Annotated in this window: 47 protein-coding genes and 1 tRNA gene (1 of these 48 only partly in view); 6 read left to right on the top strand and 42 right to left on the bottom strand. The window is 71.7% G+C overall.

Translation table 11 applies throughout. The annotated features are described in order from the left end of the window. Positions 1-104 precede the first annotated feature (104 nt). From rbfA to JOD51_RS07530, 12 genes are all read right to left on the bottom strand, one after another. Positions 105-599 carry a 30S ribosome-binding factor RbfA gene (gene rbfA / locus JOD51_RS07585; RefSeq protein WP_204607712.1) on the bottom strand — a complete coding sequence of 165 codons (495 nt, stop codon included), beginning with the start codon at positions 597-599 and terminating at the stop codon, positions 105-107. Between the two features lie 78 nt (positions 600-677). Then, positions 678-3,545, bottom strand: a complete 2,868-nt coding sequence (gene infB / locus JOD51_RS07580; RefSeq protein ID WP_204607711.1) for a translation initiation factor IF-2 — start codon at positions 3,543-3,545, stop codon at positions 678-680. 74 nt (positions 3,546-3,619) lie between these two features. Beyond that, positions 3,620-3,946 (bottom strand): YlxR family protein, encoded by a 327-nt coding sequence (locus JOD51_RS07575; RefSeq protein ID WP_166778810.1) that lies wholly within the window; start codon positions 3,944-3,946, stop codon positions 3,620-3,622. A gap of 86 nt (positions 3,947-4,032) precedes the next feature. Next, positions 4,033-5,028 carry a transcription termination factor NusA gene (nusA, locus tag JOD51_RS07570; protein ID WP_204607710.1) on the bottom strand — a complete coding sequence of 332 codons (996 nt, stop codon included), beginning with the start codon at positions 5,026-5,028 and terminating at the stop codon, positions 4,033-4,035. A 144-nt stretch (positions 5,029-5,172) separates the two neighbouring features. Further along, on the bottom strand, positions 5,173-6,924 hold the full coding sequence (locus JOD51_RS07565) for a proline--tRNA ligase (protein WP_204607709.1): 1,752 nt from the start codon (positions 6,922-6,924) through the stop codon (positions 5,173-5,175). Between the two features lie 158 nt (positions 6,925-7,082). Continuing rightward, a complete protein-coding gene (gene ispG, locus JOD51_RS07560; RefSeq protein ID WP_111073601.1) occupies positions 7,083-8,213 on the bottom strand; it encodes a flavodoxin-dependent (E)-4-hydroxy-3-methylbut-2-enyl-diphosphate synthase in 1,131 nt (376 codons plus the stop codon). A 113-nt stretch (positions 8,214-8,326) separates the two neighbouring features. Beyond that, positions 8,327-9,022 (bottom strand): cysteine hydrolase family protein, encoded by a 696-nt coding sequence (locus JOD51_RS07555; RefSeq protein ID WP_259556675.1) that lies wholly within the window; start codon positions 9,020-9,022, stop codon positions 8,327-8,329. Then, entirely contained in the window at positions 9,019-10,554 is a 1,536-nt protein-coding gene (locus JOD51_RS07550; protein WP_204607708.1) for a purine-cytosine permease family protein, read from the bottom strand. Before JOD51_RS07550 ends, JOD51_RS07555 begins: the two co-directional genes overlap by 4 nt. 131 nt (positions 10,555-10,685) lie before the next feature. Next, positions 10,686-12,014 (bottom strand): M50 family metallopeptidase, encoded by a 1,329-nt coding sequence (locus JOD51_RS07545; protein ID WP_204607707.1) that lies wholly within the window; start codon positions 12,012-12,014, stop codon positions 10,686-10,688. A 127-nt stretch (positions 12,015-12,141) separates the two neighbouring features. Further along, entirely contained in the window at positions 12,142-13,242 is a 1,101-nt protein-coding gene (locus JOD51_RS07540) for a 1-deoxy-D-xylulose-5-phosphate reductoisomerase (RefSeq protein ID WP_204607706.1), read from the bottom strand. Positions 13,243-13,398: 156 nt separating this feature from the next. After that, on the bottom strand, positions 13,399-14,367 hold the full coding sequence (locus JOD51_RS07535; RefSeq protein ID WP_204607705.1) for an FKBP-type peptidyl-prolyl cis-trans isomerase: 969 nt from the start codon (positions 14,365-14,367) through the stop codon (positions 13,399-13,401). A gap of 5 nt (positions 14,368-14,372) precedes the next feature. Continuing rightward, the gene (locus tag JOD51_RS07530) at positions 14,373-14,870 is read right to left on the bottom strand and encodes an OsmC family protein (RefSeq protein WP_204607704.1); all 498 of its coding nucleotides are present in this window, start codon (positions 14,868-14,870) and stop codon (positions 14,373-14,375) included. A gap of 51 nt (positions 14,871-14,921) precedes the next feature. Between JOD51_RS07530 and JOD51_RS07525 the strand changes: the two genes are divergently transcribed. Both JOD51_RS07525 and JOD51_RS07520 read left to right on the top strand, forming a co-directional pair. After that, positions 14,922-15,908 carry an asparaginase gene (locus tag JOD51_RS07525; protein ID WP_204607703.1) on the top strand — a complete coding sequence of 329 codons (987 nt, stop codon included), beginning with the start codon at positions 14,922-14,924 and terminating at the stop codon, positions 15,906-15,908. Between the two features lie 230 nt (positions 15,909-16,138). Then, entirely contained in the window at positions 16,139-16,576 is a 438-nt protein-coding gene (locus JOD51_RS07520; RefSeq protein WP_204607702.1) for a hypothetical protein, read from the top strand. 251 nt (positions 16,577-16,827) lie between these two features. Here JOD51_RS07520 and JOD51_RS17545 read toward each other — a convergent pair whose 3' ends face one another. The 21 genes from JOD51_RS17545 to JOD51_RS07415 form a co-directional block, all read right to left on the bottom strand. Next, positions 16,828-18,648: a zinc-ribbon domain-containing protein gene (locus JOD51_RS17545; protein WP_204607701.1), complete on the bottom strand. Its 1,821-nt coding sequence runs from the start codon at positions 18,646-18,648 to the stop codon at positions 16,828-16,830. Positions 18,649-18,718: 70 nt separating this feature from the next. Further along, positions 18,719-21,001, bottom strand: coding sequence for a transglutaminase TgpA family protein (locus tag JOD51_RS07510; protein WP_204607700.1), 2,283 nt, complete (start codon positions 20,999-21,001; stop codon positions 18,719-18,721). Positions 21,002-21,084: 83 nt separating this feature from the next. Next, the gene (locus JOD51_RS17340; RefSeq protein ID WP_204607699.1) at positions 21,085-22,494 is read right to left on the bottom strand and encodes a DUF58 domain-containing protein; all 1,410 of its coding nucleotides are present in this window, start codon (positions 22,492-22,494) and stop codon (positions 21,085-21,087) included. After that, positions 22,491-23,462, bottom strand: coding sequence for an AAA family ATPase (locus JOD51_RS07500; RefSeq protein WP_204607698.1), 972 nt, complete (start codon positions 23,460-23,462; stop codon positions 22,491-22,493). The genes JOD51_RS17340 and JOD51_RS07500 overlap by 4 nt, the downstream gene beginning before the upstream one ends. Then, on the bottom strand, positions 23,459-29,365 hold the full coding sequence (locus JOD51_RS07495) for an Ig-like domain-containing protein (RefSeq protein WP_204607697.1): 5,907 nt from the start codon (positions 29,363-29,365) through the stop codon (positions 23,459-23,461). Before JOD51_RS07495 ends, JOD51_RS07500 begins: the two co-directional genes overlap by 4 nt. Positions 29,366-29,400: 35 nt before the next feature. Next, on the bottom strand, positions 29,401-30,816 hold the full coding sequence (locus tag JOD51_RS07490; RefSeq protein ID WP_204607696.1) for a serine/threonine-protein kinase: 1,416 nt from the start codon (positions 30,814-30,816) through the stop codon (positions 29,401-29,403). Positions 30,817-30,913: 97 nt separating this feature from the next. Next, the gene (locus JOD51_RS07485; RefSeq protein WP_259556673.1) at positions 30,914-31,741 is read right to left on the bottom strand and encodes a PP2C family protein-serine/threonine phosphatase; all 828 of its coding nucleotides are present in this window, start codon (positions 31,739-31,741) and stop codon (positions 30,914-30,916) included. 3 nt (positions 31,742-31,744) lie between these two features. Further along, on the bottom strand, positions 31,745-32,461 hold the full coding sequence (locus JOD51_RS07480; RefSeq protein WP_204607695.1) for an FHA domain-containing protein: 717 nt from the start codon (positions 32,459-32,461) through the stop codon (positions 31,745-31,747). Positions 32,462-32,514: 53 nt separating this feature from the next. Next, on the bottom strand, positions 32,515-33,072 hold the full coding sequence (locus tag JOD51_RS07475) for a hypothetical protein (protein WP_204607694.1): 558 nt from the start codon (positions 33,070-33,072) through the stop codon (positions 32,515-32,517). A 96-nt stretch (positions 33,073-33,168) separates the two neighbouring features. Then, positions 33,169-33,930 (bottom strand): YaaA family protein, encoded by a 762-nt coding sequence (locus tag JOD51_RS07470; RefSeq protein WP_204610959.1) that lies wholly within the window; start codon positions 33,928-33,930, stop codon positions 33,169-33,171. A 5-nt stretch (positions 33,931-33,935) separates the two neighbouring features. Beyond that, entirely contained in the window at positions 33,936-34,199 is a 264-nt protein-coding gene (locus JOD51_RS07465) for a F0F1 ATP synthase subunit epsilon (RefSeq protein WP_110902146.1), read from the bottom strand. Position 34,200: 1 nt separating this feature from the next. Then, the gene (gene atpD / locus JOD51_RS07460; RefSeq protein WP_204607693.1) at positions 34,201-35,655 is read right to left on the bottom strand and encodes a F0F1 ATP synthase subunit beta; all 1,455 of its coding nucleotides are present in this window, start codon (positions 35,653-35,655) and stop codon (positions 34,201-34,203) included. Positions 35,656-35,701: 46 nt separating this feature from the next. Continuing rightward, positions 35,702-36,604: a F0F1 ATP synthase subunit gamma gene (locus JOD51_RS07455; protein WP_166778793.1), complete on the bottom strand. Its 903-nt coding sequence runs from the start codon at positions 36,602-36,604 to the stop codon at positions 35,702-35,704. Next, positions 36,605-38,233: a F0F1 ATP synthase subunit alpha gene (gene atpA, locus JOD51_RS07450; protein WP_204607692.1), complete on the bottom strand. Its 1,629-nt coding sequence runs from the start codon at positions 38,231-38,233 to the stop codon at positions 36,605-36,607. A gap of 107 nt (positions 38,234-38,340) precedes the next feature. Beyond that, positions 38,341-39,135, bottom strand: a complete 795-nt coding sequence (locus JOD51_RS07445; RefSeq protein ID WP_204607691.1) for a F0F1 ATP synthase subunit delta — start codon at positions 39,133-39,135, stop codon at positions 38,341-38,343. A gap of 2 nt (positions 39,136-39,137) precedes the next feature. Continuing rightward, the gene (locus JOD51_RS07440) at positions 39,138-39,701 is read right to left on the bottom strand and encodes a F0F1 ATP synthase subunit B (RefSeq protein ID WP_204607690.1); all 564 of its coding nucleotides are present in this window, start codon (positions 39,699-39,701) and stop codon (positions 39,138-39,140) included. A gap of 9 nt (positions 39,702-39,710) precedes the next feature. Further along, entirely contained in the window at positions 39,711-39,947 is a 237-nt protein-coding gene (atpE, locus tag JOD51_RS07435) for an ATP synthase F0 subunit C (RefSeq protein ID WP_027465781.1), read from the bottom strand. A gap of 61 nt (positions 39,948-40,008) precedes the next feature. Beyond that, positions 40,009-40,869 carry a F0F1 ATP synthase subunit A gene (gene atpB / locus JOD51_RS07430; protein ID WP_204607689.1) on the bottom strand — a complete coding sequence of 287 codons (861 nt, stop codon included), beginning with the start codon at positions 40,867-40,869 and terminating at the stop codon, positions 40,009-40,011. A 104-nt stretch (positions 40,870-40,973) separates the two neighbouring features. Next, positions 40,974-41,453 (bottom strand): Cg1360 family ATP-synthase-associated protein, encoded by a 480-nt coding sequence (locus tag JOD51_RS07425; RefSeq protein WP_204607688.1) that lies wholly within the window; start codon positions 41,451-41,453, stop codon positions 40,974-40,976. Beyond that, the gene (locus JOD51_RS07420; RefSeq protein WP_259556672.1) at positions 41,450-42,703 is read right to left on the bottom strand and encodes an MraY family glycosyltransferase; all 1,254 of its coding nucleotides are present in this window, start codon (positions 42,701-42,703) and stop codon (positions 41,450-41,452) included. Before JOD51_RS07420 ends, JOD51_RS07425 begins: the two co-directional genes overlap by 4 nt. Beyond that, positions 42,700-43,374 carry an L-threonylcarbamoyladenylate synthase gene (locus JOD51_RS07415; protein ID WP_204607687.1) on the bottom strand — a complete coding sequence of 225 codons (675 nt, stop codon included), beginning with the start codon at positions 43,372-43,374 and terminating at the stop codon, positions 42,700-42,702. The genes JOD51_RS07420 and JOD51_RS07415 overlap by 4 nt, the downstream gene beginning before the upstream one ends. Positions 43,375-43,412: 38 nt before the next feature. Between JOD51_RS07415 and JOD51_RS07410 the strand changes: the two genes are divergently transcribed. Beyond that, positions 43,413-44,114 carry an HAD family hydrolase gene (locus tag JOD51_RS07410; RefSeq protein WP_259556671.1) on the top strand — a complete coding sequence of 234 codons (702 nt, stop codon included), beginning with the start codon at positions 43,413-43,415 and terminating at the stop codon, positions 44,112-44,114. A gap of 62 nt (positions 44,115-44,176) precedes the next feature. On the opposite strand, the gene prmC is transcribed toward JOD51_RS07410, so the two are convergent. The 9 genes from prmC to argS form a co-directional block, all read right to left on the bottom strand. Then, a complete protein-coding gene (gene prmC, locus JOD51_RS07405; protein WP_204607685.1) occupies positions 44,177-45,049 on the bottom strand; it encodes a peptide chain release factor N(5)-glutamine methyltransferase in 873 nt (290 codons plus the stop codon). A 5-nt stretch (positions 45,050-45,054) separates the two neighbouring features. Further along, complete coding sequence (gene prfA, locus JOD51_RS07400) at positions 45,055-46,137, bottom strand: peptide chain release factor 1 (RefSeq protein WP_204607684.1); 1,083 nt, start codon at positions 46,135-46,137, stop codon at positions 45,055-45,057. A gap of 3 nt (positions 46,138-46,140) precedes the next feature. Then, positions 46,141-48,405: a transcription termination factor Rho gene (gene rho, locus JOD51_RS07395; protein ID WP_204607683.1), complete on the bottom strand. Its 2,265-nt coding sequence runs from the start codon at positions 48,403-48,405 to the stop codon at positions 46,141-46,143. A 164-nt stretch (positions 48,406-48,569) separates the two neighbouring features. Continuing rightward, on the bottom strand, positions 48,570-49,559 hold the full coding sequence (gene thrB, locus JOD51_RS07390) for a homoserine kinase (protein ID WP_204607682.1): 990 nt from the start codon (positions 49,557-49,559) through the stop codon (positions 48,570-48,572). Between the two features lie 32 nt (positions 49,560-49,591). Then, the gene (thrC, locus tag JOD51_RS07385; protein WP_204607681.1) at positions 49,592-50,671 is read right to left on the bottom strand and encodes a threonine synthase; all 1,080 of its coding nucleotides are present in this window, start codon (positions 50,669-50,671) and stop codon (positions 49,592-49,594) included. 137 nt (positions 50,672-50,808) lie between these two features. Continuing rightward, positions 50,809-52,116 carry a homoserine dehydrogenase gene (locus JOD51_RS07380; RefSeq protein ID WP_204607680.1) on the bottom strand — a complete coding sequence of 436 codons (1,308 nt, stop codon included), beginning with the start codon at positions 52,114-52,116 and terminating at the stop codon, positions 50,809-50,811. A gap of 28 nt (positions 52,117-52,144) precedes the next feature. Then, positions 52,145-53,566, bottom strand: a complete 1,422-nt coding sequence (gene lysA, locus JOD51_RS07375; RefSeq protein ID WP_204607679.1) for a diaminopimelate decarboxylase — start codon at positions 53,564-53,566, stop codon at positions 52,145-52,147. 88 nt (positions 53,567-53,654) lie between these two features. Beyond that, the gene (locus JOD51_RS07370) at positions 53,655-54,425 is read right to left on the bottom strand and encodes an LmeA family phospholipid-binding protein (RefSeq protein WP_204607678.1); all 771 of its coding nucleotides are present in this window, start codon (positions 54,423-54,425) and stop codon (positions 53,655-53,657) included. A 2-nt stretch (positions 54,426-54,427) separates the two neighbouring features. Next, the gene (argS, locus tag JOD51_RS07365) at positions 54,428-56,098 is read right to left on the bottom strand and encodes an arginine--tRNA ligase (RefSeq protein WP_204607677.1); all 1,671 of its coding nucleotides are present in this window, start codon (positions 56,096-56,098) and stop codon (positions 54,428-54,430) included. 73 nt (positions 56,099-56,171) lie between these two features. Here argS and JOD51_RS07360 point away from each other — a divergent pair, with 73 nt between their 5' ends. From JOD51_RS07360 to JOD51_RS07350, 3 genes are all read left to right on the top strand, one after another. Further along, the gene (locus JOD51_RS07360; RefSeq protein WP_204607676.1) at positions 56,172-56,756 is read left to right on the top strand and encodes a hypothetical protein; all 585 of its coding nucleotides are present in this window, start codon (positions 56,172-56,174) and stop codon (positions 56,754-56,756) included. A gap of 164 nt (positions 56,757-56,920) precedes the next feature. Further along, positions 56,921-56,992: transfer RNA gene (locus JOD51_RS07355), tRNA-Arg, on the top strand. Between the two features lie 199 nt (positions 56,993-57,191). After that, a protein-coding gene (locus tag JOD51_RS07350) for a Pls/PosA family non-ribosomal peptide synthetase (protein WP_204607675.1) crosses the window boundary here: on the top strand, positions 57,192-57,671 show its start. The gene runs 3,507 nt beyond the window's last position; the window shows 480 of its 3,987 coding nt (coding positions 1-480); its start codon is at positions 57,192-57,194; its stop codon lies off the right edge, out of view.

The following is a 57,671-nucleotide window of genomic DNA, read 5'->3' as shown; positions in this document are numbered from 1 at the left end:
GGGGGTCCGGCTCCGGGGGTCCCGGCTCCGGGGGTCCCGGCTCCGGGGGACGCGAGAGCGCCCGCCACCGAGGGTGACGGGCGCTCTCACGGTCGGACCGGGTGTCAGGCGCGGGTGTCGGCGGCGGACGGCGCTGCGCCGTCGTCGTCCTGGCCCTCGTCGTCCTCGTCCTCGTCCTCGTCCTCGTCGTGCTTGTACGGGTCGGCGTCGCCGGCGTAGGTCGCGCCGACCGCGACCTGCTTGACCTGCAGGTCACGCATCTGGGCCTGCGCGAGCAGGTCCTCGAGGTGCGCGGACGTGTCGGGCAGGGCGTCGGCGATGAACTCCAGCGACGGGGTGAGCCGCGCCGTGATGTTCTTGCCGACCTCGGTGCGGAGCAGGCCGGTCGCGGCCTTCAGCGCCGCGGCGGAGTCGGCGCGCTCCTCGTCCGAGCCGTAGACCGTGTAGAAGATCGATGCGTGCTGCAGGTCCCCGGTCACCCGGACGTCGGTGATCGTCACGAAGCCGAGACGCGGGTCGCGCAGGCCCTTGTCGAGACGACGGGCGACGACTTCCTTGATGCGGTCGGCCATCTTGCGTGCGCGCTGCGGGTCAGCCATTGGGTTCCTCCTTGCGGAACGGGGTGAGGCCCCGCCTCCTCCGGACGGAGGAGGCGGGGCCCAGGGTACTCAGTGCGATCAGTCGCGCGGCTTCTCGACGAGCTCGGTCGTCTCGATCTCGTCGCCGGGCTGGATGTCGTTGAACTTGCCGAGACCGATACCGGCCTCGTAGTCCGTGCGGACCTCGGTGACGTCGTCCTTGAAGCGACGGAGCGACTCGATCGCCAGTCCGTCGGCCACGACCACACCGTCACGGATGACGCGCGCCTTGGCGTTGCGCGTGATCGTGCCGGACCGGACGATGACACCGGCGATGTTGCCGAACTTGGAGGAACGGAACACCTCACGGATCTCCGCGACACCCGACTGGACCTCTTCGTACTCGGGCTTGAGCATGCCCTTGAGCGAGTTCTCGATGTCCTCGAGTGCGTTGTAGATGACCGAGTAGAAGCGGACGTCGATGCCTTCACGGGCAGCGCGCTCACGGGCCTTGACGTCCGGACGGACGTTGAAGCCGACGACGATCGCGTTGTCGATGGTGGCGAGGTCGATGTCCGACTCCGTGATCGCACCCACACCGCGGTGCAGGATGCGCAGCTGGACGCTGTCGTCGACCTCGATGTCCAGGAGCGACTGCTCGAGTGCCTCGACGGCACCGGAGACGTCACCCTTGATGATGAGGTTGAGCGAGTCGACCTTGCCCTCTTCGAGCGCACGGGTGAAGTCCTCGAGCGAGATGCGCTTGCGGGCCTTGGCCAGCTGGGCATTGCGCTGCGCGGCTTCACGCTTCTCGGCGATCTGGCGGGCGGTGCGGTCGTCCTCGGTGACGAGGAACGTGTCACCGGCGCGGGGCACCGACGACAGACCCTGCACCTGGACCGGACGGGCCGGCGTCGCGGCGTCGACCGCGGTGCCGTTCTCGTCCGCCATCGCACGGACACGGCCGTACGCCGTGCCGGCGACGATCGCGTCACCGACGTGCAGCGTGCCGGACTGGATGAGGACGGTGGCGACTGCACCACGGCCCTTGTCGAGCCGTGCTTCGATCGCGACGCCTCGGGCGTCCTTGTCGGGGTTCGCCCGCAGGTCGAGACCGGCGTCCGCGGTCAGGATCACGGCGTCCAGGAGGTCCTGGATGCCGATGTTCTGACGGGCGGAGACGTCGACGAACATGACGTCGCCGCCGTACTCCTCGGCCACCAGGTTGTACTCGGTGAGCTGCTGCCGGACCTTGGCCGGGTTCGCCCCGTCCTTGTCGATCTTGTTCACCGCGACCACGATCGGCACGCCGGCCGACTGGGCGTGGTTCAGCGCCTCGATCGTCTGCGGCATGATGCCGTCGTCCGCCGCGACCACGAGGATCGCGATGTCCGTCACCTGGGCACCACGGGCACGCATGGCCGTGAAGGCTTCGTGACCCGGGGTGTCGATGAAGGTGATCGGGCGCTCGATGCCCTCGTGCTCGGTGACGATCTGGTACGCACCGATGTGCTGTGTGATGCCGCCGGCTTCGCCCTCGACGACCTTGGAGTTCCGGATCGCGTCGAGCAGTCGGGTCTTACCGTGGTCGACGTGACCCATGACGGTGACGACCGGGGGACGCTGCTGCAGGACGGAGTCGTCCTCGTCGGCGTACTCGGCGTCGATGTCGATGTCGAAGCCCTCGAGGAGCTCCTTGTCCTCGTCCTCGGGCGAGACGACCTGGATCTTGTAGCCGAGCTCCTCGCCGAGGACCTCGAAGGTGGCCTCGTCCAGGGACTCGGTCGCGGTCGCCATCTCACCGAGGTGGAACAGCACCGTCACCAGGTTGCCGGGGCTCGCGTCGATCTTGTCCGCGAAGTCCGAGATGCTCGCACCGCGACGGAGTCGGACGACCGTGTTGCCGTCACCACGAGGGACCTGCACACCGCCGAGCGACGGCGCCTGCCGCATCTCGTACTCGGCGCGCTTCGTCCGCTTCGACTTGCGGGCACGGCTCTTGCCGCCACCACGACCGAACGCACCAGCGGTACCACCACCGGGGCCACGGCCACGGCCGCCACCACCTGCGGGGCGCGGACCGGTGAACGCGGGACGGGCGAAGCCGCCACCGGCGCCGGCACCGGCACCACCGGGACGGTTGAAGCCGCCACCGGGGCCGCCACGACCGCCGCCGCCCTGGCCCGGGCGCTGCCCGAAGCCGTTCGGACGGTTGTTCTGACCGGGACCACCGGGACGCGGGGCGCCCGGACGGGGAGCACCGGGGCGCGGCGGCTGCGGACGCGGGATGCCGTTGCCGGCACCGGCGGCCGGGCGCTGACCCATGCCCTGGTTGGACGCGAAGGGGTTGTTGCCGGGGCGCGGCGGACGTGCGCCCATGCCCTGGCTCGACGCGTAGGGGTTGTTGCCGGGACGGGCACCGGGCTTCGGGCCACCGGGCTTCGGGGCCGAACCGGAACCGGACGGCTTCGCGCCACCGGGCTTCACGGCGTCGCTCGGAGCGGCGTCGGGCTGGTCGCCGTCGGACTGCTGCGCGGCTGCCTGCTGCTCAGCGGCCTTCTGCTCGGCCGCGGCCTTGCGGGCGGCCTCTGCCTCGGCCTGACGCTGGGCGACGGACTTCGGGGCGGCGGGGATCGGGGCACCGTCGACGGCCTGGGCCGCGGGTGCTTCCTCGACGACGGGCTCGGGCTCCGGCGCAGGGCGCTTCGGGCCGGGCTTGGGGCCGCCGGGCTTCGGGGCACCGGAAGCCGGTGCGGCCGGGGCCTTCGCGGCGGCGGGTGCTGCCGGGGCTGCCGACGCGGACGCGCCTTCGGCCTGCAGTGCGGCACGGAGCTTCCGTGCGACGGGGGGTTCGATGCTCGAGCTCGGGCCCTTGACGAATTCGCCGAGTTCCTTGAGCTTCTCCATTGCGGTCTTGCTGTCGACGCCGAGCTCGCTTGCGATCTCGTGTACGCGTGGTTTCGCCACTGTTCTCCTTCACGGGTCCCACCCCGTCAAGGGGCAGGACTCAATGGTTGACGGGTCTCATTTCGAGCCGCTCATCAGTTGTCCATAAGCCGTTCAGCCTGTTCTGTCATGTCCTGGCGCTCGAGCGCTGTGCTGTTCGGGCCATCGGGCCCCAGCCCAGCGAGGTACTCGCGCACCGCGGACGTGTCGGGATCACGCTCCAGCCGGAGCGCACGGCGGAATGCCCTGCGCTTGACGGCCAGCTCGTACGCTTCGACGGTCGGTGTGAGCCATGCCCCCCGGCCCGGCATGACTGCCTTCGGATCCGCCACCACGGAGCCGTCACTGCGAGCGACGACACGGAGGAGAGAAGATCGGGTTGCGCGACGACGACTGCCGATGCACGTTCTGACGGCGTCCACTCTACTCCTTGACTCCGACGACCGCGATCCGGCGCGCCCGAGGCCTGTGCCACGGGCGGACCGGACCGCCTCGATGTGGGTACAGCTCAGTCGTCGCCGTCGAGGATCGAGTCCGGCTGGATGTCGATCCGGGCGCCGGTGAGCTTCGCGGCGAGGCGGGCGTTCTGCCCTTCCTTGCCGATCGCGAGTGACAGCTGGTAGTCCGGCACGAGGGCGCGGACGGCCTTGGTCGAGGCGTCGAGCACGAACGCGCTCGTGACCTTGGCGGGCGACAGCGCGCTGGCCACGAACGTCGAGAGGTCCGAGGACCAGTCCACGATGTCGATCTTCTCGGCACCGAGTTCGTTCGTCACCGACCGCACGCGTGCACCGAGCTCGCCGATGCAGGCACCCTTGGCGTTGACACCGGGCTCGTTCGCCTTGACCGCCATCTTCGTGCGGTGTCCGGCTTCGCGCGCCAGCGAGGTGATCTCGACGACGCCAGAGGCGATCTCCGGGACCTCGAGCGCGAAGAGCTTCCGGACCAGGCCCGGGTGGGTCCGTGACACGGTGATCTGCGGGCCCTTGTGGCCACGGCCGACGCTCGTCACGTAGACGCGCAGTCGGGTGCCGTGCGCGTAGGTCTCCCCCGGCACCTGCTCTTCCGGGGGCAGGATCGCCTCGACGGTGCCGAGGTCGACCATGACCATCTTCGGGTTCGGCCCCTGCTGGACGATGCCGGCGACGATGTCGCCTTCCTTGCCGCGGAACTCGCCGAGGATCTTGTCGTCGCCGATGTCGCGGAGACGCTGGTTGATGACCTGCTTCGCCGCGAACGCAGCGATCCGGCCGAAGTCGCTCGGCTGGTCGACGGACTCGCCGATGACGTTGTCGTCCTCGTCGCGCTCGGGCACGAAGACGGACACTTCGCCGGACTTGCGGTCCAGCTCGACCCGGGCCTGGGCGTCGACGGGTTCGTCGTTCTCGGCGCGGTGCTTCTGGTAGGCGGTCAGGATGGCAGATTCGATGATCTGGACGAGCTCGTCGAACGGGATCTCCCGTTCGCGCTCCATGAGTCGCAGGACTGCGAGGTCGATCTTCACCGAGGTGCCTCCGTATTCAGATGAGTCACTTCCGCGGTTGGGACCACGCAGAAGCCGTCGTCGATCGTACCGCAGGAATGACGGGAGGCCCGTGGCGGATCCGCCACGGGCCTCCCGTCCGACGTCGTCACCGACGCCGGCGCGTCAGATCGCGCGCACCGCCGCGAGCAGTTCCGCGACCGGGACGTCGGCACGCTCGCCGGTGGCCCGGTTCCAGAGTTCGACGACGCCGTCGGCGGCGCCACGGCCGGCGACCACGACGATCGGCATGCCGAGCAGTTCCGCGTCACGGAGCTTCACGCCCGGTGACACCTTCGGCCGGTCGTCGTACACCACGTCGAAACGCTCGGACTCGAGCTGCGCGACGATCGACTCGGCCAGCTCGTACGCCGTGGTGTCCTTGCCGGTCGCGACCACGTGCACGTCGAACGGTGCGACGTGCTTGGGCCAGGCCAGGCCCTTCTCATCGTTGTGGGCCTCGGCCAGGATCGCCAGGATGCGGGTCACGCCGATGCCGTACGAGCCCATCGTGACCGTCGCGAGCTTGCCGTTCTCGTCCTGCACCTTGAGGCCCAGGGCCTCGGCGTACTTGCGACCGAGCTGGAAGACGTGCCCGATCTCCATGCCGCGGGCGACCTCGAGCGGGCCGGAGCCGTCGGGTGCGGGGTCGCCGGCGCGGACGTCGGAGACCTCCACCACGCCGTCGGCCACGAAGTCCCGACCGGCGACCAGGCCAGCGACGTGGATGCCGCGCTCGTTCGCACCGGTGAGCCAGGCGGTGCCGTCGACCACGCGCGGGTCGACGACGTACCGGATGCCGGACGCGCTGTCGGCGCCGAGCACCTGCGGGCCGATGTAGCCCTTCACGAGGCCGCGGTGCTTCCGGAAGTCGTCGTCACCGGCGGCTTCGACCTCGGCCGGGGCGAAGGCCACCTCGGCGCGCTTGAGGTCGACGTCGCGGTCGCCGGGCAGCCCGACGACGACGAGTTCGCGCGTGCCGTCGAGGTGCGTGAGCGCGAGCACGACGTTCTTCAGGGTGTCGGCGGCGGTCCACGGCGTGCCGTCGCGCGGGACGACCTGGTTCGCGTGGTCGACGAGCGTCTGGATCGTCGGGGTGTCCGCGGCCGGCAGCAGCACGGGCTCCGGCTGGCCGGCGATCGGCAGGGCGTCGGGCACCGCGGTGACGTAGGCCTCGACGTTCGCCGCGTAGCCGCCGGCGCTCCGGACGTAGGTGTCCTCGCCGACGGCGATCGGGTGCAGGAACTCCTCGGACTTCGAGCCGCCCATCGCCCCGGCGTCGGCCTGGACGATCGCGTACTCCAGACCGAGGCGGGCGAAGATGCGCTCGTAGGCGTCACGCATCGTCTGGTAGCTGCGGTCGAGGCCCTCGTCGGTGACGTCGAACGAGTAGGCGTCCTTCATCGTGAACTCGCGGCCACGCAGGAGCCCCGCGCGGGGCCGGGCTTCGTCGCGGTACTTGTCCTGGATCTGGAAGAGCGTGACGGGGAGGTCCTTGTACGACGAGTACAGGTCCTTCACGAGCAGGGCGAACAGTTCTTCGTGCGTGGGCGCGAGGAGGTAGTCGGCGTCCTTGCGGTCCTTGAGCCGGAAGATGCCGTCGCCGTACTCGGTCCAGCGGTTCGTTGCCTCGTACGGCTCGCGCGGGGCGAGCGCGGGCAGCAGGACCTCCTGCGCACCGGCCGCTTCCATCTCCTGGCGGATGATGCCCTCGATGCGCGACCGGACCCGGAGGCCGAGCGGCAGCCAGGCGAAGATGCCCGGGGCCTGGCGACGGATGTACCCGGCGCGGACGAGCAGCTTCGCGCTCGTGACCTCCGCGTCGGAGGGGTCGTCGCGGAGCGTGCGGAGGAAGAGGTGAGAGAGCCGTGTGACCACGCCGTCAGCCTAGCGGCGCACGCTCGCGGCGCGACCCGCCTGTGGATGGCGCGGCCGTCCCTGCCGGCCTGTGCAGGAACAGGACGGGAGGCCCGAGGCGGTGTCGCCACGGGCCTCCCGTTCGTCGTCGGGTCGCGCGCGACCGCGACCGTGTCCTGCTACGAGGTGACGACCAGCGGCTTGCCGGTGCCCGCCGCCGGGCCCATCTCGTCGGCGATGCGGTTGGCCTCGTCGATGAGCGTCTGGACGATCTCGGACTCGGGCACGGTCTTGACGACCTGCCCCTTCACGAAGATCTGGCCCTTGCCGTTGCCGGAGGCGACCCCGAGGTCGGCTTCACGGGCCTCGCCCGGACCGTTCACGACACAGCCCATCACGGCGACGCGGAGGGGCACGGTCATGCCCTCGAGACCCGAGGTGACGTCGTTGGCCAGCTGGTAGACGTCGACCTGCGCACGGCCGCAGCTCGGGCAGGAGACGATCTCGAGCTTGCGCTCGCGGAGGTTCAGCGACTGCAGGATCTGCAGGCCGACCTTGACCTCTTGCGCGGGCGGGGCGGACAGGGACACGCGGATGGTGTCGCCGATGCCCTCGCCGAGCAGGATGCCGAACGCGGTCGCGCTCTTGATCGTGCCCTGGAACTCCGGGCCGGCCTCGGTCACGCCGAGGTGCAGCGGCCAGTCGCCACGCTCGGCGAGCTGGCGGTAGGCCTTGACCATGATCACCGGGTCGTTGTGCTTGACCGAGATCTTGAAGTCGTGGAAGTCGTGCTCCTCGAACAGGGAGGCTTCCCACACGGCCGACTCGACGAGCGCCTCGGGCGTGGCCTTGCCGTACTTCTGCATCAGGCTCGGCTCGAGCGACCCGGCGTTCACGCCGATGCGCAGGCTGACGCCGGCGTCCTTCGCGGCCTTGGCGATGGCACCGACCTGGTCGTCGAACTTCCGGATGTTGCCCGGGTTCACACGGACCGCGGCGCACCCGGCGTCGATGGCCTGGAAGACGTACTTCGGCTGGAAGTGGATGTCCGCGATCACGGGGATCTGGGACTTCTTCGCGATGATCGGCAGCGCGTCGGCGTCGTCCTGACTCGGTACGGCGACACGGACGATGTCACAGCCGGAGGCGGTCAGTTCGGCGATCTGCTGCAGGGTCGCGTTGATGTTCGTGGTCGGCGTCGTGGTCATCGACTGCACGGACACGGGGGCGTCGCCACCGACCAGGACCTTGCCGACCCGGATCTGCCGGGACTTGCGACGAGGGGCCAGGGTTTCGGGGGCCTTCGGCATTCCGAGGTTCACTGCGGGCACGTCCCGAACTCTACGCGCTCGTCCGGAGCGCGCGGTCCGCGGGCACGCAGTCTCGGCCCGCGCCCAGGGTCGCGGGGGCGGCCCGGCCGCGGTCAGAGCGTGTCGACGACCGTGATGAGCGGGGCGTACAGGCGCATCGCGTCGAGGGCGCGGGCGTGGTCGACGTCGCTCGCGCCGGCACACGCCTCGGCCACGACGGTGACCCGGACGCCGGCGTCCGCGGCCGCCAGGGCGGTCGAGAGGACGCAGCAGTCCGTCGAGACACCGGTGAGGACGAGGTGGGTGTCCGCACCGGTGCCGGTCACGGCCTGGAGGCTCGTCCCCCACTTCCCGAAGCTCGGTTCGGTCACCACCGGGACCGGCGGCACGGTCGCCGACGCGGTCACCGACGCGGTGGCCCGCGCGGTCGCCGGCCCGTCGGCGGTGTCCGGCGTGCTCGGCATCGCACCTGCTGCGAGTGCGGTGAACGGCTCGGTGAGTGCGTACAGGTCGTCCTCGTCGGGGACGAGGGCGAACGGCCAGTCGCGGTAGTACGGCACCCAGGCACCGGTCGGCTGGGCGGGGGCGACGAACCGGGTGAGGACGGTGCGGCCCCGGAAGCGTGGCAGCAGCCGCTCGATCGCGGCCGAGGCTCCGGCGAACCGCGGCGCTGCCCAGGGGCTGTCGCCGGTGAACACCCGCTGCATGTCGATGACGACCAGCCAGGCGTCCGACGTGTCGACGCCGTCGGCAGCGGCGCCCGTGCCGGCTTCGTCGACGGCGCCGAGCGGGTCGACCGACGCGGTCACGGGCGGAGCTCGGCATCCGGCACGTGGGACACCGGCTCGGTGACCGGCAGCGCCTCCTGGCGACGGACCGCCCGACCGCCGAACAGCAGCGTGCCGAGGAACCCGACGACGAGCGCCACCAGGACCCCGAGGTTTGCGTACGCCCACGGCCCGGTCACCCCGCCGAGACCGAACGGACCGAGCAGGAAACCCTGCCAGTGCACGAGCTCGGCGCCCGGCGTCGCGTTCGTCACGAGCCCCCAGCCGAGCACCGACCCCACGACCACCAGGGCGATCGCCGTCCACCGCACGCTGCCGTAGCGGCCGCGCGGGGCGTCGAGCTCGTCCTCGGCGTACGCGCGTCGGCGGAGCAGGACGTCCGCGACGAACACCCCGCACCAGGCCGCGATCGGCACGCCGAGGGTGATCAGGAACGCCTGGAACGGTCCGATGAAGTCCGTCGCGAAGAACACCACGAACACGGCTCCGGCGACCATGAGCACGCCGTCGACACCGGCCGCCACCGGTCGCGGGATCCGGACGCCGGCGCTGAGGAGTGCGAGGCCCGAGGAGTAGATGTCGAGGACGGCGCCGCCGACGAGCCCGAGGATCGCGACCACCGCGAACGGCACGAGGAACCAGGTCGGCATCACCGTCACCAGGGCACCGATCGGGTCGGCCGAGATCGCCGCGTGCAGCTCCTTCGACGACCCGGCGAGCATCACCCCGATGACCACGAGGACCGCGGGTGCCAGGGCACCGCCGAACGTCGTCCAGCCGACGACCCCGCCGGTCGAGGACGAGCGGGGCAGGTAGCGGGAGTAGTCCGCGGCGGCGTTCACCCAGCCGAGACCGAAGCCCGTCATCACGAGCACCAGGGCGCCGATGACGTTCTGCGCACTCCCCGACGGCAGCGCGGTGAGCGTGCCGAGGTCGATCGAGGGGACCGCGAGCACCACGTAGACGATCGTGAGGACACCGGTCACCACGGTGATCCAGGTCTGCAGCCGCATGATCACGTCGAAGCCCGCGATGCCCGCGCCGACCACGAGTGCCGCGACGACGACCAGGGCGACGAGCTTCGTCAGCACGCCGTCGTCCCACCCGAGTGCCTGGAACACCGTCGAGGTCGCGAGCACCGCCAGGGCGGTCAGCGCGGTCTCCCACCCGACCGTGAGCACCCAGCTGAGGAACGACGGCAGTCGGTTGCCGTGCACGCCGAACGCCGCACGGCTGAGGACCATCGTCGGGGCCGACCCCCGCTTGCCGGCGATCGCGACGATCCCGCACAGCAGGAACGAGAACACGACGCCGATCACGGACACCACGGTCGCCTGGGCGAGCGAGATCCCGAAGTCGAGGACGAACGAGCCGTACGCCAGGCCGAGGACCGAGATGTTGGCGGCGAACCACGGCCAGAACAGTCCGCGGGGGCGGCCCTTGCGCTCCGACTCGGTGATGACGTCGATGCCCTGCCGCTCGACGGCACGGGTCTGGCCCGCTCCGGCCTGGTCGGCGACGGGCGTCTGCGGGGCCGTCGGCTCTGCGCTCATGGGGTGAGCGTAGTGCGCGCCGACACCCGCGTCGGTGCCGCCGGTGGACGTGCCGCGGCGCCGGCCGGAGCGCCCCGCTGCCCGGAGCGCCCTGCCGGCCGGAGCGCCCCGCCGGCCGGAGCACCCCGCCGCTAGCCGAAGAGGTTGACCGGTCGGACGATGTCGGCGTAGATGAGGAGCGCACTCATGCCGGCGAGGAGCACGACGACGACCATCGTCAGCGGCATCGTCTTCGCCAGGTCGATCGGCCCCGGGTCGGCCTTGCCGAACAGGCGGAAGGTCCGGCGCTTCACGGCCTCCCACAGGGCGCCCGCGATGTGGCCGCCGTCGAGCGGCAGGAGCGGCACCATGTTGAGCACGAACAGGCCGATGTTCAGCGACGCCAGCAGGCCGAGGATCGTGTACACCTTGTCCACCACGGGCACGCCGCTCATCGACGAGACCGTCCCGATCGCCCGGCCGACACCGACGACCGACACCGGGCTGTCCTGAGACCGGGCCTGCGAGCCGAACGCCGCGTTCCACACCGCGACCAGGCGCTGCGGCAGGTCGATGATCAGGTGCGCCGACGCCCCGATCTGCGCCCCCGTCGCGGGCAGCACCGCCGCCGGGGACTGCCGCACCAGGGTCTGCCCGATGCTCACCCCGACCACGCCGACGCGCTGGGTCTTCGTCGTGCCGTCGCTGTTCTTCGCGACCGTCCCGTCGGCCGTGTAGACGTCACGGGTCGCAAGCGCGGGCGTGACCCGGAGGGTGCGCTCGGCACCGTCGCGTTCGACGACGACCGGGACGGCCTTGCCGGCGGACCGCTGGAACGTGTCCGAGACCTGCGTGATGGTCGGGTTCCGCACCCCGCCGACCGACAGGACGACGTCGCCGGACCGGAGACCGGCCTCCTTCGCGGGCGAGACGGCGTCACCGTCCGCGCACGTCGTCCGCGCACTGGTCGGCAGGACGCAGTCGACGCTCGAGGTGAACGTGGTGGTCGGCGCACCGAACCCGACCAGCAGCACCCCGAACAGGAGGACGCCGATCACCAGGTTCATCGCCGGACCGGCGACCATCACGATGATGCGCTTCCACGGCGTCAGCCGGTAGAACGCCCGCGAGTCGTCGCCGCCGGACTCCGCGATCTGCTCCGCACTGGCCGCCCGGGCGTCCTGCACGAACGCCGAGTACATGCCGGTGTTCGTGATCTCGCGTCCGGAGGCACGCGGCTTGAGCATGCCGACCATCGAGATGTAGCCGCCGAGCAGGATCGGACGGATGCCGTACTCGGTCTCGCCGCGACGGAAGGACCAGACGGCCTTGCCGAAGCCGAGGGAGTACTGGGTCACCTTGACGTTGAAGAGCTTCGCGAAGGCCAGGTGGCCGAGCTCGTGGAGGCCGATCGACACCAGCAGACCGATGATGAAGACGACGACGCCGAGGATGAAGAGCAGGACGGTTCCGACGGTCACCGGCAAAGAGTACGGGACGCTGGCCATGACGGAGCCGTACGCGGGCTGGGTGGTGATGTGAGCCTCCAGAGCGGTGCCGTCCGGCAGAGCGGTGCCGTCCGGCAGAGCGGTGCCCGGGAGGCGCGGATCACGCCGTGCGCGACAGGAAGCGGTCCGCGGTCTGCCGCGCCCACCGCTCCGCGGCGAGGACCCCGTCGAGCGACGACTCCCCCGCGGTGTGCTCGTCGACGACCCGCGCCACCGTGTCGACGATGTCGAGGAAGCCGATCGCACCCGCGTGGAAGGCGGCGACGGCCTGCTCGTTGGCAGCGTTGAAGACCGCCGGGAACGTGCTGCCGAGGACGCCGACGCGCTTGGCGAGGTCGACGGCGCCGAAGGCCTGCGTGTCGAGCGGTTCGAACGTCCAGGTGCTCGCGGTCGTCCAGTCGAGCGGGACACCGACGTGCGGCACGCGGTCCGGCCACGCCATCCCGAGTGCGATCGGCAGTCGCATGTCCGGCGGCGACGCCTGCGCGATCGTAGAGCCGTCGACGAACTCGACCATCGAGTGCACGATCGACTGCGCGTGCACCGTGACGTCGATGCGGTCGTAGGGGACGCCGAACAGCAGGTGCGCCTCGATGACCTCGAGTCCCTTGTTGACGAGCGTGGCGGAGTTCGTCGTGACCACCAGGCCCATGTCCCACGTCGGGTGTGCCAGCGCCTCGGCGGGAGTGACGTCGACGAGCTCGGCACGGGTGCGGCCGCGGAACGGGCCACCGCTGGCGGTCAGGACCAGCCGCCCGACCTCGGTGTCGCTGCCGGACCGGAGGGCCTGCGCGATCGCGGAGTGCTCGCTGTCCACCGGCACGATCTGCCCGGGAGCGGCCGCGGCCTGCACGAGCGGACCGCCGACGATCAGGCTCTCCTTGTTCGCCAGCGCCAGCGTCGCACCGGTCTCGAGGACCGCGAGGGTCGGGCCGAGGCCGACGGAACCGGTGATGCCGTTGAGGACGACGTCCGCCTGGACGCTGCGGACCAGGCGTTCGGCGTCGGTGGATCCGAGGGCGGTCTCACGGACACCGAACCGGGCGGCCTGCTCGGCGAGGGCGTCCGCGTTGCTGCCGGCGGTCAGGCCGACGACCTCGAAGCGGTCGGGGTTCCGCTCGATGACGTCGAGCGCCTGGGTGCCGATCGACCCGGTGCTGCCGAGGAGGACGACGCGGCGGCGGGCGGTGCTGGGGCTCATGGGGGCAACCTACCGGGAGCGGGGGGCCTTCCGGCGCCGGAGACGACGACGGGCGGGTGGTGCGTCGGAACGCACCACCCGCCCGTCGTCGTGCGACTGGTCGGTCGGTCGGCCGGTCAGCCGGTCGGCCGGTCAGTCTGTCAGCCGGTCAGCCGGTCAGCCCTTGGCGAGCAGGTCGACCACGAACACCAGGGTGGCGTTGGCCGGGATGCCCGAGCCCTCGGGCGGGGTGGCGCCGTAGCCGTCCTCCGGGGTGACGACGATCATCACCTGGGAGCCGATCTTCTGGCCGACCAGGCCCTTGACGAAGCCGGGGATCAGACCGCTGTTCGAGATGGTGAACGTGGTCGGGGAGCCCTTCGACCACGAGGAGTCGAACTCCTTGCCGCCCTTGTACGCGACGCCCTTGTACTGGACCAGCGCGGTGTCGCCGTCCTTGATCGTCTCGCCGTCGCCCTGCTTGATGACCTCGGCGGTGGTCTTCGTCGGCGCGGCCGTGTCGGGGATCGTGATCGTCGGCTCGCCCTTCGCGCCGTCCTTGACGGTCGGCAGCTTCGGGTCCTGGTCCTTCGGCGTACCGGTCGCCTTGGTCGGGGTCTGCTCGACCACGTCCGCCACGACGACGATGGAGCCGCTCGTGTTGAAGCCGAGTGCCGCGGCCTGACCGACCACGGCCACGCGGTCGCCGACCTTCGCGCACGACAGGATGGCGCCGAAGCCGGTGCCGCCGACGGAGAGGACCTGCGGGTTGCCCTGGTCGAACCCGACCGTGACGAGGTTCTTGGCGTCCTTCCCGCTGTAGGCGGTGTACGCGACCTGCACGAAGTCACCCTTCGACAGGGACGCGCCCGAGCCCTTCACGAGGCGGGTGGCCTGCGGCGGGTCGGACTTCAGGCCCTTGTCGAACGTGACCTTCGGCGCTGCCGAACCGCCGACCGCGCCGGTGGCCTGCACGGAGTCCGAGGCCGTACCGGGCTTCGGGCACGAGGTGATCGGCGTCGGGGTCGAACTCGGGGCGGAGGTGGCTGAGGCCGAGGGGTCCGACGAGCCGGAACCGGAGCAGGCCGCGAGGCCGAGGATCACGGCGGGCACGAGGGCGAGGGGGAGCAGACGGAGACGCTTCACACGGGTCATCCTGCCGCACCTGCCGATGCGTCCGCTCCGAGGACCGTGATCTCAGCCTCGTGGTGGACCGGGAACGCGACCGAGCGGGCGATGAAGCACAGGCGGTTCGCCTCGGCGTGCGCGGTTCGGGCATCGTCGACGCGGTCCGGCTCCGTGATCGTCACGACGGGTCGGAGGAGGACACCCGTCAGCTCACCGGAGCCGTCCCGGTGCACGTCGAGGCTCGCGGTGGCTCGGTCCTGGTAGTCGACGACCGTGATGCCGAGGGTCGACGCGACGTACAGGTAGCTGAGCATGTGGCACTGGCTCAGTGCCCCCAGGACCATCTCCTCCGGGTTCCACCGGTCACGGTCGCCCCGGAAGGTCGGGTCGGCGCTGCCGAGGACGTCGGGTTTGCCCGCCGCGCTGACCACGTGGTCGCGGCCGTAGTCGCGGTAGCCGCTCGTGCCGGTCCCCCGGTCGCCGGTCCAGCGCACGGACACCTCGTACGAGTGGTCGGTCATCGGCGGTCCCTTCGTCGCGGTGCTCGGTCCGGTGGTCGGTAGGCTCGCGGGATGAGCGCGGCCCCCACCACCGACCGTCATCCTCTCACCGTCGACGGGTCCGTCGAGCTGGCGGTCCTCGACCGTTCCGGCTTCGACGAGAGTCGACACGTCGGCGCCGGCGTGGTCGTCGCCGCGGACGGCACCGTCCTCGACGCGGTCGGCGACGCCACCGCGAGCATCTACCCCCGTTCGACGATGAAGCCGTTCCAGGCGCTGGCGATCCGCCGTGCGGGGGCGCTCTTCGCCGGGGACGAGCTCGTCATGACGACCGCCAGTCACGCCGGCACCCCGTCCCACCAGTCGTTGGCGCTGCGCATGCTCGAACGCTTCGACCACGTCGAGGACGACCTGGGCTGCCCGCCGGACCTGCCCTTCGACCGCGAGACCGCGCGCGGCATGGACGGCCCGCGTCGGCTGGCGATGAACTGCTCCGGCAAGCACGCCGGGATGCTCGCCGCCTGCCGCGTCCACGGATGGGACGCGGCGACGTACCTGGACATCGACCACCCGCTCCAGCGCGCGGTCCGCAGCACCGTCGAGGACGCGACCGGCGAGGTCGTCGACGTCGTCGGCACCGACGGGTGTGGTGCGCCGGTGTTCCCGCTCACGCTCACCGGCCTGGCACGCGGCATCGCCGGGGTGGTGGCCCGGGCGGACGACGACACCGCTGCGTTGACGGACGCCGTCCTGGCGAACGCGTGGGCGATCGACGGCGTGGGCCGGGCGAACACCGTGACGATCGAACGGCTCGGCGTCCTGGCCAAGCTCGGCGCCGAGGGCGTCATGGTGATGGGCGTGCCGCAGGGGCCCGCCGTCGCCGTCAAGGTGCTGGACGGGTCGCTCCGTGCCGGGACCCTGGCCGCGCTGACGCTCCTCGTGCGCAACGGGCTCGTCGAGGCCGCGGCAGCGGACGAGGTCCTCGCAGCGACCGGCGAGCGCGTGCTCGGCGGCGGTGTCCCCGTCGGCGCGGTCCGGGCCGGCTCCGGCCTGCGCTGAACCACGACCGGCCCGCAGCTGCCCGCTCCGCCCACGGTGCTCGCGGTGACCTGACGATCAGGCGTGACGAGCAACGGCAGCGTCGGACGGAGCTCGACGCCGACGGTCTCCACGGCCCCGTCGGCCAGTCGGTGCCGGAGACGGCACCCGTACCGTGTCACGTCGACGACGGCGCCCCAACGGCGCGGTGACGTCGCCGCGCTCGGGACGAGGACGACCGAAGCCGTCCGGTGCCCGTCGGCGTCCACGAGGACAGCGGCTGCGCTGCCGTCCGGCATGCCGCTCCGCACGATGCGCTGCCCGAGCAGTGCGGCATCTGCTGCGATGCGCAACGAGGTCGCCCCGGCAGGTGTGGCGATCGGGTCCTCGGCGGGCCGCCGGGTGCGGAGGTCGTCGAGCTGGTCGACCAGTCCGGTGAAGACCGCTCGTGCGAGTGCACCGGTGCCGCAGACGACGACGCCCTCGGCCGGGTCGACCCGGACGAGCGCTCCGCTGGGGGTCCGACCGAGCAGGACCCCGCGGTCCGGAGCAGGGCCGTGGACCGGGGCGCGCTCGTCGGTGCCATCGGTGGCATCGACTGCGTCGGCGGATTCGGCGGACTCGGCGGTCTCGCCGCGCTGGCGGTCCGCGGATGGCGGGACGACCACGACCGGCACGCTGCCGGCTGAGCCTCGGGGGCGCACCACGAACCCGACGACCGCACAGATCCCCGCGGCGACGCACAGCACCGGCACGCTGTTGGCCGGTACCACCAGCGTCCCGGCGAGGATGAGGACCGCCGCCGCGACGGCCACGCAACGAGCTGCACGAGGTTCCATGCCCCCATCCCAGCCCGAGCGGTCGCCGGTCACGCACTCTCCGTCAGATCTGTGGAGAACGGGCCGACGCCGCCGTCACTGTGCAGGGACGGTGACCGGTGTCACTGCAGCAGGAAGAACTGCTCCCCCACGTCGACACGAGCACCGCGCTCCACCCGGTACCGGTGACCCGGCTCGCACCGGCGGATCGACCCGTCGATGTGCCGGATGACCGTGCCGTTGCCCGAGTGACGGTCCGACACCCAGAGGTCGTTGCCGTCGCGCCCGAGTTCCAGGTGGGTCTTGGAGACGGACTTGCCGGGGTCGCGGATGGTCAGCAGGTCGTCGAACCGTTCGCCGACCTCCGGGCGTGGCAGCCGCCCGAGCAGCGCGGAACCACGGACACCGAGCCGCTCGCCCGTGCTGAAGTGCAGCAGAAACGGCGCGGGCTCGGCGGTCTTCGACACGATGCGGGTCGCTTCGACGTCCTCGTCCTCGTCCTCGGCGGACGAGGTGTCGGCGTCCTCGTCGGCGCGGTGGACCGGCGGCAGCGGAGCGGCCTTCGGGGTCTCCGGGAGCGCCGGCGAGACGGGCGGGAGCGGCGCGGCGGAAGGGGTGCGCGCCTCCCGGTCGACCGCGGCCTCGTCTCGGTCGTCCCGCTCCGGCCCGCCGTCCGGTGCGGCATCCGTCGCCGGCGCGTCAGAAACGGACGCGCCGGCGGCGTCATCGGCCGCAGGCGCTCCGGCCGCAGCGTCGTCGGACGGGCGCTGGTCGGACGGGCGCTCGTCGGTTGCGCGCTCGTCGGATGCACGCTCGTCGGCGGCGGACTCGTCAGATCCGTCTGCTCCGTCTGGTCCGTCTGGTCCGTCTGCTCCGTCCTGGTCGACGGGCTCGTCGTCCGACGGCTCGTCCGCGAGCGGTGTGTCGCCGCCGGAACGGTCGGCTCCGAGGCCGTCCGCACCCGCGTCGTCGTCGGTCAGCTGGTGCGCGTCCGAGACAGCACTGCGCAGGGCCTCTTCGTCGGCCGCCCAGTCGGGCCGGGTGAGCGGCAACGGCATCACGGGACCCGTGAAGGCCGCGGTGACGGCGGGCCGGACCGAACCGCACTCCTCGCAGAAGATGTCATCGGGTTCGAGCGCGTGCCCGCAGACGTGGCAAGTCGCACTCTGACTGCCCGGTGCCACGAGCGGCGCCGGACGGGGAGCACGTCGTTCGGCGATGGGCTGGAACGCGGCGGTGTCGCCGGGGCGGGGGGCGTCGTCGACGTCGTCGGCACCACGGGCCGGGGCGTCGTCGTCGGTGGGAGCGGACGCGTCGGTGACGGCTGCCGAGGGGGCGCGGCCAATCCACCAGGACGGACCGGCCGGCGGCGCTGCCGGTGTCGACTGCGGCTCCCAGACCGGCGGGGCGGCGGACTCGGCGGGCTGGGCTCGGGCGGCGGACTCGGCGGACCAGGGTTCGGCGGACCGGGGTTCGGCGGGCGCCCAGGCGGCGGTGCGCTGGACCTCCGGGTCGTCCTGCGGTGCCACGTCCTCGGCGGGGAAGGCCTCCGGGTCGAGCGTCGGCTCGGCCGGCGTCTGGCCCGCGGCCGGGCGTCCGGTCCAGTCGCCCAGACCGGTGCCGGCCCCGTGGACGTGGGTGGGCGCGCTGCGCGGGGTCAGGTCCTGGGTGTCCGGTCCGGCAGCGGGACGGCTGCGGTCGGCGCCGGTCAGCCAGGCCCGGGTCGCGGGGTCGAGCGTGGACTCGGGGAGCCACGCGTCGTCAGCGGTCTCCGGCGCGCGGCCGTGCGCGTCCGGCTGCTGCAGCGGCGGCGGGGTCGTCCGGTCGACGGCTTCGACGGGTGCAGTGCGGCGAGCTGCCGAGGTCGTGACGGCTCGTCCGCACTCACCGCAGAAGATCGCTCCGTCGGGGAGCGCCGATCCGCAGTGTTCGCATCTGATCACAGGGTGCCTCTGTCCTCGTCCGGCCGTCCGCGAGGTGCCTCCGGCCTCGGGACATCGTAGTCACCGCCGATCAGAGCAGACTCCGCCCGCCGCTCCGGAACGACCGCAACGAGGTCGCCGCGCGGAACCGTGCGCGTCGGTCTCGTCCGGCGCGCAGTGCGGCGACGGCTGCGTCCACCGCCGCCCAGGTCCGGTCGGCCGCGACGTCGTCGACGTCGTCCGGGCCGAAGACGGCCGCGTCGGCGTCGGCGGCGATCGCGGCACCGGCGTCGTCGGGAGCGGCTGCGCCGACCTCCCGACGGGTCGCCGACCGGTCGACGTCGTGTCCGCCGTCGAGCAGTGCGTCCCGGTACTCGTCCCACGCGCCGACCACGCGGGTCCGCGCCTCCGGTGCCCGTCTCCGCCGTCGGCGCCGCAGACGCTTCGCCAGCACGACGGTGGCGATGGGGAGCAGCACGAGCGCCAGCAGCCCGAGGACCCCGAGCGCCCACGGCAGCACCGCGAGCAGGACCTGCAGCCACAGTTGCTGCTTCGGCGGGGTGTCCCGGTCGGCCTGCGGCGGTGTCTGCTGGTCCTGGTCGAGCTGCTGCGCCGGGGGCGGCGGCACCACGGTCTCCGGCCGCGTCACCGGTTGCGGCGTCTGGTCGGACTCGTCCGGGATCTCCCGGACGACCGGGTTCGGGTCGAGCAGGACCCACCCCCACTGCGCCGTGTCGACCTCGATCCGGGCCGTGACGTCCGAGCCACGGAAGGTGGTCCGTCCGCCCGACGTCCCGCTGTCGGCGTCCTGCGTCCCCGCGTCGCCGCCGGGTGTGAACCCCATGACGACCCGTGCGGGGAAGCCGATCTCCCGGGCCATCAGGGCGGCGGCGACGGCGTACTGCTCCTGGTCCCCCACCATCGGGACAGCGGTGAGGAGCTGCGTGATCCGGTCCGCGCCGTGGCCGCTCCGGCTCGGACGGTCGTCACCGACACCGTGGCTGACGTACCCGTTGCGCTGCAGTGCCCGCAGGGCGGCGAGCAACTGCGCGCCGTCGCTGGTGTCCGCGTCGGTGTCGGCACGGACGGCGTCCTGCACGGCAGCGGGGACGGCCCGTGGCGTCGGCACCACGGCGTCGCCCGGTCGGGCGTCCGCCAGCTCGTCCTCGGTGGGCTGGTCGGGGACCACCGCGGAGAGCGTGTACCGCGTCCGGTCGGTCACCCCGTCGACGAGGGCGGCGGTGCCGGTCGACCGGTTGAGGAAGAACGCGGTCCGCTCACGATCGGCGTCCGGGCCACGGAACGCGACCGAGGTCAGGTCGCCGACCGTGGGCAACCAGACGCCCCGGTAGCCGTCGACGGTCACCGCGACGCGGACGGTGGTCCCCCGGACGTCGCGGGTGTCGACCGCGGTCGGGACGCGCTCGAACGACCCGGATGCCGATGCGCCGTCCGGGCCGCCCACGCGGTAGACGACACCGTCGTAGGTGTCGAGGGTCGCGATCCGGACGAACCCACCGGCCGGCAGTCCGGCGACGGTGAGCTGTGGTTGATCGGCCCGACCGGACTCCTCGTAGCCGCGGAACCCGCTCAGCGGGCTGACCTGGTCGCGCGGGTCGAACGGCTTCACGACGTCGGAGCGCGCGACCGTGCGGGCACCGGACGGGGGCGCGACGAGCCCGAGTCCGGTGGCCACGACCGCCGCCGCCGCGATCGTCGCCGTGCCGACCAGCGCCGGCCGGACCACGGCCCGCACGATCGGCACGCGGGTGCCGGTGGTCGCCGCGACCGTCGCCGCACGACGCAGGTGCCGGGCGGTCAGCGCCCACACGAGCGCGACCCCGGCGAGCAGGACCCCGAGCCACACCGACGTCTCCAGCCGCGTCGGACCGAAGACGGTCCCGGTCACGAAGAGCGCCAGCGCGGGCAGGCTGGCGAGCTCCGGACGGGAGGCGCGGGTCGCGACGCTCACGCCGACGACCGTCACGAGGAGCACCGACACGAAGTACGGCACGAGCAGCGCCTCGTACGACCCGACCGGCAGGCTGATGGTCAGGAGCTGCCGCCACCCCAGCGCGACGCCGCCGACGAGGTCGACCAGTCCGGGCACCGTCGGCAGCGGGCCGTCCGCCGCGCCCGGCACGGCGGCGGGGACGCCCGTGACCACGAAGCCAACGACCGTCGCGATCGACACGACCGCGGCCGGGAGGCGCAACCCGGCGCCCAGGAGCGCCACCACCGAGCCGACGACCACCGCGGTCGCCCCCGCGGTCACCATGGCGGCATCGCGGTGGATCGGCCACCACGCCACGCTCGCGAGCGCCACGAGGAGCCAGACGGCGAGCGTGGCGACGACGAGACGCAGCGGCGACACCCGGTGACGTCGTGCCGCCCGCGCTCCCGACCGTGGCCCGGCGGGCGGTGCCGACCGAGGCGCGACCCGGCGCTCGTCGACGCTCATGCCGTGACCGACCGCTGCAGGGCGTGCCGGAGGTCCTCGAGGTACCCCACCGTCATGACCGTCAGCCCGCCGACCCGGACGGACCGGGGTACGGCCTCCGGTTCGCAGACGACCGCGACGACCGCGACCCCGACCGGGAACCGGGAGGCCGCGAGACGCAGGGCCGGCACCGTGACGGACGAACCGACGACCAGGAACGCGACGGAGATCCCGGGGGTGTCCCGCCCGACGATGCGCGCGACCTCGGCGACCGGTAGGCAGGCGTCGGCAAGCCCGACCCGGGCGAAGGCGTCGAGCAACCGGGTCGGCGTGACGGTCGGCATCGGGTGCACGGCGCGGACGGCGCGCTTCGCGAACTCGGGCGTCCGCTCCGACACCACGACCGTGACCTCGCGACCGTCGCGGACCGCGCGAGCACCGAGCGACGCGGCGACGCTGACCGCCAGCTCGAACTCGTCGTCGTCGGCGAACTCGGCGCGGGCGATCCCGAGCGCGACGACCAGGTGCGAACGCCGGGTGTCCTCGAACTGCCGCACCATGAACGCGCCGGTCTTCGCCGTCGACCGCCAGTGGATGGTGCGCGGGTCGTCGCCCGGCATGTACTCGCGGATCGCGTGGAAGGCGATGTCGGCCGGTGAGAGGTCGGTGGTCGCCTGCCCCTCGAGGTCCCGGACCAGCCCGGTGCTCGTCGACGGGATCGCGATCGTCCGCGGGTGCACGATGACCTGCTCGCGCGCGGTCCACACGACCTCCCGGCGGACCAGGCCGACGGGGTCGGCACGGACGCCCGTCACTGGTCCGACGTCGAGGACACCGCGGCGGACGGTCGGCACGGCGACGTGCTGTTCCGACGTGCTCCGGGGCGCCAGTGCGGGGATCGTCACGTCCACGAGTCCGGTGCCTACCGGCACCTCCACCGTCGTCGGGACGGTCGGGAGGCGCGTGGGGTTCTCCGCGGTGATGGTCACGCCCGCCTCGTCACCGACCACCACCCGGTGCTGCGGCGGGGACATCCGGATGCGGAGCCGGGACCGGCCGAGGAGCGCGACCGCCGCCACCACGACGAGGACCGCTCCCGCCCACCCGACGACGACGACCTCCCGCAGTCCGAAGCGGTACCCCGCGACGAACGCGACGACCGTCAGGACGACGGCGGTCCAACCGAGGCTCGTCACGACGGACGCGACCTCGTCCCGGGCACGGCTGGCGAGCCTCCCGATCGATCGCCAGGCACGGACCACGCCGACCACCGCGTCGGCGGCGACGTCCTCGCGGTCACCGACGAGCCGGGTCCGGACGTTGGTGAGGCCGGCGACCGTCCCGGTGCGCTCCGGTGCGGACGCGCGACGCGACCGCGTCGCGACGGGACGCCGGGAACGGGTGTCGGCGGGACGGCGGTCCGTCACCGCGGGACCCGGTCGGCCGGCGGTGGCGTCTCGACGAGCAGCTGGGCGACCACGCTCGACGTGGTGACGCCGTCGAACTCGGCCTCCGGATCGAGCACCATGCGGTGTGCGAGGACCGGCTCTGCCAGGGCCTTCACGTCGTCCGGCGTGACGTAGTGCCGTCCGCTGACGGCCGCGAGCACGCGGCTGGCGCGCATCAGACCCATCGCGCCGCGGACGCTGACACCGAGCCGGACCTCGTCCGCGGCACGGGTGCCGTCCACGAGACGCGCGACGTAGTCGGCGATCACGGGGTCGACGTGCACGGTGCGGGCGAGTGCGGCCATCTCGGTGACGGTCGCGGCGGGGACGACGCTCGCGACGGGGACGGCGGCGGACGGAGCGGCGGAGGTCGCGAGGATCCGCACCGTCGCCGCGTGGTCCGGGTAGCCGATCGAGGTCTTCATGAGGAAGCGGTCGAGCTGCGCCTCGGGCAGACGGTACGTCCCGGCCTGTTCGATCGGGTTCTGCGTGGCGACCACCATGAACGGCTGCGCCAACCGGTGGGTGACGCCGTCGACGGTCACGGCCGACTCCTCCATCGCCTCGAGCAGCGCGGACTGGGTCTTCGGGCTCGCGCGGTTGATCTCGTCGGCCAGGACGATGTTGGCGAACACCGGACCGCGGTGGAACTCGAACTCCTGCGCACGCTGGTCGTACACGCTGATGCCGGTGATGTCGCCGGGCAGCAGGTCCGGGGTGAACTGGATCCGGCTCGTCGAGCCCTGCACGCTCTGGGCGAGGGCGCGCGCCAGGCTGGTCTTGCCGGTGCCGGGGACGTCCTCGAGCAGCAGGTGCCCTTCGCTGAGCATCGCGGTGACGGCGAGGCGGATCACGAACGTCTTCCCGAGGAGCACCTGCTCGACGTTGGTCACGATGCGGCCGGCGACGTCGGCGAACCAGGTGGCCTGCTCCGGGGTCATGCTCATGCGGGGGTCGTTCCTTCGGTGGTGGTGACGGCGTCGTGGGTGCTGGCGGTGCGGGAGGTGTCGGCGGGCGGGTCGGCCGGCGGCTGCACCGGTGGGTCGGGTGCCAGGACGTCGGACAGCGGTGCGGACCTCCCGGTCGTCGCGGCGAGGCTCGGGTCGGCGTCCAGCTGGACGGCGACGAGGATCCGGACCGACCGCGCGCCGACCGGTGCCGTGGGGGCGGTACCGCCGGGCAGCCAGGTGTCGGCGTCCTGCGGCGCGATCGCGGCGGTGCCGTCGGCGTCGCTGTACCACCGCGCCGTGTACGACGTGACGCTGACCCCGTTCCCGACGGTGGGACCGCCGACGGCGATCTGCTCGCCCGCCTGCGCGCCGGTCACCGTGCTGGACGTGTCGAACGCGACGCCGGTCGACGACCAGGAGTCGCCCTTGCCCGTGCAGAAGGCGTCACCCGGAGCCCCGCACGCCTGCAGGGTGACGGTGGCTGCGGCGTTCCGGGCGCCGGTGCCGGGCACCCCGGTCCACGCCTGGCCGGGCTGCAGCGAGACGACCGACGCACCGGTCTGCAGGCGGTAGTGGTCGACGGCCGCACTCGGGGCGGTGACCCGGAGGTCGGCCTGCGTGGCGGTCGCCCCGGGGACGATCGCGACAGCCGGTGCTGCGGTGCCACCGGGTGTCTCGTAGGCGACCGCGTCGGTGTAGGCGACGGTGCAGAACAGGCCGTTGTCGGCCACGACCGCGTAGCGGATGCCACCGCCGCCGACTCCGGAGTCGGTCGTGCCGGACTGCGCACCGAGCGACGTCCGGTCCGACAGCGCGGCGCAGCTCGGACTGGTGCCGGCGGCGATCCGGTACACCCGGTACGTCGGGCCGGATCCCCCGGCAGCGTCCGCGGGGCCCCAGGTGATCGTCACCGTCGACTTGCCCTGGTCGTCCGGCTGGTCCCCGGTGACGGCCCGGACGTCCTGCGGGGCTCCCGGGGTCCCGACCGCGGTGCCGGACGCCGACGCGCTGTTCCACTGCACCACCGTGCCGTCCCGCGCAGCGTCGTTCCGCGGGGAGACGGTCACGACGTAGACCGCACCGCTCGTCGCGCCGCTGAACGACGTCGACGTCGCCGTGCCGGTCCGCTTGGTGGCGGTGAGGCCCGGGCCGGCGATCGTCACGACGTGGTCGTCGACGGCGCTGCCCGTCGCGGGCCGGGGGACGGCGTCCCACGAGACGTCGAGCTGTCCGGGGTTCGTCCGGTCCGGCCCGACGGAGAGCCCGGTCGGTGCCGCGGGGACGAAGTCGGCGCTCATCGTGGCGGACTGCGGCGACGGCTGCGAACTGCCGAGGGCGTTCTCGGCCAGGACGCTGAACCGGTAGGACGCCGTCGGGTCGAGACCGGTGACCGTGCAGACGGTCGCGGTACCGCAGTCCTTCGCGACCCCGCCGGTCCCCGTGACGCGGTACCCGGTGATCGGGGCGTTGTTCGCCCGCGGGGTGGACCAGCTCAGCGTGATCTGCCCGCCGGCCTCGGTACCGGTCCGCGTCGGGGCGCCGGGAGCGTCCGGGACGTCCTGGACGGAGACCGTCACGTCGCCCCACACGGATCGATCGGCGTCCCCCGTCGCGTCGGCGACCCGGTACTGCAGGTGGGTGTCGACGGGCTTCGCGTCCGCCGCGACGCTCACCCGGAGGCGTGAGCGGTCGGCGCTCGGGGTGACGGTGACGCCGGCCGGGATGCCGCCCGCGAGGCCGCGGATGTCGACGACCCGCAACGGCCGGCCCGGGAAGGGGTTCGTCTGAGCGTCGTTGGACAGCACGTCGATCGTCGTCGAGGTGCCGCGCCGCACCACGGCACTGTCCGGGCCGGGCTGCACCAGCGGCCGGGTCGAGGCGACGACCTCCACCGTGATGCGCCCCGCCCGCCCCTGGTTGGTCGCGTCCGCGACACCGACGTCGATCGTGGACCGTTGCCCCGGCGACGTCGAGTCGTCGACCGCCACGGTCAGGCGCCGCCCGGAGATCGTCGCCGTCGTGCCGTTCCTCGGCGGCTCGAGCACCGACCACCGGAGCTCGGGGAGGTCCGCCGGGTACGGGTAGTCGGTCAGCTTCGTGAGGTCCAGCACGCGCTGGTCACCGGGCTCCATCTCGATCGTCGTGCCGGTGAGCGACGGCGGTTGGTTCGACCGCGGCGTGACCGTGATCGGCAGCACGAGGGTCGCGACGCGTCCGGCGCCGCCGTTCGCCGCCGAACCGTCGGTCACCTCGAACGAGATCGACGCCCTGCCGAAGTAGAGCTGCGACGAGGTGAACTGCAGGGTCGAGTCGTCGACCACCAGGGAACCGCCGTCGGCGTGCGTCGCCTTCACGGCCCCCGGATCGGTGACGGTCGCGGTCCTGCCGTTCGCCGTCACCACGTACCGGGACAGCGGGATCCGGACCGTGGACTCGCTCCGGACCGAGATCGCGGGTGCGGAGCGGTCGAGCTGCGGGAGGGCGTCATCGGCGCCGGGGACGTGCACGAAGCCGTACGAGACCACGTCCGGGTGGTCGCGTCGGGTGACCGAGAACGGGACCACCTGCGAGGTGTCGGACACCCGGATCGTCAGGCGGTCGTCACCCGTGACGGACGCGGCGTCGCCGTAGCCGTCCAGGACGCCGACGCGGAGGTCCGCGTCGGTGCCCTCGGCGAAGAACACGTTGCGGAGGACGTCGACGGTGACGCTCTGCCGCCCGATGACGTCCTGCAGGTCGAGCACGGTGTCGTCGACCTCGGGGCGCAGCGGGAGGGCGTCCTCGTCGACCGTCACGGTGACGAACGCGGTGCTCGTGGCGCCCTGCTCGTCGGCCACGGTGTACGCCACCGCGAAGTCGCCACCACGCGCGGACGGCGGGGGCGTCACCTGGACGGTCTGGCCGCCGACGATCCGCGCCCGGACGGCCGAGGCGGTGGGCTCGACCGCGGTGACGGTGAGTCGTCCGCCCTCGGGGTCGGAGTCGTTCTGCAGCACCCGGACGGAGACCGACCCGCCGGGGCGGATCGTCACACGGTCGGCCTCGGCGACGGGGCGGCCGGCCTGGTCGGCGCGCGGCGCGATGCCGACCCGGACCGTGCCCGTGGCGCGGGCGCCGAGCGCGTCCACGACCGTGTACGTGAACTCGTCGGTCCCCGCCGAGTAGTCGCCCGCGTCGTAGGTCATCGAGTCGGCGCCGACGTCGGTCACGGAGCCCTTCTCCGGGTTCGACGCGACACCGACCAGCTGGACCGAGTCGCCGTCCGGGTCGATGCCGGTGAGCGGCACCGACACGCGGACCGACTGCCCGGCGACGACACGAGCGGTCACGGTCTGCGGCACCGGGGCGCCGTTCGTCGCACGGTCACGGTCGCGGACCGAGACCGACACGGTCGCGTCGGCGGTCTGGCCGTCCGGTCCGGCGACCCGGTACGCCGCCGTGTAGGTCCCCGGGGTGGTGGGTGCCAGGTAGCGCAGGTGGTCACCGGAGACGAACAGCAGACCACCGCCACGCGGGACGTCCTGGACCAGGTCGGGCAGGAGCGAGATCGCGCCGCCCTCCGGCTGGGTGTCGTTCGCCAGGACGTCGATGTCGGTGACCGCGCCGACCCGGACGGTCGCCGTGTCCGGTTGGGCGACCGGCGGCTGGATGCGGTCGGGCTCGGGGATCTCCACGACCGTGATCGTCCCGGTGGACGACGCCAGCCCGTTCGAGACCGTGTAGCCGAACGACACCGGACCCTCGAGTGGTGCGGTCAGGCTGACCCGGACGATGTGTTGGTCGACCACGTCGGCCTGGACGCCCGAACCGGCCGGCGGCCCGTCGAGCCCGGTGACGAGGAGCACCCCGCCGGCCGGGTCGAAGTCGGTCGCCGTGACGTCGGTGTCCTTCGAGGAGAGCGTGGTGACGAAGACGGTCTTCGGCGTCGTCACCGGTGCGGCCGATGCGTCCGGCGGTGCGAGCACGCTGATGCGGACGACGCCGCTGGCCGTCTTGGTGCCGTCCGAGACGGTGTACTCGAGCTGCCAGTCCCCCGGCGCCCGTGCGGCGACCCGCACCGTGCCGCTGTCGTAGCTCGGCGTCACCGTCAGGCCAGGTGCCGAGGAGACGCTCGTCAGGGTGACGGCCCCGTTGCCGCCGCGGACGTGGGTGAGGGGTTCGACGGTGAACGGCTTGTCGGCGTACCCGCTGACCGGGAAGCCCTCGGCTCGGAGCGGCACGTCGCCCTGGGCGGCCACGGCCACGGTGACCGAGCCACGACCGGCGTCGCGGCCGTCGCTGACGGTGATCTGCTGGACGCGGTCGCCGGTTCGGCCGCTGTCGTTGCGGTAGTCGAGCAGGCCGTCGGGGGTCGTCGTCGTGTGGTCGCCCTCGGACGGTGCGGCCGACTCGAGGTAGACCGGGTCGCCGTCGGGGTCGATCCAGTCGCCGAGGACGTTCGTCGACACGTGCCCACCGCGGACGACGTCGGCACGGGTGTCCCGGACCTGCCGGGGCGGGTCGTTCTCGGACTCCGGCCGGACGCTGACCCGGACGGCCGCGGTGTCGGAGCCGCCGTTGCCGTCGGTGATCGTGTACCGGAAGGACACGACCCCGGTCGCCGCCGCGGGCAGGGTGATCTGGATCTGCTGACCGTCGGTCACGATCGCCACGCGTGCCACCGACTCGTCGACGTCACCCACGTCGCTGACGACCAGCGGGTCACCGTTCGGGTCGTGGTCGTTGAGCAGGACCGGGAGGGTCGTGGTGCGTCCAGGACGGGCGCCCAGGTCGTCGTCGACCGCGACCGGCGGCGCCTGCTCCTTCTCGATCTCCGGGTCGTCGTCCGACGCACGCTCCTGCTGCTGGTCGTCCTGCTGGTCGACGAGCTGCGCCCAGTTGTCGATGAGCTGCCCGCTGCGGCCGATGGCCCAGGAGCGCCCGGTCTCCGGGTCGTTCGCCACGACGGTCCGGCCGTTGTGGACGACCTGGAGCGCGGCACCGCCGGGGACCCTGTCCAGGTCCTGCACCGCGCGGCCGTCACAGGTGTCGACGGCCTGCCCGCCACTCCACGCCCCGAAGGTGCAGCCGTCGTCGGTCCACGGCCGGGCGGCCCGCCCGGACACGGTGAGGCCGGACTGCCGGACGGCTCCCGACGCGGACACGCGGACCAGTCCGGCGGTCCCCGCCACCGTGACGTCGTCGCCGGTGCTGGCGGACTGCTGCAACGCGGGCGCCGCGCCGACGCGGGCGCCCAGGTCGACGGTGCGCCCGTCGACGGAGAGCAGGCCGTCGGTGCGGTCGAGGACGGCGACGTGGTCCCCGACGGTCGCGACCTGGAAGTCGTGCGTCCGGTCCATCCGCACGGACCACTTCCGCTCGACGGTCGGTGTCGTCCCGAGTGCGACCAGGGAGGCGGTGCCGGTCCGCGGCGAGTAGACCGCGACGTGGTCCGCAGAGGCGTCGAAGACGGCATCGGCGCCGAGCGTGAGCTGCGGGTCGGTCGACGCGTCGAACTCGTCGAGGGCGCCGGCCGGGGTGGACCAGAGGCCACCGGTGTCCGCGTTGCCGATCACCGCGGTGTCGCCGGCGAACAGGACGGTCGGGGAACCCGTGGGGAGCGTGACGGCGTCGCCCAGGGTGGCGTCCGCGACGTCGACCCGCGCGAGGGTGCCCTTCGTCTGGTCGACCGAGTAGACCGTCGACCCCTGCTGCAGCACCGACGTCGTGTCGGACGAGGTCACGACCGCGGTGTTGAGTTCGAGCACCTGGGGGTTGGCGCGGCCCACGGCTCCGTACTGCGCCGAGGGCACCCAGACCGTCCCGTCGCCGAGGTCCACGCGCTGGGCGTGGTACCCGCTCGACACGAGTGCGGTCCCGGCGACGACCGCGCCGACGACGACGGCAACCAGGGTCGTCACGGTCGCGGAACGCCGGGCGCCGAGCAACCGCCGGATCACCGGGCCCCACCGATCGTGCCGCACCGCTCGCCGCTGTCCGCGCCGGTCCGGCCGTCGCGGTTCACCGCGACCCGGATGCACTGCTCCACGCCGGGCCGGCCGGTCGCCACGAACGTCGTGCCCGTCTGCTGACTGGTCGTGCCGTCGGCCGTGACGACGAAGGTGTCCCCCTGCTCGAGGCCGGGGTCGGTCCACCGGAAGGTGACGGCCGAGGCACCGGAGGTCGCGCTGAGGTCCGACACCACCGGCACGGCGTCGTCGCCGCGCGTCAGCACCGCGACCGTGGTCACGGCCAGGGCCGCCACGACGACGGCGGACAGGACGCTCGCCCAGACCAGCGTCGCCCGCGACCCACGGCGTGCCCGTGCGGTGGAGGCCGACCGGTGCACCGTGCCGACGCTCTGTGACGCACTCGCCACGGCACCGCCCCGCAGGCCGGAACGCGTCCGCCGACGACGGCCCGACCGCGCTCCGTTGCCTGCGCCGATGGCTGCGATGACGGTCTGCTCGTCGGGACGCGCGGGCGTGGCGACCGCCCAGGCCGCCACCGCGACCTCGGCCGGGGTCTGCGGGAGACCGAGCTCGGCCTCGACCTGCTGGAACCCCCGGACGAGTTCCATCACCGTCGCGGGGCGGTCACGCGGGCGCCGGGAGAGTGCCGCGCCGAGGACCCGTTCGAGCGTGGGTGGCACGTCCGGCCGACCGGTCGGGCGGGGAGTGCCCTTCTCGATCCGTGCCATCAGCTCGGCGGCACCGTTCTTGCCGCCGGGTACCTCGAACGGACTGCGACCGGCGAGCAGGGAGTAGACCGTCGCCGCGAGCGAGTACACCTCGGACTGGATCGTGCCGCGGGACTCGTCAGCGAGGACCTCGGGTGCCGACCACGGGATCGACATGCCGACGGGCTCGTCCGGGTCGGCCTCGCCGAGGGTCGCGGCGATCCCGAAGTCCGACAGGACGGGGTTGCCGTAGGCGGTGAGCAGGATGTTCGACGGCTTCACGTCACGGTGCAGGACGCCTTCACGGTGCGCCGTCTCGAGGGCCGAGCCGATCCGGACCCCGACCGAGAGCACCTGCGACACCGGGACGGGTTCGCGACGGTACCGCTCGCTGATCGACGCCGAGCAGAGCTCCATCACGAGGTAGGGACGGCCGTCAGCCGCGACGCTCGCCTGGAACACGGTGAGGATCGAGGGGTGGGTGCTGAGACGTGCCATCAGGTTCGCCTCGGCCTGGAACAGCTGACGGACCCGGTCGTCCACGACCTCGTCGAGCAGGACCTTGACGGCGACCTGGCGTCGGGGCATGTCCTGCTCGTAGAGGAACACATCGGCGAAGCCACCGGAGCCGAGCACGTGCACCGGACTGAAGCCCGGGATCACGGGAGGTCTCGACGGCAGTCTGCGGGCCATGACGCTCCTTCCCGGCTCGATCAGATGGTGAGGACACCACGGTGAAATTCTACCGGACCTGACGCCCCAGCCCGGTTCGCAGCACCTGCCGCCAGGGTCAGCGACGCGGGACGGTGTCCTCGATGTCGTCCGACACGGCCGGGGCCTCGTCGACCTGCAGCACCACGACCGTCACGTTGTCCCGACCGCCGGCGATCACGGCGTCGCCCACCAGACGCTCGGCGAGCTCCTGCGGGTCGTCGACCTTCGCCGCGATGCGGGAGATGCCGACGTCGCCGATCTCCTTCGTCAGACCGTCCGAGCAGACGACGTAACGGTCACCGGTGCGGAGCGGGATGGTCCACCAGTCGGGCTCCGGCGGCTCCCCGAACCCGACCGCCCGGGTGATCACGTTGCTGTCCGGGTGGGACTCGGCGTCCTCGGCCCGCAACACGCCGGCGTCCACCATCTCCTGCACGACGGAGTGGTCGATGGTCAGACGCTTCAGCGGCGCACCCGCGTCGCTGCGGTAGGTGCGCGAGTCACCGACGTTGAAGACCAGCGCCGAGGGCTGCCCCTGCGACGCGACGAGCGCGACCCCGGTGACGGTCGTACCGGCACCGATCGCGTTGCCGCCCGCCGCCTTCTCGATGTCGGCGGTCGCGAGGAGCAGTGCGCGCTGGATCGTCTGGCGCGAGGCGAACGGCTCCGTCGTGGAGTCGCCGAGTCGTCGCACCACCGCGTCCGACGCACGGTCCCCGGCCAGGTGCCCGCCCATGCCGTCCGCCACCACGAAGTAGGGAGCGTCGACGATGTAGCTGTCCTCGTTGTGGTCACGGCGACGCCCGACGTCGGTCGCGGCCCCCCAGGACAAGGTCAGCGTCGCACCGTTGCCGTCGGGCAGGTCGATGGCGTGGGAGGAGGCAGCACGGCCGAGTTCGGTCACGGTTCAGGGTCGCTCTCTGGGGGTTCGGGACGGACCGGGTGTGGGAGGTGGAACGGGCAGTGGTCCGGACGACTCGCGGCCGCCGGGAGGGACGGACCGCAGGTACGGCGACAGCACCTCGATGGTGGCACCGTCCCCGATGTCGACAACCGTACCGGTCAGCACCACCATCGAGGCACCCGCGGGCATCCGGTACGGCGGGGCACCCGGCGCGCGGATGACCGTGCCGTTCGTCGCGTGCAGGTCGTCGACCACCGCGGTGGAGCCGGCAGCGTGGAACAGGACGTGGGAGGACGACACCACTCCCCCCGGCGAGGGCACGGTGACGAGCTCCGGGACGGGGCCCTGGACGACCCGCGGCCGTCCGGGACGACGACCGACGACCGCCGGACGGTCGAGCCGGTGGACCCGACCACCGATCCGGATCGAGGGCACCGGTACGGGCAGGTGGCCTTCGGGACCCCGGCTGGGTGGCGTCGGGGCGGTCGTCGGCGCAGGGACGGGAACCGCCGGGACCGACGCCGCTGAGCTCCGGTGCCGCCCGGGCAACACGGGCCGCCCGGGCCGCAGCACGGTGTCGCCGAGGACATCGGCGTCGTCGACGACGCCGGCCTGGTCCAGCAGAGCGGCGTCGGGATCACCATCTGCGTCGGTACGGACCGGACGTCGGAGCGAGGCGCGCAGCACGGTGTCGTCGAGCTGGTCCTCGTCGTCCTGCACGTGCGGCTCCTTCCGTCGGCACCACAACCGTAGACGATGCGGTGCACCCGGTCTCATCCACGCCACGCCGCCCGGACGCCGAGCGTGCAGCTGCGGAGCACGAGTTGCGCCAGGGGGTCGTGGCTGCGCAGGTCGAGGGCGTAGCGCGCACGCGTCCTGGCGCGGGCCTCCGATCCGAGCGCCCACGCACACCACGCGGCGAGCCCGAGTGCCCCGGCGACACCGACCACGGACTGTCCCGAGTCCCGGTCCTGGCTCCAGCGTCGCCAGGCGTCGACGCACCGGTCCCCCGCTCGACGCACGCGTTCGCGGTCGGGTTCCGGACCGGAGCCGACGAGCGCCGGCGGCATCGGGTCGGTGAACGGATCGTGGCCGGTGATGCCGGTCGGCTCGTCGGCGTCCGGGTCGGCCAGGAACGCCAGGAGCGCCAGCCGCGTCGACAGTGCAGCGCAGGCCGTCGTGAGTGCGATGCCGCCCGCGACGGTCAGGGGCCCCGGTGCGACGAGGGCGCGGGCGCCGCTCGGCAGGGTGACCGCCGCGGCGATCTCGTGGCTGTACCGGGGGAACGTCGTGGTGCTGGCGGGGGTGGAGGTGGTGTCCGTGGTTCGCATGCCTCCGAGCCTGACGCGGGGCGGGCCTCCAGGACGGCCGCGACCGCGCACCCGTGGAGAGGTGCACGGCGCGACCGCCCTGTGGAGGACGGGACCTCAGACGGCGGCGGGCCCCAGGCTCTCGGCGACGAGCTCCCAGCTGCCGTCGACCTGCTCGATGACGACGCCGTGCGCGGCGGCCCAGTCAGCGAGCTCCGCCATCGTCGACACGGCGGCGCCGGTCCGGCCGAGCAGCGCGACGAGCCGACCCTTCGCCGTCTTGTTCCAGTGGTTCAGTGCCTTGCGACGACCGTCCCCGGCGACGCTCACCACGCGGAGTGCCACGGCGCCCGGCGCCGGGCCGAGCGCACGGTAACCCTCGGACCGGAGGTCGAGGACCAGGCCGTCTCGACGGGTCGCCAGCGCCGAACCCGCGGGGGCCGGCCAGTGCGAGATGAGCCGGAGCCCGGGCAGCCGCGAGTCGTGTGACAGCCGGTAGGCCGGGATCAGGTCGCCTGCGCCGACGGGGCCGAACATCGCGGACTGCACCACGATGTGGCGGTCCCACCAGGCACGGGTCGCCGTGTCGGCCTCCCGGGCGTCGAGCGGGTCGTAGAGCACGCCGGTGTACCGCTCGATCGCGGGCATCGTCGGGCTGGTCTCGAGGACCAGGTTCCGGAGTCGTTCGGCGATCGACTTCGGCCCGAGCTTCAGCGCCGTCCGCGCAGAAGACTCCTCGGAACTGACGGAGCGGGCCGCGGTGATCACCGCGGCCCGCTCTGTGGCCAGTTCCGGGAACGAGAGCGCACCCAGGTCGAGGGTGCGCTCCGTGTCCCCGCCCTCCCGCTTCGTCTCCGACGGCGGGAGGAGGACGGTCAGTCCGGTCAGGACGCCAGCGCGGCCTGCCGCGCCACGATCGTGACCGTGTCGTGCTCGACGGAGAGGAAGCCGTCCTCCGCGTCGACCGCGACGGTGGAACCGTCGGCCCGCGTGATGCGGACCTGACCCTGCGCGAGGATCGCGAGCATCGGCTCGTGTCCCGCGAGGATGCCGATCTGGCCCTCCGTCGTCCGTGCGACGACCATGGTGGTGTCGCCCGACCAGACCTCGCGGTCAGCCGAGACGACGCTCACGGTGAGACCCGCCATGTCAGCGGTTCTCCTTCTGGATCTGAGCCCACTTCTCTTCCACGTCGTTGATGCCACCGACGTTGAAGAACGCCTGCGTCGCGACGTGGTCGAACTCGCCGTCGGCGATGGCGCGGAAGGACTCGATGGTGTCCTTGAGGGGCACCGTGGAGCCCTCGACACCGGTGAACTTCTTCGCCATGTAGGTGTTCTGGGACAGGAACTGCTGGATGCGACGAGCGCGCTCCACCGTGATCTTGTCCTCTTCGGAGAGCTCGTCGACACCGAGGATGGCGATGATCTCCTGCAGTTCCTTGTTCTTCTGGAGGATCTGCTTGACGCGCGTGGCCGTCTCGTAGTGGTCGGCGCCCAGGTACCGGGGGTCCATGATCCGCGACGTGGAGGTCAGCGGGTCGATGGCCGGGTACAGACCCTGCGACGCGATCTCGCGGGAGAGCTCGGTCGTGGCGTCGAGGTGCGCGAACGTGGTCGCCGGAGCCGGGTCGGTGTAGTCGTCAGCCGGGACGTAGATCGCCTGCAGCGAGGTGATCGAGTGACCACGCGTCGAGGTGATGCGCTCCTGGAGCACACCCATCTCGTCGGCGAGGTTCGGCTGGTAGCCCACTGCGGACGGCATGCGACCGAGCAGCGTGGAGACCTCGGAACCGGCCTGCGTGAAGCGGAAGATGTTGTCGATGAAGAGCAGGACGTCCTGCTTCTGCACGTCGCGGAAGTACTCCGCCATCGTCAGCGCCGACAGGGCCACGCGGAGGCGCGTCCCCGGCGGCTCGTCCATCTGGCCGAACACGAGGGCCGTCTTGTCGAAGACCCCCGCCTCTTCCATCTCACCGATGAGGTCGTTGCCCTCACGGGTGCGCTCACCGACACCGGCGAACACCGACACACCGCCGTGGTCCTGCGCGACGCGCTGGATCATCTCCTGGATGAGGACGGTCTTGCCGACGCCCGCACCACCGAAGAGGCCGATCTTGCCACCCTGCACGTACGGGGTGAGGAGGTCGATCGACTTGATGCCGGTCTCGAACATCGAGGTCTTGGACTCGAGCTGGTCGAAGGCCGGGGCCTTGCGGTGGATCGGCCAACGCTCGGCGATCTCGAGCTTCTCGTCCGAGTTGAGGACGTTGCCGAGGACGTCGAAGACCTTGCCCTTGGTGACGTCGCCGACGGGGACCGAGATCGGGGCGCCCGAGTCACGGACTTCCTGACCACGGACGAGGCCGTCGGTCGGCTTCAGGGAGATGGCGCGGACGAGGTCGTCGCCGAGGTGCTGGGCGACCTCGAGGCCGATCTCCTGCGACGACTCACCGATGGTGATGGTCGTGAACAGGAGGTTGTACATCTCCGGGATCGCGTCATGCGGGAACTCGATGTCGACGACGGGACCCGTGACACGGGCGATCCGGCCGACACCGGGCGCCGACGACGTCTCGACCGCGGTGGTTGCGGTGTCGGTCATGGCTGGTGCCTTCCTGGGGTGGGTGTCTGTCCGCGCACGCGGCGGACTACTTCTTCTTCGACGAGAGGGCGTCGGCGCCGCCGACGATCTCGGAGATCTGCTGCGTGATCTCGGCCTGTCGCGCGTTGTTCGCGAGACGGGTGAAGTCACGGATCAGGGAGTCGGCGTTGTCGCTCGCCGCCTTCATGGCCTTCTGGCGGGCGGCGTGCTCGGAAGCAGCCGACTGCAGCATGGCGTTGAAGATGCGGCTCTCGATGTAGACCGGCAGCAGCGAGTCGAGCACTGCATCGGCGTCCGGCTCGAACTCGTACAGCGGCAGCGGCTCGTCGCCCGAGGGCTCGTCCACTCCGTCCACGACCTCGAGCGGCAGCAGGCGGACGACCTGCGGCTCCTGCGTGGCGAGGCTGAGGAACCGGTTGAACACGATGTGGATCTCGTCCACGCCGCCCTCGGCGGTGTCCTGCAGGAACTTCGCCACGACGGCGTCGCCGATCTCCTTGGCGGTCGAGAACTCCGGCTGGTCGGTGTTGCCGACCCACTGCTGCTCCGACGCACGCTCACGGAACGCGAAGTACCCGACGGACTTGCGTCCGACCAGGTAGTACACGATGTCCTTGCCCTCGCTGCGGAGCAGGGAGGCGAGCTCCTCGCCCTGCTTGAGAACGTTGGTGCTGAACGCGCCGTTGAGCCCACGGTCCGAGGTGAACAGCACCACGGCCGCACGGGTCGACGTGGCCGGCTCGGTGGTCAGCACGTGGTCGACGTTCGAGAACGTCGCCACCGCGGACACGGCCCGGGTCACCGCACGCGAGTACGGACCGGACGCGGCCATGCGGGCTTGCGCCTTCTGGATCCGCGACGCCGAGATCAACTCCATGGCGCGCGTGACCTTCTTCGTGGTCTTCGCCGACTTGATCCGCTGACGGTAGACCCGGACCTGCGCTGCCATCTAGCGACGACCCTTGACGATCTGCTCCTGGTCGACGTCCTCGGAATCCGCGGCGTCGAACTGCTCCGAGCCGAGCGTCTTGCCGTCGCTCGTCTGGAAGCTCTTCGTGAACTCGTCGATCTCCTTCGACATCGCCGAGACGGTGTCGTCGCTGAGCTGGTTCGTCTCGCGCAGCGTCGTGAGCACGTCAGAGTTGCGACGCATGTGGTCGAGCAGCTCGGACTCGAAGCGCAGCACGTCCTTCACCGGGACCGTGTCGAGCTTGCCGTTGGTGCCGGCCCAGATCGAGACGACCTGCTCCTCCACCGGGTACGGCGAGTACTGCGGCTGCTTGAGCAGCTCGGTCAGACGCGCACCGCGGTCGAGCTGACGACGCGACGCCTGGTCGAGGTCGGAAGCGAACATCGCGAAGGCCTCGAGCGAGCGGTACTGCGCCAGCTCGAGCTTCAGCGTGCCGGAGACCTTCTTGATCGACTTCACCTGGGCGTCACCACCGACGCGGGACACCGAGATGCCCACGTCGACGGCCGGACGCTGGTTCGCGTTGAAGAGGTCCGACTGCAGGAAGATCTGGCCGTCCGTGATCGAGATCACGTTGGTCGGGATGTACGCCGAGACGTCGTTCGCCTTGGTCTCGATGATTGGGAGGCCCGTCATCGATCCGGCGCCGAGCTCGTCGGACAGCTTCGCGCAACGCTCCAGCAGACGGGAGTGCAGGTAGAAGACGTCACCCGGGTAGGCCTCGCGTCCTGGCGGACGACGCAGGAGGAGCGACACCGCACGGTAGGCCTCGGCCTGCTTCGACAGGTCGTCGAAGACGATGAGGACGTGCTTGCCCTGGTACATCCAGTGCTGGCCGATGGCCGAACCGGTGTACGGGGCGAGGTACTTGAAGCCGGCCGGGTCGGAGGCGGGGGCCGCGACGATGGTCGTGTACTCCATCGCACCGGCGTCCTCGAGCGCACCCTTGACGGAGGCGATCGTGGAGCCCTTCTGACCGATGGCGACGTAGATGCAGCGGACCTGCTTGTTCTCGTCGCCCGAGTCCCAGTTGGCCTTCTGGTTGATGATGGTGTCGATCGCGATGGCCGTCTTGCCGGTCTGGCGGTCACCGATGATCAGCTGACGCTGGCCGCGGCCGACGGGGATCATCGCGTCGATCGCCTTGATGCCGGTCTGCATCGGCTCGTGGACCGATTTGCGGGACATGACGCCCGGCGCCTGCAGCTCGAGGGCACGACGGCCCTCGGCAGCGATCTCGCCGAGACCGTCGATCGGGGCGCCGAGCGGGTCGACGACCCGGCCGAGGAACGCGTCGCCGACCGGGGCGGAGAGGACCTCACCCGTGCGGGTGACTTCCTGGCCCTCTTCGACGCCGGAGAACTCGCCGAGCACGATGGCACCGATCGAGTCCTCGTCGAGGTTCTGGGCGAGGCCGAGCGTGCCGTCCGCGAAGCGGATGAGCTCGTTGGCCATGACGCCGGGGAGGCCTTCGACGTGGGCGATGCCGTCACCGGCGTCGGTGACGTGCCCGACCTCGGCCGTGGAGGCCTTCGTCGGCTCGTAGTTCGAGACGAAGTCCTTCAGGGCATCACGGATCTCATCGGGGCTGATGGTGATGTCTGCCATGGGATTTTCCTTGTTGGTTTCCGGGGCCCTTCGGCTCCGAGAGGGTGATGCTGCCGGGCGGGGCAGTTCCCGTTGTGGACTTGGGAGGGACGAGTCCGACCGTACGCTCAGCCGGCGAGCTGCAGACGGAGGTCTGCGAGCCGCGTCGCGACGGTGCCGTCGATGACGTCGCCGCCGACCTGCACGCGGACCCCGCCGATGACCGAGGGGTCGACGACGCGGTTCACGGTGATGTCCCGTCCGTAGCGCTGCGCGATCCCCCGGGCGACGCGGGCCGCCTGGTCGTCGGACAGCGGCGTCGCCGTGATGACCGTGGCGACGAGCTTGTCCGCCTGGTCCGCGACGATCCGGGAGGCGTCACGCACGATCTCGCCGATGCGGCGGCCACGGGGCTGCTGCACGAGGTTCGACACGATGGTGATCGTCTGCTGCGACACCTTGCCGGCCAGCAGGCGCTCCGCGAGGGAGCCCTTCTGGTCGGCGCTGCCGAGCTTGGTCCCGAGGGCGAGCTCGAGTCCGGCGTCCGAACGGACCGCGGTCTCGAAGGCGAACAGTTCCGCCTCGATCGAGGTGGACTGGTCGACCGTCGCGGCCACGGCACGCACTGCTGCGTCCTCGATGCCGGCGAGCAGGTCACCCTGCGACGACCAGCGCGAGCCGGCGACGGCGGTCAGGACGGCGCGCGTGGCGTCGCTCTGCCCGGCGAAGACGCGGTCGATGAGGACCTTCTTGCCAGCGGTGTCGGCGGTCGGGTCGGCGAGCAGGTTGAGCAGCTGCGACGCCCGGGCGATCGCTCGCCCGGAGGCGAAGATCTCCGCGCCGACGCCCAGGTCGACGGCACTGCCGAGTTCGGCGAGCACCGCCCTGGTAGACGTCATCGCTTCGCGGGTGGCGCTGCGCATGCTCAGTGCTCCGTTCCGGCCGCCGTCTGGGCACCCTGCGACGACTCGAGGTCGGCGAGGAAGCGGTCGACGACGGCGGTCGCCTTGGCGTCGTCCTGGAGGGACTGGCCGATGACACCCGACGCGAGGCCGAGTGCGAGCGTGCCGACCTCGGAGCGGAGCGACTGGAGCGCGCTCTGGCGCTCTGCCTCGATCTGCGCCTGGGCGTTCGCGGTGATGCGTGCGGCGTCGGCGCTGGCCTGCTCGCGGACCTCATTGCCGATCGCGGTGGCGTCGGCACGGGCCTGCTCACGGATGCGCGATGCCTCGGCACGCGCGTCAGCCAGCTGCTTGTTGTACTCGTCGAGCGCAGCTGCGGCCTGTTCCTGGGCGGCTTCGGCCTTCTTGATGCCGCCTTCGATGGCCTCGGTGCGCTCATCGAGCATCTTCGTGATCCGCGGCGTGACGACACGCCACATCACGATGAAGATGATGACGAAGGCCACCGCGGACCACACGATGTCGTACACCGGTGGGATCAGCGGATTGTGCGTTTCCTCCGCCGCGATGATGAGTGCAGTCTGCATCGAGGGGCCTTAGTTGGTGAAGATGAAGTACGTCGCGATGCCGATGAAGGCAAGGGCCTCGGTGAAGGCGATACCGATGTACATGAGGGTGGTGAGGCGACCCTGGAGTTCGGGCTGGCGGGCCACGGACTCGATGGTCTTGCCGACGACGATGCCGACGCCGATGGCCGGGCCGATCGCAGCGAGGCCGTAGCCAACCGTCGCGATGTTGCCGTTGATCTCCGCGAGAACGGTCGTTGCGTCCACGTGTTTTCCTTTCGAGGTGCGGGTCCGACGAGTGTCGGTCCCGTAGGGGGTCAGAAGGGTGTCAGTGCTCGTCAGCCAGCGCGAGCTGGATGTAGACGGCCGTCAGCAACATGAAGACGTACGCCTGGAGCAACCCGACGAGGACTTCGAAGAAGCTGAAGGCGATGCCGAACGCGAGCGTCCCGACACCGAACAACTTGAAGAGGCTCTCCGCGTCGAAGAAGAAGAACCACGTCGCCGAGAAGAACAGGACGAGGAGCAGGTGCCCCACGACCATGTTCATCAGGAGTCGCAGCGTCAGCGTGATCGGACGGAGCACGAAGGTGGAGACGAGCTCGATCGGCGTCACGATGATGTACAGCGGCCACGGCACCCCGGGCGGGAAGAGCGAGTTCCGGAGGAACGTGCCCGGGTGCTTGCGGAGGCCGGCGTAGATGAACGCGACGTAGGCGACGATCGCCAGGATCATCGGCATGGCGATGCGGCTGGTACCGGCGATGTTCATGAACGGGACGAGTCCCGTGAGGTTCATGAACAGGACGCCGAAGAAGATCGTCGCGAGGAGCGGCAGGAAGCGCTTGCCGTCCTTCTCACCCAGGTTGTCGAAGGTGTTCCGACGGACGACGTCGAAGGCGTACTCGATGAATGCCTGTCCACGGTTGGGGACCAGCTTGAGCGCGCGCGTTCCGGCGAATGCGAAGACGAGGAGCACGGCCACCGCGAAGAAGCGGATGAGGACGATGCGGTCCATCTCGATCGGCGTGCCGGCGAAGAAGATCGGGTCCGGGAAGAACTCGTTGATCGACGGACCATGGAACTCGGCGGCCTTGCTGCTCCCCGCCGCGACGGGGTTACCCGCAGCGATGAGGGACAGGGGAAGAGCGTGGGATAGCAGCGCTGTCTCCTGTGTCGGGGCGCGCACGCATGGCACGCGGAGGTGGACTGATGTGGAGGCTTGCCCGTCCGAGCTCATGCTCCGGCAGCGGGCTCCAGAAGCCTATCAGGTGTGTGCGGCTTCTCGGGCTCTCAGGCCACGGGGCCGCGATCCTCAGCGTCCGTCCGGTCTCCCGGCAGTTCGACGCCGATCGGCACGCGGGCCCGGGCGATGACGGTGACGTCGATGACGAGCGAACCGATGACCCCGATGATGATCGCGATCGCCAGGACGGGCGTGTTCACCCAGTCGCGGTCCTTCAACGCCACGAGCACGACGATGAACACGACGAACTTCACCAGGAAGGTGCCCATGATCGTGCCGAAGAAGGCGCCGGAGATCATCTGACCGCCGGAGAACCGGATCGCCAGGAGGACGCTCACCGCGGTGAGCCCGCAGAACACGACGCTCATCACGGCGCCGATGAGGCCGCCGGTCAGGCCCGGACCGCCGGCCACGAACCAGCCGACGACGCCCCCGACGACCGCGAGGGCGCCGGCGAGGACGGCGCCCTGCAGGAGGATGCGCCGGAACACGGGCCGGACGTGGTCGAGGCCGTTCGGGGTGGTCACGAGGGGTCTCCAGGGTTCGGGCGGGACGGGTGGCTGGCGTGCGGGTCGCGGACCGCCGCGGCGCGGTCGAGCGGGTCGAGGCTGGCGTCCACCGCTCCCCCGCGTCGGGCGGTCGTCTGCGCGGCGATCTCGACACGCTTGCGGCCGAGCGGCGCGAACGTCGCGATCGCGCAGACGGTGAAGCCGACGGCGACGAAGGCCGTGACCCACCACCAGTTGACGAAGAGGAACAGCAGGCACCCGAAGGCGACGGTGGCGGTCCACGCGTAGAAGATCAGCACCGCGTGGAAGTGCGAGTGCCCCATGTCGAGCAGCCGGTGGTGCAGGTGCTTCCGGTCGGCCGAGAACGGCGACTTGCCGGCACTGACGCGACGGACCACGGCGAGGGCGAAGTCCAGGATCGGCACGACCAAGATCGCGAACGGCAGCAGGATCGGGATGAACGCCGGCAGCAGGTCGGTGCGGGTCCGGACCGCCGCCGGGTCGATGTTGCCGGTGATCGAGACGGCGCTGGTCGCCATCAGGAAACCGACGAGCAGCGCCCCGGCGTCCCCCATGAACAGCTTCGCCGGGTGCCAGTTGAGCACGAGGAACCCCGCACAGGCACCGACGAGCACCGCGGTCAGCAGCGACGGCAGGTTGAAGAAGAACTCGGTCTCGACGACCACGCGGTTGATGAAGAACGTGTAGAGGAAGAACACCCCGCCGGCGATGATCGCGACGCCGGCGACCAGACCGTCCAGGCCGTCGATGAAGTTCACCGCGTTCATCACCAGGACGACGGCGAGCACGGTAAAGATCAGGCTCATGTAGGACGAGCCGACGCCGAGCGTGTTGCCGATCGGCAGGGACACGATCGCGACGCCCTGCCACGCCAGGATCCCCGCCGCGATGATCTGGCCCGCGAGCTTCGTCATCCAGTCGAGGTCCCAGATGTCGTCCGCGACGCCGAGCACCACGATGATCGTGGCCCCGGCCAGGACGGCCAACACGCGTCCTGGTTCGGCGAAGACCAGCCGGAAGTAGTCCTGACCCGCGATGGCGGGGAAGAGGAACCACGCGCAGAGCAGCGAGACGATGACGCCGAGGAACATCGCGATGCCGCCGAGCCGCGGCGTCGGGGTGCGGTGCACGTCCCGTTCGCGGACCTTCGGGTACCACTTGTACTTGACGCCGAGCTTCCAGACGAGCCAGCTGACCAGGAAGCTCACGACCGCCGAGATGACCCCGGCGAGCATGTAGAACTTCACCGCACGAGGTCGTCCCCGACGACCCGCCTGATCTCGTCGTCGGAGATCACGCCGTGGCGCACGATCCGCAGCCCGTCACCCGCGGCGAGGCCGGTGGCGTCGACGATCGTGGAACCGGTCGAGGCGGCGGTGCCCTCGTGCACGGGGACCGCTCCCCCGTCGAGGTACACGGCGATGCTGTCACCGAGCATCCGTTCGGCGGCGTCGATGTCCATCGCGGCCGGATCGCCGGTCGAGTTCGCGGACGACACCGCGAGCGGCCCTACCTCCTGCAGGAGCTCGAGGGCGATGCGCGAGTCCGGCATCCGGAGCGCGACCGTGCCGCGCGTCTCGCCGAGGTCCCAGTCGAGCGACGGCTGCGCCCGGAGGATCACCGTGAGTCCGCCCGGCCAGAACTCGTCGACGAGTCGCCGGACCTGCTCGGGCACCTCGCTGGCGAGGGCGTCCATCGTCGCCACGCCCGGGATGAGCACCGGCGGCGGCGACTGGCGTGTCCGGCCCTTCGCGTCGAGCAGGCGCTGCACGGCCTGCGCGCTGAACGCGTCCGCGGCGACGCCGTACACGGTGTCGGTGGGCACGACGACGAGTTCACCGCGACCGAGGGCGGCTCGGGCGAGCCGCATCCCGGTGAGGAGCCCGTCGGGGTCGGAGCAGTCGTATCGGGAAGCCATGACCTGCACGATGATAGTGCGCGAGGATGGTGCACATCGTGAACGAGACGCCTGCGCCCCCACTCCTGTTCCTCTTCGACATGGACGACGTGCTCGTCCGCTACGACTGGAGGACCCGCATGGCCGGGCTCTCCGAGCTGACGGGCCACGACTTCGTGGAGCTCCGCCGCCGCTGGTGGGACACCGGCAGCGAGCAGCGTGCCGAGGCCGGGCACTTCGCGGACGGTGACGAGTACCTTGCGGCCTTCCGGGAGGCGATGGGCTGCGAGGTCGACGAGACCGAGTGGGCGCGAGTCCGCGGTGCCGCGATGACCGAGCTGCCCGAGCGGGTCGAAGCGGTCCGGATCGCCAAGGAGCACGGTCGGGTCGCGCTCCTGACGAACAACGGCCCGCTGGCCGGCCGGTGGTTGCACGAGTGGGTGCCCTCGCTGCCCCCGCTGTTCGGCGAGCACCTGGACACGTCGAGCAACTTCGGTGCGCGCAAGCCCGAGCAGGACGTCTTCCGTCGGGTGCTCGAGCACCACGGTGTGCCGGCCGAACGCACGTTCTTCGCCGACGACATGCCGGAGAACGTCGCGGGTGCCCGGAGTGTCGGCATCACGGCCGTCCTGGTCGAGCACGACACGGACCTGCGCGACGCGGTCCGCACGTTCATCGCCGCGCACGAGACGACGTCCGTCACGCCGGACGCGCAGGCGCCGGACGCGCAGGCTCCGAGCGCGCAGCCGACGACCGCCTGACCGACGGCCACCGGACCGGCGACCAGCCTGACCGACGACCGGGAGGCCCGCCCCGCGTCCGGCTACCGCGTCGCGGTGGTCGTGCGGTCGCGTCCGGTGAGGTCGACGTGCGTCTCCGGCGACCGGAAGCCACGGGCCGCGAGGACCGCGCGGACCCCGGCGCCCTGCTGTTCGGCGTGCTCGACGACGAGGAGCCCGCCGGGCACGAGCAGCCGCCACGCCGTCTCGGTCAGCGCGCGCACGGCGTCGAGGCCGTCGGGTCCGCCGTAGAGCGCGAGCGCCGGGTCGTGGTCGCGGACCTCCGGGTCGATCGGCACCGCGTCGTCGGGGACGTACGGCGGGTTCGAGACGACGACCGACACCCGGCCGTCGAGCTCCGGGAACGCGTCGGCGAGGTCGCCCTCGACGAGCCGGACCGTGCCGCCGTGCGCGTCGACGTTCCGCCGGGTCCACGGCAGCGCCTCCGGTGAACGCTCGACGGCGTACACGAGGGCGTTCGGGACCTCGGTGTCCATCGCGATGGCGATCGCACCGCTTCCGGCGCCGAGGTCGACGGCGATCGGCTCGGGCACCGCGGTCGCCCGGAGTGCGTCGATGCCGAACTGGACGACCGACTCGGTCTCCGGGCGCGGCACGAACACACCGGGCCCGACGGACAGCGTGAGCGCGCGGAAGTGGGCTTCGCCGGTGACGTGCTGCAGGGGCTCGCGGGTGACGCGTCGGGCTACCGCGTGTCGGAAGCGCTCGACGTGCTCGGCGGCGATCGCGCCTCCGGTCATCGCCCGCGCCTGGACCGCGCCGCGGGAGGTGTCGGTCGCCCAGGCGAGCAGCAGTTCCGCGTCGACCTGCGGCGTCGGGACGCCGGCGGCGGCCAACGCCGCGGCCGCCTCACGCAGGAGGCGGTCCGCGGCGTACGTCGGCTGCTGCCGGTCCACGCCGGTCAGGCGTCCTGGTCGCCGATGGCGGCCAGGCGTGCCTCTTCGTCCGCCGAGATCGCGGACTGGATGACCGGCTCGAGCGCACCGTTCATGACACGGTCGAGGTCGTAGGCCTTGTACCCGGTGCGGTGGTCCGCGATCCGGTTCTCCGGGAAGTTGTACGTGCGGATGCGCTCCGACCGGTCCATCCCGCGGATCTGCGACTTCCGGGCGTCCGAGGCCAGGGCGTCGAGCTCCTCCTGCTGGCGCGCGAGGATCCGGGCACGGAGGACGCGCATGCCCGCCTCGCGGTTCTGCAGCTGCGACTTCTCGTTCTGCATCGCGACCGTGATGCCCGTCGGGAGGTGCGTGATGCGCACCGCCGAGTCCGTCGTGTTGACGGACTGCCCACCGGGGCCGGAGGACCGGTACACGTCGATCTTCAGGTCGTTCTGGTTGATCTCGACCTCTTCGGGCTCGTCGACCTCGGGGAAGACGAGCACGCCGGTGGTCGACGTGTGGATGCGGCCCTGCGACTCGGTCTGCGGCACCCGCTGGACACGGTGTACACCGCCCTCGTACTTGAGGTGCGCCCACACGCCCTGGGACGGGTCGGTCGTGTTCGACTTGATCGCGACCTGGACGTCCTTGTAGCCGCCGAGGTCGGACTCGGTGCGCTCGAGGAGCTCGACCTTCCAGCCCTTGCCCTCGGCGTAGTGCGAGTACATGCGGAGCAGGTCGGCCGCGAACAGCGCCGACTCCTCGCCGCCCTCGCCGCCCTTGATCTCCATGATCACGTCGCGGCCGTCGTCGGGGTCGCGCGGGATCAGGAGTCGGCGGAGACGCTCCTGGCGCTCGGCCAGCTGCTCCTCGAGCCCGGGGACCTCGTCCGCGAACGCCTCGTCCTCACGTGCGAGTTCCCGGGCGGCGGCGAGGTCGTCCCCCGCCGCCTGCCAGGCCTCGTACGCCGCCTTGATCTGGCTGAGTTCGGCGTACCGCCGGTTGACCTTCTTGGCCCGGGCCGCGTCGGCGTGGAGCGCGGGGTCCGACAGCTGCTGCGTCAGTTCCTCGTGTTCCGCCAGCAGCCCTGCCACCGACTCGAACACGCGTTACTCCTGGTGGCCGTTGCCGTGGTGACCGTTGGTCGCCGGCACCGACTTCTGGATCTGGACCAGGAACTCGACGTTCGACTGCGTCTCCTTGAGGTTCCGCAGCACCACGTCGAGCGCCTGCTGCGGGTCGAGCCCGGCCAGGGCACGACGCAGGCGCCACGTGATCGCGACCTCGTCGGCGGAGAGCAGCTGCTCCTCGCGACGGGTCCCGGAGGCGTTGATGTCGACGGCGGGGAAGATCCGCTTGTCGGCCAGGTGACGGTTGAGGCGGAGCTCCATGTTGCCGGTGCCCTTGAACTCCTCGAAGATCACCTCGTCCATCTTCGACCCGGTCTCGACGAGCGCCGTGGCGAGGATGGTCAGCGAGCCACCGTTCTCGATGTTGCGGGCGGCGCCGAAGAAGCGCTTGACCGGGTAGAGCGCGGCCGAGTCGACGCCACCGGAGAGCACGCGGCCCGACGGCGGGGTGGCCAGGTTGTACGCGCGGCCCAGACGGGTGATCGAGTCGAGCAGCACGACGACGTCGTGACCGAGCTCGACCAGGCGCTTGGCACGCTCGATCGCGAGCTCGGCGACGGTGGTGTGGTCCTCGGCGGGACGGTCGAAGGTCGAGGCGATGACCTCGCCCTTCACCGTGCGCTGCATGTCGGTGACCTCTTCGGGACGCTCGTCCACCAGGACGACCATGAGGTGCGCCTCCGGGTTGTTCTTCGAGACGGCGTTCGCGATGGCCTGCAGGACGACGGTCTTGCCGGCCTTCGGCGGGGAGACGATGAGGCCGCGCTGGCCCTTGCCGATCGGCGACACGAGGTCGATGATCCGCGTCGACAGCTTCGCCGGCTCGGTCTCGAGGCGCAGGCGCTCGTTCGGGTACAGCGGGGTGAGGTCCTGGAAGTCGACGCGGGCGGCGGCCTCGTCGGCGGTCTGGCCGTTCACGGTGTCGATCTTCACCAGCGCGTTGTACTTCTGGCGGCTCTGCTGCTCGTTGTCACGCGGCTGCTTGATCGCACCGACGACGGCGTCGCCCTTGCGCAGGTGGTACTTCTTCACCTGGCCGAGCGAGACGTAGACGTCCTCCGGCCCCGGCAGGTAGCCGGTGGTGCGCACGAAGGCGTAGTTGTCGAGCACGTCGAGGATGCCGGCGATCGGGATGAGGACGTCGTCCTCGGTGACCTCGGGCTCGAACTCGTCGTTCTGGCCACCGCGACCGCGCTTGCGGTCACGCTGCCGGCGGGTGCGACCGTTCTCGGCCTCCTGCTCGGCGGCACGCTGCTGGTCGCCACGCTGCTGGTCGCCACGCTGCGGTTCCGACTGCTTCTGGTCCTGCTGCTTCTGGTCGCGCTGCGCGTCACGCTGGTCGCGCTGGGCGTCGCGCTGGTCCTGCTGCTTCTGCTGCTTGCCGTTCTGCTGCTGCGCCGGCTTCTGCTCGGGCTCGGCCTGCTGCTGGGCGGGCTTCTGCTCACCCTGGTCGGCCTGGTCGGCGTTCTGCCCGCGGCCACGACCACGGCCGCGGCTGCGACGGCCACGACGGGCGCCGCCCTCGGACTGGTCGCCCTGGTCGTTCTGCTGGCCGTCGTGCTGCTGGCCCTCGTCCTGCTGGGCGTCGTCCTGCCGGCCCGCGTCGGTGACGGCGTCCTGGTCGCCCTGCTCGACGGCGTCCGCGACCGGGACCTGGGTCTCGGCGGTGGCGCCGCGGGAGTCCTGGGCGTCGGACTGCTGTGCCTGACGGTCGCGACCGCGACCGCGACGCTGACCGCTCTGGGCGGCTTCCTGGGCGTCCTTCTCGGCGCGGACCTGGTCGAGGCCCGCGAGCAGGTCCTCGGTGCCGGTGTGCCCGGCGTTGGTGTGCGCGACCGCAGCGGTCGGCTCGGCGGTGACCGTGCCTCCCGAGCTGACGCGTCGGCTGCGACGGCCGCGCGGTGCGGACTCGGCGGGGACCTCGGCCTGTGCGGCCGGCTCCTGGGCGACCGGCGCCTGGGCGACGGGCGCCTCGGCGACCGGGGCCTGCGCGGCGGGCGCCTCGGCTGCCGGAGCGGCCTCGGGAGCCGGCGTGCCGGTCCCGGCGCCGTCGAGGGTCGGCGTGCCGGAGACTGCTGCCCCGGCCGGACGCTTGTCCTCGATCGAGGCGATCAGGTCGCCCTTGCGGAGCTTCGAGAGCCCGGTGATGCCGAGGGACGAGGCGATGCGCTGGAGCTCCGGGAGACGGAGCGCGCGGAGGTCAGTGGGGATCTCCACAGAGGTGGAGGTGGTGACGTCGGTCACGATGGTGTTGTTCCTTCCGACCGCAGAACGCGGAGAGTTTCCACCGCTCTCGTGGCAGCGTGCAACGGGCGTCGTTCAGACGACGGACCGGGAACGGTGATCTGGCCAGGCACGATGATCTGGCCCGAGAACGGTGATCTGGAGAAAGTGCCCCACGCACCGGATCAAGCTGGCGGTCGACCGTGGATGGTCGAGGCCTGCGCGAGATCGGCTTCGAGCGTCGGGAGCGCTTTCACTGTAGCACCACCCAGATCGACGGCCAGCATGAGCGGACGCCAGGTGGATTCGGCGTGTCGCTCGACCAGTTCGGCGGCGTCGAGCCGCTGCGCCGGGTCGCTGCCCATGACCAGGAGGCTCGGCCCGGCCCCCGAGACGACCGCGGCCAGACCGTGCTGGCGGAGCAGGCCGATGAGGGCGTCGGTCTCCGGCATCGCGCTCGCCCGGTAGGCCTGGTGCAGCCGGTCCTCGGTCGCGGCGAGCAGCAGTTCCGGGCTCTGGATGAGCGCCGCGACGAGCAGCGCCGAGCGGGACACGTTGAACGCGGCGTCCTCGTGCGGCACCGTCATCGGCTGCAGCGAACGGGCGAGCTTCGTCGAGAGCGTCGACGTCGGCACGAACACGACCGGCGAGACACCGCGGTGCACGAGCAGCCGCTTGTGCGCCGGCCCGTCCGGCGTCATCCACGCGATCGTCAGACCGCCGAAGAGGGCCGGGGCGACGTTGTCCGGGTGCCCCTCCATCTCGGTGGCGAGGGTGAGCAGGGTCGCCGCGTCGAGGTCGACCACGCCCTCGAGCAGCCCGCGGGCGGCCATCAGCCCGGCGACGATGGCCGCCGCCGAGGACCCCATGCCGCGACCGTGCGGGATGGCGTTCGTGGCGTGCAGCTCGAGCCCCGGCTGCGGGACCCCGGCGTGTTCGAGGCCGCGGCGGACGGCCCGGACCACCAGGTTCGTGTCGTCGGTCGGGACCTCGCCCGCGCCGACACCGTCGATGGTGACGGTCGCGCCGGGCTCCGGTCGGACGCGGACGACGACCTCGTCGTAGAGCGAGAGCGCGAGTCCGAGGGAGTCGAAGCCCGGCCCGAGGTTCGCCGACGTCGCCGGGACGCGCACGCGCACCGCCCGTCCGGCCGGTACAGCGATCTGGGCGGTCATGCCCTCCCCCGGTCCGGACGAGCGATCGGCGGTCACCGCGCGCTGACCAGTCCGAGCACGTCCGCGATCGCCGCGGTGTCGACGGGGACGCTCGTCGGCGTGACCTCGCCGCCGTCCTGGGTGCGGAGCGCCCACTGCGGGTCCTTGAGGCCGTGACCGGTCACCGTGATGACGACCGTCGCGCCCTTCGGGATGACGCCCGCGTCGGCGCGCTCGAGGAGCCCGGCGACACCGATGGCCGACGCCGGCTCGACGAAGACGCCGACCTCGGCGGAGAGCAGGTGGTGCGCCGCCAGGATCGCCTCGTCCGAGATCGCACCGAAGTAGCCGTCGGTCTCCTCGCGGGCCTCCAGCGCGTACTTCCACGACGCCGGGTTGCCGATGCGGATGGCGGACGCGATGGTCTCCGGGTGCCGGACGACCTCGCCGTGCACGATCGGGGCCGAGCCCGCCGCCTGGAACCCGAACATGCGCGGCATCTTGGTGGAGCGGCCCGAGGCGACGTCCTCGCGGTAGCCGCGGGAGTACGCCGTGTAGTTGCCGGCGTTGCCGACCGGCAGGAAGTGGAAGTCCGGCGCGTCGCCGAGGACGTCGACGACCTCGAAGGCGGCGGTCTTCTGCCCCTCGATGCGGTCGTTGTTCACCGAGTTGACCAGGTGCACCGGGTAGTTGGCGGAAAGGTCGCGCGCGATGTCCAGGCAGTCGTCGAAGTTGCCCTGGACCTGCAGCAGCTGGGCGTCGTGGGCGACCGCCTGGCTGAGCTTGCCCATCGCGATCTTGCCCTCGGGCACGAGCACCGCGGCGGTGATGCCGGCGTGCGTCGCGTACGCCGCGGCCGAGGCGCTGGTGTTGCCGGTCGAGGCGCAGATGACGGCCTTCGCGCCGTGCTCGACGGCCTTCGAGATCGCCATCGTCATGCCGCGGTCCTTGAAGGAACCGGTCGGGTTCATGCCCTCGTACTTCACGTACACGGTCGCGCCGGTGCGCTCGGAGAGCCGACGAGCCGGGATGAGCGGGGTGCCGCCCTCACCGAGCGTCACGATCGGGGTCGCGTCGGTCACGTCGAGTCGGTCGGCGTACTCGCGCAGGACTCCCTGCCACTGGTGGGCCATCAGGCTTCTCTCTCTGTCCGGTGGGGCGGTCTGGGTCGGATCGGTCTGGGTCGGATCGGTCTGGCTGGATCCGGTCGGGTCGGGTCGGTTCGGGTCGTGCGGGTGGTCGGTGCGGTGCCGGGAGGCGCGTGGTCGCGCTACGCCCCCACGAACCGCAGGACACTGGTCACGTCCAGGACGACGTCCTCGCCCCGGAGTGCGGCGACGGTGTCGGCCAGGTCGGCTTCGCGCGCCAGGTGCGTGCCGATGACGAGCGTCGCGGTCCCCTCGGTGGTCCCCGTGGTGGTCTGCTCGACGGTCTCGACGCTGACGCCGTGGGCCGCGAGCACCCCGGCGACGGTCGAGAGCACACCGGGTGCGTCCGACACGTGCAACGAGATCTGGTAGCGGGTGCGGACGGTCCCGATCGGGAACACCGGCAGCGCCGACCGGGTCGACTCGGCGACCCCGGGCCCGCCGATGACGTGGCGTCGGGCCGCGGACACCAGGTCGCCGAGGACCGCGGAGGCCGTCTCGACCCCGCCGGCTCCGGCGCCGTAGAACATCAGGTCGCCGGCGGCCTCGGCCTCGACGAACACCGCGTTCTTCGCGCCGTGCACGCTGGCGAGCGGGTGCGACTCCGGCACCAGCGCCGGGTAGACGCGGGCACTGACGCCCTCGCGGCCGTCGGCGTCGGTGAGTCGCTCGCACGTGGCCAGGATCTTCACGACGTAGCCGGCCTTGCGGGCGGCACGGACCTGCTCGATCGTGACGGAGGTGATGCCCTCGCGGTGCACGGCGGCGAGCGGGACCGAGGTGTGGAACGCGATCGAGGCCAAGATCGCGGCCTTCTGCGCGGCGTCGTAGCCCTCGATGTCGGCGGTCGGGTCGGCCTCGGCGTACCCGAGCTCCGTCGCGGTGGCCAGCGCGTCGGCGAACGTGGCGCCCTCGCGGTCCATCAGGTCGAGGATGAAGTTCGTCGTGCCGTTGACGATGCCCATGATCCGCTCGATGCGGTCACCCGCCAGCGAGTCGTGCAGCGGTCGGATGATCGGGATCGCCCCGGCGACGGCGGCCTCGTAGTAGAGCTGTGCGCCGACCTGCTCGGCCGCGGCGAAGAGCTCCGGGCCGTGCGTGGCGAGGAGCGCCTTGTTGCCGGTGACGACGTCGGCGCCGGACTGCAGCGCCTGGAGCACGAGGGTGCGGGCGGGCTCGATGCCACCGATGAGCTCGACGACGATGTCGGCTCCGAGGATCAGCGAACCGGCGTCCGTCGTGAACAGCTCGCGCGGCAGGTCGACATCCCGCTGGGCGTCGACGTCACGCACGGCGATCCCCACCAGCTCGAGGCCGGCACCGGCACGCGTGGCGAGCTCCGGTCCGTGCTCGAGCAGGAGTCGTGCGACCTGGGAGCCGACCGAGCCGGCTCCGAGCAGTGCGACGCGGACGTTGCGGTATTCGATCATCTGGTGGGGGTCTCTCCGGGTCGGGTTCTCAGGCGGACGGACCGGTCTCGGGTACCGGCACGACGCCCGTGTCTCGGGCGAGGAGGTCGTCGACGCTCTCACCCCGGACGAGGATACGGGCTGCCCCGTCGGCGACCGCGACGACCGGCGGACGGCCGACGTGGTTGTAGTTGCTCGCGAGGCTCCAGCAGTAGGCACCGGTCGCGGCGACGGCGAGCAGGTCGTCGCGGCGCACGTCACCGGGCAGGTACTCGTCGTGGACGACGACGTCACCGCTCTCGCAGTGCTTGCCGACCACCCGGGTGAGCACCGGGTCGGCGTCCGAGGTCCGGGCGAGCCGGGCCGTGTAGTCGGCACCGTAGAGCGCCGGCCGGACGTTGTCGCTCATCCCACCGTCGACCGACACGTAGGTGCGGGTCGCGCCGGTGCCGTCCGCGGCGTCCACCGCGACGGGCTTGATCGTGCCGACGCGGTACAGCGTGACGCCGGGCGGGCCGACGATGTACCGGCCCGGCTCAACCGCGATCTCGGGCACCGGGATGCCCCGCGCGGAGCACTCGTCGGCGATGATCGCGGCCAGGGCGTCGGCGACGTCCTCCGGCTCGAGGGCGGAGTCGGCCTCGGTGTAGTCGATGCCCCAGCCGCCGCCGAGGTTGAGCTCCGGCACCGGGCCCGACTCGACCAGCGTGGCGTGCACGTCCATCAGCCGACGGGCGGCCTCGCGGAACCCGCTGTCGTCGAAGATCTGCGAGCCGATGTGCGAGTGCAGCCCGACGAAGGCGAGCGAGGGCTCGGCGCGGACGGCGGTCGCGGCCTGCACCGCCTCGGACAGCGGGATGCCGAACTTCTGGTCCTCGCGCGCGGTCGCCAGGAACTCGTGCGTCGAGGCGTGCACCCCGCTGTTGATCCGGATGCGGACCCGCTGGGTGACCCCGGCGTCCGCGGCGATCCGGGCGACGCGACCGATCTCCTCGTGGCTGTCGAGGACGATCGTGCCGAGGCCGACCGCGACGGCACGCGCGATCTCGGCGTCGGACTTGTCGTTGCCGTGGAAGCCCATCAGCGCCGGGTCGACGCCCGCGGCCAGTCCGACGGCGAGTTCGCCCATCGTGCAGACGTCGAGACGGAGGTCGGCGCCGGCCATCCACCGGGCGACGTGCGTCGTCCAGAAGGCCTTCGCCGCGTAGTAGACGTGCGCCCGCGTGCCGATCCGACTGAAGGCGTCGGTGAAGGCGTCCCGCACACGGACGGCACGCGACTGCACGTCACGCTCGTCGACCACGTACAGCGGGGAACCGAAGCGGGCGACGAGCTCGTCGGCGGCGACCCCACCGATCGCGAGCATGCCCTCGTCGGTCCGCGTCGCGGACGCGGGCCAGATGCGGGCCACCAGCTCGGAGGCGTCCGCCGGGAACCGCAGTCGCGGCGGCGCAAGGGGGTTCTCGCTCACGGGACCCGATCCTATCCGGCCGCGCCGTACCTCCCGGCCATGTGACGCCGCCTGTGGACGGCTGCCGGACGGAGCACCAGGCGCCCGCTCAGCAGCGGCCGGTGGTGCGCAGACCCGCCTCGTTGAGGGGCAGCTCCTCGGCCGTGATGCGGACCGTCGCGGCCGCCGAGGTCACCCGGAGCGAGCGCACCCGAAGCTGCTCCGGCAGGAACTGCGCCGTGCACACCGGCACCGGGACGTCCGAGACGCCGGGGATGTCGTCGACCTTCAACCCGAGCGAGGAGTTCGTGATCCGGACCGTCTTCGGCGTGATCGTGACCCCGCGCCCGTCGGACTGCGCGGTCACCGACCCGTCCGCCGCGTAGCCGATGCGGAAGCCGAGCACCGAGGCGCTGCCCCGCAGCTCGACCCCGCCGTCGATCAGCCGGACGCGCTCGAACAGCGGCGAGTACTTCGCCAGGTCCTTCACCGCACCGGACGCCAGACGGACGGTGCCGTCGACGTCGTGCACCGCACCCTTGCCGTCCACCGGCAGGTCGTGCGCCGTCACGTCGGCGGCGAGCGGGATGCCCTCCACCGTCAGCCGGTCCGAGGTGATCCGGACGTCGTCGAGCGTGCCGCGGAGCAACTGCGGGATGACGATCCCCGGCACGTGCGCGTCGACCGTGCCCGTCGTGCCGTCCGGCAGCGACTGCTCGACCTGCGACGCGACCGTCCGGTCGACGACGCCGCGGAGCACGAACTCCGCCACGACCACGAGGACGGCCAGGACGACGAGGACGACGACCAGGACGATCGCGAGCGTCCGGCCGCGGCGCTTCGGGCGTCGACCCGTTGCCGGCGCTGCTGCGGACGACACCGCTACATCCGTTCGGGCGCGCTGACGCCGAGCAGCCCGAGACCGTTGCGCACGACCTGGCCGGTGGCGTCGTTCAGCCACAGGCGGGTGCGGTGCAGATCGGTCACGGACTCGTCGCCGAGCGGGGTGACGCGGCAGGAGTCGTACCAGCGGTGGTACAGCCCGGCGAGCTGCTCGATGAAGCGCGCGATGCGGTGCGGCTCGCGGAGCTCGGCGGCCTGACGGAGCACCCGCGGGTACTCGGCGAGGGCACCGAGGAGCGAGCTCTCCGACTCGTGCGTCAGCAGCGACGCGTCGAACACCGACCGGTCGACCCCCGACGCGGCGGCGTTCCGCGCGACGGACTGCGTGCGGGCGTGGGCGTACTGGACGTAGAAGACGGGGTTGTCGTTCGTCCGCTTCGTGAGCAGGTCGAGGTCGATGTCGATCGCGGTGTCGCTCGCGAACCGGACAAGCGCGTACCGACCAGCGTCGACACCGACCGCGTCGACCAGGTCCTCCATCGTCACGACCGTGCCGTTGCGCTTCGACATCCGGAGCGGCTGGCCGTCCTTGAGCAGGTTCACCAGCTGGCCGATGAGGATCTCGAGGTTCTTGCCCGGCTCGTCACCGAACGCGGCACACATCGCCATCATGCGGCCGACGTAGCCGTGGTGGTCCGCGCCGAGCATGATGAGGTTCCGCTCGAAGCCACGCTCGCGCTTGTCGAGGTAGTAGGCCAGGTCGCCGGCGATGTACGCGGGCTCGCCGTCCGACTTGATGACCACGCGGTCGCGGTCGTCACCGAAGTCCGTCGTGCGGAGCCACAGCGCGCCGTCGGCCTCGTACATCCGGCCCTGCTCCTGCAGGCGGGCGATGGCGCGGTCGACGGCCTTCGACTCGTGCAGCGAGTTCTCGTGGAAGAAGACGTCGAAGTCGACGCCGAAGTCGTGCAGCGAGCGCTTGATGTCCGTGAACATGAACTCGACGCCCTCGCGCCGGAACAGCTCCTGCGCCTCGTCGCGCGGCAGGTCCGTCACGGCGAGACCCGGCTCGAGCGTCGCGAGCACCCGGGCCGCGATCTCGCCGATGTAGGCACCGCCGTAGCCGTCCTCCGGCGTCGGCTCACCGAGCGCGGACGCCAGCAGCGAGCGGGCGAACCGGTCGATCTGGTTGCCGTGGTCGTTGAAGTAGTACTCGCGGGTGACCAGGCCACCCTGCGCCTGGAAGACGCGGGCCAGGCTGTCGCCGACCGCGGCCCACCGGACACCGCCCATGTGGATCGGACCGGTCGGGTTCGCCGAGACGAACTCCAGGTCGATCCGGACGCCGTCGTACAGGTCGCCGTGACCGAACGACTCGCCCTGGTCGACGATGGTGCGCGCGACCTCGCCCGCCGCAGCTGCCTCGAGCGTGACGTTGATGAAGCCCGGACCGGCGACGTCCACCGACGCGACACCGTCGAGCTCGGTCAGCTCCCCCGCGATCTCCGTCGCGAGCTCTCGCGGGTTCGTGCCCAGGCGCTTCGCGAGCTGCATGGCCGCGTTCGACGCCCAGTCACCGTGCGCGCGGTTCTTCGGCCGCTCCAACGCCACGTGCGACTGCTCGATCGTCACCGTGTCGGCAGCACCGCGTCGCTCGACGATGCCCGTGAGGATCGACAGGTACGCTTCGGAGAGTTCGGCAGGAGTCACGGCGCACGAGTCTACCGGGACACCCAGGCAGCGCCCGGACCACGCCGGGGCCCATGCACCAGGATGGTCGGTCATGACCTCCCGCAGCCTCCGGGCGATCAGCATCGCCGCCCTCGTCGTGCCCGCCGCCCTCGTCCTCGCCGGCTGCTCCGGCGGTGGCAGCGACCGCCCATCCGCCTCGGCCACCGCCGGCGTCGTCGGACGACCGGTCAGCCAGACCTGCGCCGAACTCGTGCCATCCGCCACGTTCAGCGTCTACGGGCAGCGGTTCGAGCGCGTCCGCTCACCGAAGCCGACGAAGGGCTCCCCCGTCGCCCAGATCGCGGCCCAGGACGGCCGCGTCTGCACCTGGCGGTCCACCACCGACGACAGCGTGACCGTGACCGTCGCCGTCGCCCACCTGCCTGAGAAGCAACTCACCCAGCTCGAGGACGCGCTCTTCGAACAGGGCGGCTCCGTCCCCACCTACACGGTCGAGGGGTACTTCAGCCTGAGCGGGAAGACCGGCCGCGCCGACGCGTTCGCCGACCCCTACTGGATCCACACCGCGTCCACCCTCTACACCGAACCCGGCACCGCCCAGCCCGTCGTCGACGCCGTCCGCGCCGCCGTCGCGCCCGACGCCGGCGCACCCGCGAGCAGCGCGCCGACCCCCTGACGCCCCGGCCGGCCCGGCCGACGAGACACGTCACCCGACCACCGTCGGACCGGAGGCGCGAGGCGGCGCCGACACGCGCCTCCCGTCCGGCGGCGGCACGCCCGGGAGGCCCGACACGCGTACAGGGGGCCGGTCCGGACCTGCTACGGTTGGTGACACCCCGGGCCCCCATAGCTCAGGGGATAGAGCACTGCCCTCCGGAGGCAGGGGCGGAGGTTCGAATCCTCCTGGGGGCACAGTGACATTTCCGCACGATGACATTCCCGCGCAAGCTGTCGTCCTCGCTGCGCTCGGTCGGCAGCGCGCGATGTCGGCTTCGCCGACTGATCCCCCGTGGCGACTCCGGTGGTGAGCGCACCTCGTCGTGGGGACTTCGGTGGGTCGGCGGGGGCGGGTTTCCGGGGTGGACACCTGGGGGCTCTAGGATCACGCGGCGTGACGCACTCCACCCAGCGGGAACTCGACCGGGGCAGCCTCGCGACGCCCGCCAGGACCCTGCTCGACGTCCTCACCGCCACCGCTGAGACGCACCCCGACGCCCTCGCCCTCGAGACCCCCGACGGGCCGCTCGACTACCGGGCCCTCCTCGCCCTCGTGCACGAACGCGCCGACGACCTCGCCCGGCACGGCGTGCACCGCGGCGACCGGGTCGGCATCCGCATCCCCTCCGGCGGCCGCGACCTCTCCGTCTCGATCCTCGCCGTCCTCGCCGCCGGCGCCGCCTACGTCCCCGTCGACGCCGACGACCCCGAGGAACGCGCCACCCTCGTCTTCGGCGAAGCGGACGTCGTCGGCGTCATCGGCGCCGGCGGTGTCCTCCGCGACCGCGACGGCACCTCCCTGCCCGTCACCGACCCCACGGCGAGCGCCGAACCCCCGACCACCGACGACGACGCCTGGATCATCTTCACCTCC

Origin of the sequence: Curtobacterium herbarum, assembly GCF_016907335.1 — a bacterium.
GTDB lineage: Bacteria > Actinomycetota > Actinomycetes > Actinomycetales > Microbacteriaceae > Curtobacterium > Curtobacterium herbarum.
Note: the sequence above shows the minus strand (reverse complement) of the source record. Positions and strands in the feature narration are given on the sequence as shown.

Coding starts and splice junctions, on each gene's coding strand:
- JOD51_RS07500 (WP_204607698.1), bottom strand. CDS start 23,462: ATGAGCATGACCCCGGAGCAGGCCACCTGGTTCGCCGACGTCGCCGGC.
- JOD51_RS07455 (WP_166778793.1), bottom strand. CDS start 36,604: ATGGCAGCGCAGGTCCGGGTCTACCGTCAGCGGATCAAGTCGGCGAAG.
- ispG (WP_111073601.1), bottom strand. CDS start 8,213: ATGCCGAAGGCCCCCGAAACCCTGGCCCCTCGTCGCAAGTCCCGGCAG.
- JOD51_RS07415 (WP_204607687.1), bottom strand. CDS start 43,374: ATGGCTTCCCGATACGACTGCTCCGACCCCGACGGGCTCCTCACCGGG.
- thrC (WP_204607681.1), bottom strand. CDS start 50,671: ATGGCCCACCAGTGGCAGGGAGTCCTGCGCGAGTACGCCGACCGACTC.
- JOD51_RS07525 (WP_204607703.1), top strand. CDS start 14,922: ATGAGCGCGGCCCCCACCACCGACCGTCATCCTCTCACCGTCGACGGG.
- atpA (WP_204607692.1), bottom strand. CDS start 38,233: ATGGCAGACATCACCATCAGCCCCGATGAGATCCGTGATGCCCTGAAG.
- JOD51_RS07530 (WP_204607704.1), bottom strand. CDS start 14,870: ATGACCGACCACTCGTACGAGGTGTCCGTGCGCTGGACCGGCGACCGG.
- JOD51_RS07490 (WP_204607696.1), bottom strand. CDS start 30,816: ATGGCCCGCAGACTGCCGTCGAGACCTCCCGTGATCCCGGGCTTCAGT.
- thrB (WP_204607682.1), bottom strand. CDS start 49,559: ATGACCGCCCAGATCGCTGTACCGGCCGGACGGGCGGTGCGCGTGCGC.
- JOD51_RS07445 (WP_204607691.1), bottom strand. CDS start 39,135: ATGCGCAGCGCCACCCGCGAAGCGATGACGTCTACCAGGGCGGTGCTC.
- JOD51_RS07540 (WP_204607706.1), bottom strand. CDS start 13,242: ATGAGCCCCAGCACCGCCCGCCGCCGCGTCGTCCTCCTCGGCAGCACC.
- rbfA (WP_204607712.1), bottom strand. CDS start 599: ATGGCTGACCCGCAGCGCGCACGCAAGATGGCCGACCGCATCAAGGAA.
- JOD51_RS07360 (WP_204607676.1), top strand. CDS start 56,172: ATGACCTCCCGCAGCCTCCGGGCGATCAGCATCGCCGCCCTCGTCGTG.
- atpD (WP_204607693.1), bottom strand. CDS start 35,655: ATGACCGACACCGCAACCACCGCGGTCGAGACGTCGTCGGCGCCCGGT.
- JOD51_RS07465 (WP_110902146.1), bottom strand. CDS start 34,199: ATGGCGGGTCTCACCGTGAGCGTCGTCTCGGCTGACCGCGAGGTCTGG.
- JOD51_RS07380 (WP_204607680.1), bottom strand. CDS start 52,116: ATGATCGAATACCGCAACGTCCGCGTCGCACTGCTCGGAGCCGGCTCG.
- JOD51_RS07440 (WP_204607690.1), bottom strand. CDS start 39,701: ATGCAGACTGCACTCATCATCGCGGCGGAGGAAACGCACAATCCGCTG.
- JOD51_RS07550 (WP_204607708.1), bottom strand. CDS start 10,554: ATGAGCGCAGAGCCGACGGCCCCGCAGACGCCCGTCGCCGACCAGGCC.
- JOD51_RS07475 (WP_204607694.1), bottom strand. CDS start 33,072: ATGCGAACCACGGACACCACCTCCACCCCCGCCAGCACCACGACGTTC.